Origin of the sequence: Streptomyces sp. NPDC050416 (assembly GCF_044458845.1) — a bacterium.
Lineage (GTDB): Bacteria > Actinomycetota > Actinomycetes > Streptomycetales > Streptomycetaceae > Streptomyces.
In genome coordinates, this window is the sequence record NZ_JBITII010000016.1 from 1 (window position 1) to 55,889 (window position 55,889).

General features: G+C 72.8%; 48 protein-coding genes and 4 pseudogenes (1 of these 52 running past the window's edge). 35 read left to right on the plus strand and 17 right to left on the minus strand.

Annotated elements, in window-relative coordinates:
- From ACIBL4_RS36215 to ACIBL4_RS36235, 5 genes are all read left to right on the plus strand, one after another.
- Positions 1 to 435, plus strand: a 435-nt coding sequence (locus tag ACIBL4_RS36215; RefSeq protein WP_399416051.1) for an alpha-glucosidase C-terminal domain-containing protein, incomplete at its 5' end; no start/stop codon positions are given.
- On the plus strand, positions 432 to 2,150 hold the full coding sequence (gene treS / locus ACIBL4_RS36220) for a maltose alpha-D-glucosyltransferase (RefSeq protein WP_399416052.1): 1,719 nt from the start codon (positions 432 to 434) through the stop codon (positions 2,148 to 2,150). The genes ACIBL4_RS36215 and treS, both read left to right, overlap by 4 nt.
- 28 nt (positions 2,151 to 2,178) lie before the next feature.
- A complete protein-coding gene (locus ACIBL4_RS36225) occupies positions 2,179 to 3,549 on the plus strand; it encodes a maltokinase (RefSeq protein WP_399416053.1) in 1,371 nt (456 codons plus the stop codon).
- 3 nt (positions 3,550 to 3,552) lie between these two features.
- Positions 3,553 to 5,760, plus strand: a complete 2,208-nt coding sequence (gene glgB / locus ACIBL4_RS36230; protein ID WP_399416054.1) for a 1,4-alpha-glucan branching enzyme — start codon at positions 3,553 to 3,555, stop codon at positions 5,758 to 5,760.
- A 113-nt stretch (positions 5,761 to 5,873) separates the two neighbouring features.
- Complete coding sequence (locus ACIBL4_RS36235; RefSeq protein WP_399416055.1) at positions 5,874 to 6,962, plus strand: glutamate--cysteine ligase; 1,089 nt, start codon at positions 5,874 to 5,876, stop codon at positions 6,960 to 6,962.
- Between the two features lie 48 nt (positions 6,963 to 7,010).
- Here ACIBL4_RS36235 and ACIBL4_RS36240 read toward each other — a convergent pair whose 3' ends face one another.
- The gene (locus ACIBL4_RS36240) at positions 7,011 to 7,244 is read right to left on the minus strand and encodes a DUF6480 family protein (RefSeq protein WP_356927297.1); all 234 of its coding nucleotides are present in this window, start codon (positions 7,242 to 7,244) and stop codon (positions 7,011 to 7,013) included.
- Between the two features lie 149 nt (positions 7,245 to 7,393).
- Here ACIBL4_RS36240 and ACIBL4_RS36245 point away from each other — a divergent pair, with 149 nt between their 5' ends.
- Complete coding sequence (locus ACIBL4_RS36245; protein WP_399416056.1) at positions 7,394 to 9,292, plus strand: AMP-dependent synthetase/ligase; 1,899 nt, start codon at positions 7,394 to 7,396, stop codon at positions 9,290 to 9,292.
- A gap of 116 nt (positions 9,293 to 9,408) precedes the next feature.
- Positions 9,409 to 9,843: an ATP-binding protein gene (locus tag ACIBL4_RS36250; RefSeq protein WP_010033269.1), complete on the plus strand. Its 435-nt coding sequence runs from the start codon at positions 9,409 to 9,411 to the stop codon at positions 9,841 to 9,843.
- A gap of 375 nt (positions 9,844 to 10,218) precedes the next feature.
- Here ACIBL4_RS36250 and ACIBL4_RS36255 read toward each other — a convergent pair whose 3' ends face one another.
- Positions 10,219 to 10,590: a PRC-barrel domain containing protein gene (locus ACIBL4_RS36255; RefSeq protein WP_399416057.1), complete on the minus strand. Its 372-nt coding sequence runs from the start codon at positions 10,588 to 10,590 to the stop codon at positions 10,219 to 10,221.
- Between the two features lie 340 nt (positions 10,591 to 10,930).
- Between ACIBL4_RS36255 and ACIBL4_RS36260 the strand changes: the two genes are divergently transcribed.
- From ACIBL4_RS36260 to ACIBL4_RS36300, 9 genes and pseudogenes are all read left to right on the plus strand, one after another.
- Positions 10,931 to 11,332: an STAS domain-containing protein gene (locus ACIBL4_RS36260; protein ID WP_399416058.1), complete on the plus strand. Its 402-nt coding sequence runs from the start codon at positions 10,931 to 10,933 to the stop codon at positions 11,330 to 11,332.
- Between the two features lie 271 nt (positions 11,333 to 11,603).
- The gene (locus ACIBL4_RS36265; protein ID WP_399416059.1) at positions 11,604 to 12,491 is read left to right on the plus strand and encodes an STAS domain-containing protein; all 888 of its coding nucleotides are present in this window, start codon (positions 11,604 to 11,606) and stop codon (positions 12,489 to 12,491) included.
- Positions 12,488 to 12,913 carry an STAS domain-containing protein gene (locus ACIBL4_RS36270; protein WP_399416060.1) on the plus strand — a complete coding sequence of 142 codons (426 nt, stop codon included), beginning with the start codon at positions 12,488 to 12,490 and terminating at the stop codon, positions 12,911 to 12,913. The genes ACIBL4_RS36265 and ACIBL4_RS36270 overlap by 4 nt, the downstream gene beginning before the upstream one ends.
- Positions 12,913 to 13,353 carry an anti-sigma regulatory factor gene (locus ACIBL4_RS36275; protein WP_399416061.1) on the plus strand — a complete coding sequence of 147 codons (441 nt, stop codon included), beginning with the start codon at positions 12,913 to 12,915 and terminating at the stop codon, positions 13,351 to 13,353. Before ACIBL4_RS36270 ends, ACIBL4_RS36275 begins: the two co-directional genes overlap by 1 nt.
- Positions 13,353 to 13,856, plus strand: a pseudogene (locus ACIBL4_RS36280) (anti-sigma regulatory factor); the annotation flags it as partial. The gene ACIBL4_RS36275 and the pseudogene ACIBL4_RS36280, both read left to right, overlap by 1 nt.
- A 381-nt stretch (positions 13,857 to 14,237) precedes the next feature.
- A pseudogene (locus ACIBL4_RS36285) lies at positions 14,238 to 15,020 on the plus strand (PP2C family protein-serine/threonine phosphatase); the annotation flags it as partial.
- Positions 15,017 to 16,747, plus strand: a complete 1,731-nt coding sequence (locus tag ACIBL4_RS36290) for a PP2C family protein-serine/threonine phosphatase (protein WP_399416062.1) — start codon at positions 15,017 to 15,019, stop codon at positions 16,745 to 16,747. The pseudogene ACIBL4_RS36285 and the gene ACIBL4_RS36290, both read left to right, overlap by 4 nt.
- Positions 16,748 to 16,964: 217 nt before the next feature.
- Complete coding sequence (locus ACIBL4_RS36295; protein ID WP_399416063.1) at positions 16,965 to 18,338, plus strand: NAD(P)/FAD-dependent oxidoreductase; 1,374 nt, start codon at positions 16,965 to 16,967, stop codon at positions 18,336 to 18,338.
- An 86-nt stretch (positions 18,339 to 18,424) separates the two neighbouring features.
- On the plus strand, positions 18,425 to 20,668 hold the full coding sequence (locus ACIBL4_RS36300) for an FUSC family protein (RefSeq protein ID WP_399416065.1): 2,244 nt from the start codon (positions 18,425 to 18,427) through the stop codon (positions 20,666 to 20,668).
- A 691-nt stretch (positions 20,669 to 21,359) separates the two neighbouring features.
- On the opposite strand, the gene ACIBL4_RS36305 is transcribed toward ACIBL4_RS36300, so the two are convergent.
- The 6 genes from ACIBL4_RS36305 to ACIBL4_RS36330 form a co-directional block, all read right to left on the minus strand.
- Complete coding sequence (locus tag ACIBL4_RS36305) at positions 21,360 to 21,794, minus strand: hypothetical protein (protein WP_356927306.1); 435 nt, start codon at positions 21,792 to 21,794, stop codon at positions 21,360 to 21,362.
- Positions 21,795 to 21,822: 28 nt separating this feature from the next.
- A complete protein-coding gene (locus tag ACIBL4_RS36310) occupies positions 21,823 to 22,662 on the minus strand; it encodes a DUF1206 domain-containing protein (protein WP_399416066.1) in 840 nt (279 codons plus the stop codon).
- 105 nt (positions 22,663 to 22,767) lie between these two features.
- Positions 22,768 to 23,625 (minus strand): ANTAR domain-containing protein, encoded by an 858-nt coding sequence (locus tag ACIBL4_RS36315; protein ID WP_399416067.1) that lies wholly within the window; start codon positions 23,623 to 23,625, stop codon positions 22,768 to 22,770.
- Between the two features lie 111 nt (positions 23,626 to 23,736).
- Positions 23,737 to 24,006 carry a DUF5133 domain-containing protein gene (locus ACIBL4_RS36320; RefSeq protein WP_399416068.1) on the minus strand — a complete coding sequence of 90 codons (270 nt, stop codon included), beginning with the start codon at positions 24,004 to 24,006 and terminating at the stop codon, positions 23,737 to 23,739.
- A gap of 29 nt (positions 24,007 to 24,035) precedes the next feature.
- Positions 24,036 to 24,890: a SigB/SigF/SigG family RNA polymerase sigma factor gene (locus tag ACIBL4_RS36325; protein WP_399416069.1), complete on the minus strand. Its 855-nt coding sequence runs from the start codon at positions 24,888 to 24,890 to the stop codon at positions 24,036 to 24,038.
- A gap of 207 nt (positions 24,891 to 25,097) precedes the next feature.
- On the minus strand, positions 25,098 to 25,532 hold the full coding sequence (locus ACIBL4_RS36330; protein ID WP_399416070.1) for an ATP-binding protein: 435 nt from the start codon (positions 25,530 to 25,532) through the stop codon (positions 25,098 to 25,100).
- Positions 25,533 to 25,849: 317 nt separating this feature from the next.
- Here ACIBL4_RS36330 and ACIBL4_RS36335 point away from each other — a divergent pair, with 317 nt between their 5' ends.
- The 3 genes from ACIBL4_RS36335 to ACIBL4_RS36345 all read left to right on the plus strand — a co-directional run bounded on the left by ACIBL4_RS36335 (position 25,850) and on the right by ACIBL4_RS36345 (position 28,336).
- Entirely contained in the window at positions 25,850 to 26,071 is a 222-nt protein-coding gene (locus tag ACIBL4_RS36335; protein WP_356927312.1) for a hypothetical protein, read from the plus strand.
- A 69-nt stretch (positions 26,072 to 26,140) separates the two neighbouring features.
- On the plus strand, positions 26,141 to 27,619 hold the full coding sequence (locus ACIBL4_RS36340; RefSeq protein WP_399416071.1) for an aminotransferase class I/II-fold pyridoxal phosphate-dependent enzyme: 1,479 nt from the start codon (positions 26,141 to 26,143) through the stop codon (positions 27,617 to 27,619).
- 261 nt (positions 27,620 to 27,880) lie between these two features.
- Complete coding sequence (locus tag ACIBL4_RS36345) at positions 27,881 to 28,336, plus strand: cyclic nucleotide-binding domain-containing protein (RefSeq protein ID WP_399416072.1); 456 nt, start codon at positions 27,881 to 27,883, stop codon at positions 28,334 to 28,336.
- Positions 28,337 to 28,340: 4 nt separating this feature from the next.
- Here the strand turns inward: ACIBL4_RS36345 and ACIBL4_RS36350 are convergent, their stop codons facing one another.
- Both ACIBL4_RS36350 and ACIBL4_RS36355 read right to left on the minus strand, forming a co-directional pair.
- Positions 28,341 to 29,633 carry an MFS transporter gene (locus ACIBL4_RS36350; protein WP_399416074.1) on the minus strand — a complete coding sequence of 431 codons (1,293 nt, stop codon included), beginning with the start codon at positions 29,631 to 29,633 and terminating at the stop codon, positions 28,341 to 28,343.
- A gap of 83 nt (positions 29,634 to 29,716) precedes the next feature.
- Positions 29,717 to 30,334 (minus strand): LysE/ArgO family amino acid transporter, encoded by a 618-nt coding sequence (locus ACIBL4_RS36355; RefSeq protein WP_399416076.1) that lies wholly within the window; start codon positions 30,332 to 30,334, stop codon positions 29,717 to 29,719.
- 69 nt (positions 30,335 to 30,403) lie between these two features.
- Between ACIBL4_RS36355 and ACIBL4_RS36360 the strand changes: the two genes are divergently transcribed.
- Positions 30,404 to 31,300, plus strand: coding sequence for a LysR family transcriptional regulator ArgP (locus tag ACIBL4_RS36360; RefSeq protein ID WP_399416078.1), 897 nt, complete (start codon positions 30,404 to 30,406; stop codon positions 31,298 to 31,300).
- A 4-nt stretch (positions 31,301 to 31,304) separates the two neighbouring features.
- Here ACIBL4_RS36360 and ACIBL4_RS36365 read toward each other — a convergent pair.
- Positions 31,305 to 31,588 (minus strand): annotated as a pseudogene (locus tag ACIBL4_RS36365) (TetR/AcrR family transcriptional regulator); the annotation flags it as partial.
- Between ACIBL4_RS36365 and ACIBL4_RS36370 the strand changes: the two are divergent.
- Positions 31,566 to 31,817: pseudogene (locus tag ACIBL4_RS36370) on the plus strand (saccharopine dehydrogenase C-terminal domain-containing protein); the annotation flags it as partial. The pseudogenes ACIBL4_RS36365 and ACIBL4_RS36370 sit on opposite strands and share 23 nt — an antisense overlap.
- A 102-nt stretch (positions 31,818 to 31,919) precedes the next feature.
- Entirely contained in the window at positions 31,920 to 32,171 is a 252-nt protein-coding gene (locus tag ACIBL4_RS36375) for a WhiB family transcriptional regulator (RefSeq protein ID WP_010033226.1), read from the plus strand.
- Positions 32,172 to 32,200: 29 nt separating this feature from the next.
- Here ACIBL4_RS36375 and ACIBL4_RS36380 read toward each other — a convergent pair whose 3' ends face one another.
- A complete protein-coding gene (locus ACIBL4_RS36380) occupies positions 32,201 to 32,644 on the minus strand; it encodes a DUF6098 family protein (RefSeq protein ID WP_020269227.1) in 444 nt (147 codons plus the stop codon).
- Positions 32,645 to 32,822: 178 nt separating this feature from the next.
- On the opposite strand from ACIBL4_RS36380, the gene ACIBL4_RS36385 reads away from it, so the two are divergent.
- Entirely contained in the window at positions 32,823 to 33,173 is a 351-nt protein-coding gene (locus ACIBL4_RS36385; RefSeq protein ID WP_399416079.1) for a DUF488 domain-containing protein, read from the plus strand.
- 24 nt (positions 33,174 to 33,197) lie between these two features.
- On the opposite strand, the gene ACIBL4_RS36390 is transcribed toward ACIBL4_RS36385, so the two are convergent.
- Both ACIBL4_RS36390 and ACIBL4_RS36395 read right to left on the minus strand, forming a co-directional pair.
- Positions 33,198 to 34,871 carry an FAD-binding dehydrogenase gene (locus ACIBL4_RS36390; RefSeq protein ID WP_399416081.1) on the minus strand — a complete coding sequence of 558 codons (1,674 nt, stop codon included), beginning with the start codon at positions 34,869 to 34,871 and terminating at the stop codon, positions 33,198 to 33,200.
- Between the two features lie 16 nt (positions 34,872 to 34,887).
- A complete protein-coding gene (locus ACIBL4_RS36395; protein ID WP_399416082.1) occupies positions 34,888 to 35,526 on the minus strand; it encodes a TetR/AcrR family transcriptional regulator in 639 nt (212 codons plus the stop codon).
- A gap of 114 nt (positions 35,527 to 35,640) precedes the next feature.
- Between ACIBL4_RS36395 and ACIBL4_RS36400 the strand changes: the two genes are divergently transcribed.
- The 3 genes from ACIBL4_RS36400 (at position 35,641) to ACIBL4_RS36410 (ending at position 38,399) form a co-directional block, all read left to right on the plus strand.
- On the plus strand, positions 35,641 to 36,264 hold the full coding sequence (locus ACIBL4_RS36400) for an alpha-ketoglutarate-dependent dioxygenase AlkB family protein (RefSeq protein ID WP_399416083.1): 624 nt from the start codon (positions 35,641 to 35,643) through the stop codon (positions 36,262 to 36,264).
- Between the two features lie 114 nt (positions 36,265 to 36,378).
- Positions 36,379 to 37,125 (plus strand): MBL fold metallo-hydrolase, encoded by a 747-nt coding sequence (locus ACIBL4_RS36405; protein ID WP_399416084.1) that lies wholly within the window; start codon positions 36,379 to 36,381, stop codon positions 37,123 to 37,125.
- A 41-nt stretch (positions 37,126 to 37,166) separates the two neighbouring features.
- A complete protein-coding gene (locus ACIBL4_RS36410) occupies positions 37,167 to 38,399 on the plus strand; it encodes a DUF4032 domain-containing protein (RefSeq protein ID WP_356927325.1) in 1,233 nt (410 codons plus the stop codon).
- Between the two features lie 13 nt (positions 38,400 to 38,412).
- On the opposite strand, the gene ACIBL4_RS36415 is transcribed toward ACIBL4_RS36410, so the two are convergent.
- Positions 38,413 to 39,294: a universal stress protein gene (locus ACIBL4_RS36415; protein ID WP_399416085.1), complete on the minus strand. Its 882-nt coding sequence runs from the start codon at positions 39,292 to 39,294 to the stop codon at positions 38,413 to 38,415.
- A 211-nt stretch (positions 39,295 to 39,505) separates the two neighbouring features.
- Between ACIBL4_RS36415 and ACIBL4_RS36420 the strand changes: the two genes are divergently transcribed.
- The 4 genes from ACIBL4_RS36420 to ACIBL4_RS36435 are packed head-to-tail and all read left to right on the plus strand — an operon-like array spanning position 39,506 to position 45,962.
- Positions 39,506 to 41,182 (plus strand): FAD-dependent oxidoreductase, encoded by a 1,677-nt coding sequence (locus tag ACIBL4_RS36420; RefSeq protein WP_399416086.1) that lies wholly within the window; start codon positions 39,506 to 39,508, stop codon positions 41,180 to 41,182.
- A complete protein-coding gene (locus ACIBL4_RS36425; protein WP_399416088.1) occupies positions 41,179 to 42,624 on the plus strand; it encodes an ATP-binding protein in 1,446 nt (481 codons plus the stop codon). The genes ACIBL4_RS36420 and ACIBL4_RS36425 overlap by 4 nt, the downstream gene beginning before the upstream one ends.
- Positions 42,621 to 42,983, plus strand: a complete 363-nt coding sequence (locus ACIBL4_RS36430; protein WP_399416089.1) for a UBP-type zinc finger domain-containing protein — start codon at positions 42,621 to 42,623, stop codon at positions 42,981 to 42,983. The genes ACIBL4_RS36425 and ACIBL4_RS36430 overlap by 4 nt, the downstream gene beginning before the upstream one ends.
- 60 nt (positions 42,984 to 43,043) lie before the next feature.
- A complete protein-coding gene (locus ACIBL4_RS36435; RefSeq protein ID WP_399416090.1) occupies positions 43,044 to 45,962 on the plus strand; it encodes an AAA family ATPase in 2,919 nt (972 codons plus the stop codon).
- A gap of 70 nt (positions 45,963 to 46,032) precedes the next feature.
- On the opposite strand, the gene ACIBL4_RS36440 is transcribed toward ACIBL4_RS36435, so the two are convergent.
- Positions 46,033 to 47,277: an SGNH/GDSL hydrolase family protein gene (locus ACIBL4_RS36440; RefSeq protein ID WP_399416091.1), complete on the minus strand. Its 1,245-nt coding sequence runs from the start codon at positions 47,275 to 47,277 to the stop codon at positions 46,033 to 46,035.
- Positions 47,278 to 48,027: 750 nt separating this feature from the next.
- Here ACIBL4_RS36440 and ACIBL4_RS36445 point away from each other — a divergent pair.
- From ACIBL4_RS36445 to ACIBL4_RS36465, 5 genes are all read left to right on the plus strand, one after another.
- Positions 48,028 to 49,470: a CAP domain-containing protein gene (locus ACIBL4_RS36445; protein WP_399416092.1), complete on the plus strand. Its 1,443-nt coding sequence runs from the start codon at positions 48,028 to 48,030 to the stop codon at positions 49,468 to 49,470.
- Positions 49,471 to 49,548: 78 nt separating this feature from the next.
- Positions 49,549 to 50,226: an AIM24 family protein gene (locus tag ACIBL4_RS36450; protein ID WP_399416093.1), complete on the plus strand. Its 678-nt coding sequence runs from the start codon at positions 49,549 to 49,551 to the stop codon at positions 50,224 to 50,226.
- A gap of 171 nt (positions 50,227 to 50,397) precedes the next feature.
- Entirely contained in the window at positions 50,398 to 51,465 is a 1,068-nt protein-coding gene (locus ACIBL4_RS36455; RefSeq protein ID WP_399416095.1) for a tetratricopeptide repeat protein, read from the plus strand.
- Positions 51,462 to 52,553: a polyprenyl synthetase family protein gene (locus ACIBL4_RS36460; protein WP_399416096.1), complete on the plus strand. Its 1,092-nt coding sequence runs from the start codon at positions 51,462 to 51,464 to the stop codon at positions 52,551 to 52,553. The genes ACIBL4_RS36455 and ACIBL4_RS36460 overlap by 4 nt, the downstream gene beginning before the upstream one ends.
- Positions 52,554 to 52,904: 351 nt before the next feature.
- On the plus strand, positions 52,905 to 54,575 hold the full coding sequence (locus tag ACIBL4_RS36465) for a serine/threonine protein kinase (RefSeq protein WP_399416097.1): 1,671 nt from the start codon (positions 52,905 to 52,907) through the stop codon (positions 54,573 to 54,575).
- Here the strand turns inward: ACIBL4_RS36465 and ACIBL4_RS36470 are convergent.
- Positions 54,567 to 55,889 carry the 3' portion of a serine hydrolase domain-containing protein gene (locus ACIBL4_RS36470; protein ID WP_399416098.1) on the minus strand. It continues 114 nt past the right edge of the window, so only the last 1,323 of its 1,437 coding nucleotides appear in the window; its start codon lies off the right edge, out of view; it ends in the stop codon at positions 54,567 to 54,569. The two genes, ACIBL4_RS36465 and ACIBL4_RS36470, sit on opposite strands and share 9 nt — an antisense overlap.

A 55,889-nucleotide genomic window follows, 5' to 3' on the forward strand; every position in this document is an offset into this window, starting at 1 on the left:
GAGAAGTACCAGCTCAGGCACCGTGACTGGGAGACGGCCGAACGCGAGGGCCGCACCATCACCCCGCTGCTGACCCGGCTCAACACCATCCGCCGGGAACACCCCGCGCTGCACCGGCTCAGGAACCTCCGCTTCCACCACACCGACAACGACGCGCTCCTCGCGTACAGCAAGCGCACCGGGTCCGACGTCGTCCTCGTGGTCGCCAACCTCGACCCGCACCACGCCCAGGAGGCCACGGTCTCACTGGACATGCCGCAACTCGGCCTGGACCGGCACGCGTGGGTACCGGTGCGCGACGAGCTCACCGGCGAGACGTACCACTGGAGCAGGAACAACTATGTGCGCCTGGAGCCGGGGCGGGCTCCCGCGCATGTCTTCCACGTCACGTCGCCGCCCGCCGCGCAAGGGAACGGAGGGGCAGAAACGTCATGACCGTGAACGAGCCCGTGCTGGACACCTTCGAGGACACCCCCGTCAGGGACCGGGACCCGGAGTGGTTCAAGCGCGCCGTCTTCTACGAGGTTCTCGTCCGCTCGTTCCAGGACAGCGACGGCGACGGCGTCGGGGACCTGAGGGGCCTGACCTCGAAGCTCGACTACCTCCAGTGGCTCGGTGTCGACTGCCTGTGGCTGCCGCCGTTCTTCAAGTCCCCGCTCCGGGACGGCGGCTACGACGTCTCGGACTACACCGCCGTACTCCCCGAGTTCGGTGACCTGGCCGACTTCGTGGAGTTCGTCGACGCCGCCCACCAGCGCGGCATGCGCGTGATCATCGACTTCGTCATGAACCACACCAGCGACCAGCACCCGTGGTTCCAGGAGTCCAGGAAGGACCCCGACGGGCCCTACGGCGACTACTACATGTGGGCCGACGACGACAAGGGCTATCCGGACGCCCGGATCATCTTCGTCGACACCGAGACGTCGAACTGGACGTTCGACCCGGTGCGCGGCCAGTACTTCTTCCACCGCTTCTTCTCGCACCAACCGGACCTGAACTACGAGAACCCGCGCGTCCAGGAGGAGATCCTGGCCGCGCTGAAGTTCTGGCTGGACCTGGGCATCGACGGCTTCCGGCTGGACGCGGTGCCGTACCTGTACGCGGCCGAGGACACCAACTGCGAGAACCTGCCCGCCACCCACGCGTTCCTCAAGCGGGTCCGCCGCGAGATCGACGCGCTGTACCCGGACACGGTGCTGCTGGCGGAGGCCAACCAGTGGCCCGAGGACGTCGTCGACTACTTCGGCGACTACGCGAGCGGCGGCGACGAGTGCCACATGGCGTTCCACTTCCCGGTCATGCCGCGCATCTTCATGGCGGTGCGGCGCGAGTCCCGCTACCCGGTCTCGGAAATCCTGGCCAAGACCCCGGCCATCCCGTCGGGCTGCCAATGGGGCATGTTCCTGCGCAACCACGACGAGCTGACCCTCGAGATGGTCACCGACGAAGAGCGCGACTACATGTGGGCCGAGTACGCCAAGGACCCGCGGATGCGCGCCAACATCGGCATCCGCAGGCGGCTGGCTCCCCTGCTGGACAACGACCGGCACACCATCGAACTGTTCACCGCGCTGCTGCTGGCCCTGCCCGGCTCGCCGATCCTGTACTACGGCGACGAGATCGGCATGGGCGACAACATCTGGCTCGGCGACCGGGACGCCGTGCGCACGCCGATGCAGTGGACCCCGGACCGCAACGCCGGGTTCTCCACCTGCGACCCCGGCCGCCTCTATCTGCCGGCGATCATGGACCCGGTCTACGGCCACCAGGTCACCAACGTCGAGGCCTCGATGTCGTCGCCGTCGTCGCTGCTGCACTGGACCCGCCGCATGATCGAGATCCGCAAGCAGAACCCGGCCTTCGGTCTGGGCTCGTACACCGAGCTGTCGTCCTCCAACCCGGCGGTGCTGGCCTTCCTGCGGGAGTACGAGGACGACCTGGTGCTGTGCGTGAACAACTTCGCGCGGTTCGCGCAGCCCACCGAACTCGATCTGCGTGAATTCGCGGGGCGCCATCCGGTGGAGCTGTTCGGCGGGGTCCGCTTCCCCGCGATCGGCGAACTGCCGTACCTGCTGACCCTCGGGGGCCACGGCTTCTACTGGTTCCGGCTCACTCGAGTCGCATCCCGCATCGGCAGGCGACTGTGAGCACGCGCCGACGAAAGGAGGCGTGACCATGCCGAAGACCGCATCCCTCCGCCCGAGTCTCACGCGCCTGGCCGAGCCCATGGAGTCGCTCGGCGGGCTGCTGCGCGACTGGCTGCCCCGGCAGCGCTGGTTCGCGGGCAAGGACCGGCCCGTCACGGAGCTCGGTCTGCTGTCGATGACCGAGCTGTTCCCGGGCTGTCTGCACCTGCTGGTCCACGCCGGTCACGCCGGGCACCCGGGCGTGCCGTCCCCGGGCGGCGCTCCCCCGGCCGGCGACTGCTACCAGCTCCTGCTCGGCGTACGGGAGCATCCGTCGCCGCGCCTGGGACGGGCGCTCATCGGGCAGGTGCAGGACGGGCCGCTGGCCGGTCTGACGGTCTACGACGCCCTGCACGACCCCCGTTCGGCCCAGCTGCTCCTGGACCGGCTGCGGCACCCCGGCACCGCCGGGCCCCTGCGGTTCGACTGCGAACCGGACCAGCCGGTGCCCGGCGGACTGGTGCCGCGGCTGCTGGACGCCGAGCAGTCCAACTCCTCGCTGGTGTACGGCGACGAGTACATCCTGAAGGTCTTCCGGCGCATCCAGCCGGGCGTCAACCCGGACCTGGAGGTGCCGGGGGCGCTGGCCCGGCAGGGCTGCCATCGCGTGCCCGCGCCCGTGGCCTGGTTCCAGACGAAGCATCCGTTCAAGGCCACCCTCGGCGTGCTCCAGCCGTATCTGCGGGACGCCTCCGACGGCTGGACGCTGGCGCTGCACGCCCTGGCCGCCGGGGACGACTTCACGGCTCAGGCGCGGGCGCTGGGCGCGGCCACGGCGGAGGTGCACCTCGCCCTGGCCTCGGCCTTCCCTGTCGGCGAGCCCGGGGAGAACGGGCAGACGGCGACCGCCATGTCCGAGCGGCTGGCCGCCGCCGCGCACTGCGTGCCCGCGCTCCAGCCGTACGTGCCGGGCCTGCGGGCCGCGTTCGCCGCCCTCGCCACCTGCGACGCCGGGCCGCCCGCCCAGCGCATCCACGGCGACCTGCACCTGGGTCAGGTGCTGCGGGCCGGGCGCGAGTGGTTCGTCATCGACTTCGAGGGCGAGCCGTCCCGGCCGCTCTCCGAACGGCGCAGCGCCCACTCCCCCGTGCGGGACATCGCCGGGATGCTGCGCTCCTTCGACTACGCCGCCCGGCAGCGCCGCCCCTGGCGCCCGGAGTGGGCGCGACGCTGCCGCGAGGCCTACTGCGCGGGCTATGCCGCCCGCGCCGGCTGGGACCCGCGGAAGAAGCACGGACTGCTCCGGGCCTACGAGACGGACCGGGCCGTGTACGAGGTGCTGTACGAGGCACGGCACCGCCCCGACTGGCTGCCTGTACCGATGGCGGCGATCGAGCGCCTCGCTGTGAGAGGAGACTGAGCCGTGGCCCTGCGCGACACCTCAATCCCGGAGCCGTCCGGCCCGGTCCCGGGCGCGACCGCGCCCGCCCTGAGCCCGGAGGACCGAGGGCGCCTGCTGGCGGGCGCCCACCACGATCCGCACGCGCTGCTCGGCGCCCACCCGGTCCCCGGCGGGATCGCGTTCCGGGCGCTGCGCCCCTTCGCCCGCTCGGTGAGCGTCGTGACCGGCGGCAAGCGCACCCCGCTCGTCTCGGAGGGCGACGGCCTGTTCTCCGGTGTGCTGCCGCTGACGGAGATCCCCGCGTACACGCTGCACGTGGTGTACGAGGGCGGTGAGCAGGAGGTGCACGACCCGTACCGGTTCCTGCCCGCGCTCGGCGAGCTCGACCTGCATCTGATCCGCGAGGGCCGGCACGAGCAGCTGTGGCAGGCGCTCGGCGCGCAGCCCATGACCCATGAGGGCGTGACCGGCACCCGGTTCACGGTGTGGGCTCCGAACGCGCAGGGCGTGCGGGTCGCCGCGGACTTCACCTACTGGGACGGGACACAGTTCCCGATGCGCTCGCTCGGCGCGTCCGGTGTGTGGGAGCTGTTCCTGCCGGGCGTCGGCGAGGGCACGGCGTACAAGTTCGAGATCACCTCCCGGTACGGCCACCGCTTCCTGAAGGCGGACCCGATGGCCCGCCGCACCGAGGAGCCGCCCAACACGGCGTCGATCGTGACGGCCTCGCACTACCAGTGGGGCGACGGGGAGTGGATGGCGCATCGCGCCGACACGCCGGTGCACGAGGCGCCGTTCTCGGTGTACGAGGTGCACCTGCCGTCCTGGCGGCCGGGTCTCGACTACCGGCAGCTCGCCGAGGAACTCCCGAAGTACGTCAAGGACCTCGGGTTCACGCACGTGGAGCTGATGCCGGTCGCCGAGCACCCCTTCCACGGCTCCTGGGGCTACCAGGTCACCGGCTTCTACGCGCCGACCGCGCGGCTCGGCACCCCGGACGACTTCCGGTACTTCGTCGACGCCTGTCACCGGGCGGGCATCGGCGTGATCATGGACTGGGTGCCAGCGCACTTCCCGAAGGACGACTGGGCGCTGGCCCGGTTCGACGGGGACCCACTGTACGAGCCCGGGGACGCGCGGCGCGCCGAGCACCCGGACTGGGGCACGTACGAGTTCGACTTCGCCCGCACCGAGGTACGCAACTTCCTCGTGGCGAACGCGGTGTACTGGTGCGAGGAGTTCCACATCGACGGGCTGCGCGTGGACGCGGTGGCGTCCATGCTCTACCTCGACTACTCGCGCGAGGACGGCCAGTGGGAGCCCAACGCCTACGGCGGCCGGGAGGACCTGGCGGCCATGGCGTTCCTCCAGGAGATGAACGCGACCGTGTACCGGCGTGCCCCCGGCGTGGTGACGATCGCCGAGGAGTCCACCGCCTGGGGCGGGGTGACCAAGCCCACCGACACCGGCGGGCTCGGTTTCGGGCTGAAGTGGAACATGGGCTGGATGCACGACTCGCTGGAGTACCTGTCCCACGAGCCGGTGCACCGCAAGTACCACCACCACGAGATGACCTTCTCGATGGTGTACGCCTACAGCGAGAACTACGTCCTGCCGATCTCCCACGACGAGGTCGTGCACGGCAAGCAGGCGCTGGTGTCGAAGGCGCCGGGCGACTGGTGGCAGCGGCGCGCGAACGTCCGCGCCTACCTGGGCTTCATGTGGAGCCACCCCGGCAAGCAGCTGTTGTTCATGGGGCAGGAGTTCGCCCAGGGCGCCGAGTGGTCGGTGGAGCAGGGGCCGGAGTGGTGGCTGCTGGACGACGGCTACCACTCCGCGGGTGACCACCGGGGTGTGCGTGATCTGGTCCGTGACCTGAACAGGGCGTATCTGGCGACGCCGGCGCTGTGGCAGTGCGACACGGGCCCGGAGGGCTTCCGCTGGGTGGCGGTGGACTCGGCCGACGACAACGTCTTCGCTTTCCTGCGCTACGACGCGCAGGGCGGGGCGCTGCTGGCGGTGTCGAACTTCTCCCCGGTCGTCCGGCACGACTACGGCCTCTGGGTCCCGGGTGACGCGGTCGCCTGGCAGGAGATCCTCAACACGGACGACCCGCGCTACGGCGGCAGCGGCGTCACCCACCCGGATCCGGTCAAACCGGAGGACGGCTGTGTCCGGATCACGTTGCCGCCGCTGGCCACCGTGTGGCTGACGCCGTTCGCTCCGTGAAGTCCCGCGGCGGCACCAGGTGTCCGACCCGCCTGTGAGGGGCACTGGGTGTCGTACCACCGGGAACGCCCGGTGGTCGACACGGCAGGGTCAGGGGAAGGGCGGGCATCAGGGTGCGCACCGTCGGAGTGGAGGAGGAGCTCCTCCTGGTCGATCCGGAGACCGGGGAACCGCGGGCGATGTCCGCCGCGGTGCTCGCCCGGGTCGCGCAGGACGACGCGGACCAGGACGTCTTCGAGAAGGAACTCCACGAGCAGATGCTGGAGTTCGCCACCCATCCGCAGTCGTCCATGGAGAGCCTGCGCGCGGAGATCGTCCGCTGCCGCAAGGAGGCGGCCCGGCACGCCGGGGAGATCGGCTGCACGGTCGCGGCCCTCGCCACGTCCCCGCTGCCGGTCAGTCCCGCGATCGGCGTCAACCGCCGCTACCAGTGGATGGCCGACCAGTACGGCATCGCCACCCGGGAGCAGCTCGTCCTGGGCTGCCATGTGCACGTGTCCGTCGAGTCCGACGAGGAGGGCGTCGCGGTCATCGACCGGGTGCGGCCCTGGCTGCAGGTCCTGACGGCGCTCAGTGCGAACTCGCCGTTCTGGCAGGGCGAGGACACGGGGTACAGCAGTTACCGCAGCCGGGTCTGGCTGCGCTGGCCGTCGGCGGGCCCGACCGAGATCTTCGGCTCGGCCGAGCGGTACCACCGGCTGATCGCGGACATGGTGGCCACCGGCGCGCTCCTCGACGACGGGATGATCTACTTCGACGCGCGGCTGTCCCAGCGGTATCCGACGGTGGAGGTCCGGGTGTCGGACGTCTGTCTGCACTCCGGCACGGCCGCGCTGGTCGCCACGCTCGTCCGCGGACTGGTCGAGACCGCCGCACGCGAGTGGAAGGCCGGCCGGGAGCCGCTCGGCCACAGTGTCAGCCTGCTGCGGCTGGCCGACTGGATGGCCGCCCGGTCCGGTCTCTCGGGCGAGCTGCTGCACCCGGCGACCATGCGGCGCCTGCCCGCCGAGGTGGTCGTGCGTGCCCTGCTGGACCACGTCGGGGAGGCCCTCGCGGACACCGGTGACCTGGAGCGGGCCCGGGCCGCCTGCGAGGAGCTGCTGCGGGACGGCAACGGCGCACAGGTACAGCGCGCGCTGATGGAGCGCACGGGGAGCCTGCGGGACGTCGTCACCGAGTGCGTGCGGCACACACAGGCGTGAGGCGTCCCGCCTGCCGCGGAGGCCGGCTCGGACCGCGCCGACCGGGCCTCAGATGATCAGGGCGAGGGCGTAGGCCAGGAAGAACGCCGCGATCAGCACCACGAGGACGATGATCACGGCCATCGGTGCCTTGGCCCATCCCTTGGGCGGATTGTGCGTCTCGCGCGGCCCGGCCTCGGGCAGGCTGCTCTCCGCGGGTGGGGTCTCGCCCGGCGGTACGCCGCCGCCCGGTTCCAGGCCGGAGCTGCGTTCGGGTTCGGGATCGGGACTGATGTGACTCATGCCGTCCGGGTCCCCCGATCGCGCCGAGATCATCAGCGGGACGACTTCCGTATTTTCCGACCCCTCAGGGCCCCGGCTCGACTACATTCGAGCCCCGCCGATGACGCTACCCGTCGGCAACGTCACAGCCCGTACTCGTCAGGAGCAGCATGCGCGACCTCGTCCTCGCTCCACCGGCCGTCTCGCCCCTGACCGGCGGGCTCGCCGACAGCGTCTTCGAGACCGCGGACCGCGAACCCACCCGGCCGGTGCTCGCCCGCCGCGCCGACCCGGCCGCCGCGTCCTGGGAGGAGGTGACGGCGATCGAGCTGCGCGACCAGGTGGTGGACATCGCCAAGGGTCTGATCGCCACCGGGACAGCGCCGGGGCACCGCGTCGCGATCATGGCGCGCACCCGGTACGAGTGGACGGTCCTGTGCTACGCGCTGTGGGCCGTGGGTGCCGAGGTCGTCCCGGTCTACCCGACGTCGTCGCGCGACCAGGTCGAGTGGATCCTGCGGGACGCCGGCTGCGTGGCCGTGGTCGTGGAGGACGAGCAGGGCGTCATGACCGTCGGCTCGGTGTGCGCGTCGCTGCCGCTGCTGCGCCATGTCTGGCAGCTGGACGCGGGCGCTCTCGAGGACCTGGCGGCGCGCGGGGAGTTCGTGCCGCTGGCCACGGTCGACTCGATGCGCCGCATCGTGCTGCCGGACTCCACGGCCGTCATCGCCTACACCTCCGGCACGTCCGGCCACGCCATGGGCTGCGCCCTCAGCCACCGCAACCTGGCCGCCCCCTGCGACACGCTGCTGGCGGGCTGGGGGCACACGGCGGCACCGCGCGGCGAGCAGGGCTCCGTGCTGGCGTTCCTGCCCTTCTCCCACGTGTACGGGCTGATGATCCAGGGCCTGTGCGTGCGCGGCGGACTGCTCATGGGCCACCAGGCCGAGCTGGGCGGGGAGGCACTGTCGTCGGCGCTGCGCTCCTTCAGGCCCACGTACTTCTACGCGGTCCCGTCGGTCTTCGAGAAGATCTACAAGAACTTCCTGCGCACGGCCCAGCAGGGCGGCCACGGCGGTCTGTTCGAGCGGGCCGCCGAGACGGCGCGGGACTTCGCCGCGGCCCTGGAACGCCAGCGGCTGGGCCGGGGCCGCGGCCCCGCTTTCGATCTGCGGCTCCAGCACGCCCTGTACGAGCGCACGGTGTACCGCAGGCTGCGGGCCGCGCTGGGCGGCCGGGTGCGGCGGGCGACCTCGGGCGGCTCGCCCCTCAGCCGCGACCTGTCGCTCTTCTACGAGGGCATCGGCATCTACGTGCACGACGGGTACGGCCTGACGGAGACCGGCGGCGGGGTGACGATGCAGCCGCTGGGCCGGGAGAAGTCCGGGACCGTCGGGCAGGCCCTGCCGGGCACGGAGATCCGGGTGGCCGAGGACGGGGAGATCCTGGTGCGCGGCCCGTCGGTGTTCCAGGGATACGTGGGCGACGAGGCCGCCACCCGGGCCGCGCTGCGCGGCGGCTGGCTGGCCACCGGGGACCTCGGGCAGCTTGACTCGGAGGGCTATCTGACGATCACCGGCCGCAAGAAGGACATCATCGTCACCAGCAGCGGCAAGAGCGTCGCCCCGGCCGCCCTGGAGCAGCGGCTGCGCATGCACCCGCTCATCCACCAGGCGGTGGTCGTGGGCGACAACCAGCCCTGTGTCGGCGCCCTGATCACGCTGGACCCGGAGTTCCTGGCGCACTGGCGGGCGGCGCTGGCGCTGCAGGGCGAGATGCGCGAGGCGCGGGAGGAGAACGCGCTGCGGGAGGAGGTGGCACGTGCCGTGGCCGCGGCCAACAGCTCCGTGTCGCGGTCGGAGTCGATCCGGGTGTTCCGGGTGCTGCCGGAGCCGTTCGATGTGACCAACGGGCTGCTGACGCCCTCGATGAAGCTGCGCCGGGACGAGATCGTGCGGCACTACGCGTCCGAGATCGACGCGATGTACCAGTCGCGCAGGCGTCCCGGGCGCCCGCTCACCGGGGACGAGGCATCGCACTGGGACGACTCGGACAGCGTGTTCCGCTGAGCACGGAGCCGGACGCGTAGGCCTCGCCCCCTCGGGAACACGCAACAGTGGCGACGCAAGAGAAAGGACGACAGCCCTGACGGCAGCCCTTGCTGACGCCGGGCCGGAAAGGCGATATGTCAACCGAGCCGCGTGGGGATGACGCACTGACCTCCGAGGAGATTCCGAGCCGCACGAACAGCTTCGTGGGCGAGCCGCACGACGTCACGGGAGCGCGGCTGGCCGCGGAGGAGTTCCTGCGTGATCTGTCACGCTCCTCGCCGCCCTCTGCCCCCGAGTACTGGGACGACATCCTGTTGGTGGTGACGGAACTGGCCGCCAACGCGGTGCAGTACGCCCCGGGTCCGTTCGCGCTGCGGATGCGCCGGACCTTCGACGGGGTCCATGTGGTCCTGCACGACACCAGCTCCACCGAGCCGGCCCCGCGCCCCTTCGATCCGCGCAGCGGGGGCGGCGGCATCGGCTGGCACCTGATCCACACCTTGTGCGACCAGGTCAGCGTGGTGAGCGACGAGCGCGGCAAGGACGTGCACGTCTTCCTGCCCTGGTGAGCCGGGCGTGTCACGGGCGCGGCGCGCCCGTGACCGGCTCCGGGTCAGGGCCTGTTGCGAAAGTGACGTCGTCGCCCAAAGGGCGGCCGCGCGGCGTCCGGTGCGTGCTCTGGGGGCCCCCCCGGCCGAAGGCTGGGGGAGTGCCGGCCGGAAGCCCTCGTACTGGGCGTACTCGGGCTTTCGGCCGGTGCGGCGAGAGTGCGTGCCGGGCGTCGCAACATCAGGCAGCAGACTCACCCTCACGGCCTTCGTCTCGGTCACGTGCACCTTGGTCGGAGCACAGGATCAGACGAAGGCCGCCCCCACGTCCGGCAAACCCCCAGGTGAGCGACTCAGTACGAGACACCGTTCGAGGCCGGAAGAAAAAGAACAAGCTTAGGCCGAGGCCGTCGTGCGCGGCGGCAGCCTGTCGTAGTAGTCGCCGACGGCCGTGAGGTAACCCGGGTCCCGGGTCTCGCTGTCGGTCTGGAAGCGGGGCGCCGCCTTGGCGTCTCCCCTGCTGCAGGCCAGTGTGATCTTCCGGCCCTGCGTGTCGATGCCGGTGACGACTCCGGCCGGCACCAGGACGCTGCGGCCGAACACCCACACGCCGGTGTCCACGACCAGGTGCCGCATGCCGTGCGGGGCGTCCTCACGGTCCACGTGCCCGATCGTGCCGTCGGTCGCGGCGACGGTGAAACCGGTCAGGTCCTGCCCCTCGACGTGACCGCTGTCCGGCGCGTACGACCAGATTCTGTCGATGGCCACGCTGCTCCATCCTCCCTGACGGTGTGCGGATCGCGGAGTCCGGCCGACGGTTCCCGCCCGACCGCTCCACAGCAGCAACTACCCTCCTGCCGCAAGCGCATTCGGCGCACACACGTGCCACCGTACGCCGTCGGCGTCGGGGTTCGGCAAGGTTCGCCGACAGGGGGGCATGGGAGGCGGTTTCCGGGGTAATCGCGGGGCGCGGTGAAAACGGAGCCCGGTGACGAAGGGAGGCAGATGAAAAACGGCAGCAGAGCCCGCACCAGAACCGGCATCGCCCCGCACCGCGGTCATCCGCAGAGGTGACCCGCCCAGGCCGTAGCACTTGTTGGAGGTACCCGTGCCCCTCGCCCAGAACCCGCTGTCCGTGGAGGTCGAACTGCCCCGGGAGGACGTGGCCCTGATCACGGTCGACGGCTACCTGGACGTCGACACCGCGACCGAGTTCCAGGCCCATCTGGCCAACCAACTCCACCACGGCCGACGGCACTTCCTGCTCGACCTGTCGTCCGTCCCCTTCATGGACTCGTCCGGGATGAACATCATCCTGCGGGTGTACCAGGAGACCCGCAGGACGGCCGGCAGCGTGCACGTCATCAACCCGACGTCGGCCGTGCGGCGCGTCCTCGACCTGACCGGCGTCAGCATCACGGTGCCGATATCCGAGAGCGTGGAGGAGGCTCTGGCCCGCGCCGACGAGGTGCCGGACACCCCCGAGGAGCCGGGGGCGCAGAGCGCCTGACGGGCCGGGTGGCCCCTCGGGCACGCCGTCGGCGGGACCGGCGGCCCGGTACCCTCGTCCGCCCTGCCCGGACGGCCGTTCGTCCAGTGCGCGCCGGTGACCGGTGACGGTGCCGGTCAAGTGCCGTTCCCCCGGACCGGATCGTTGCGCCGGATCCGGTGTCGTACGAGGTCGGCGCATGGTTAGAGTTGTCGCCCGGCAAGTGTCACAGCACCGTCCCGTTGCCTTGAGGCGGGCTCGGTCGACGCAACGCGGATGAGGAGAGAACCAGGTGCCGGAGCACGAAGCGGACGGACAGCTCGCCACGCCGACACACGAGGTCAGGGACTTCCTGCACCGCAGGCGTGAGCAGATCGCCCAGCGGTGGGCGGACGAGCCCTTGTTCCGCACCGTGTTCACCGTCTCGCGTGACGAGGCGGTGGAGGCGAGCAAGGTCGTCGTGGACGCGCTGGCCCAGGTGGCCGACTCGGATCAGGTGGAGGACCCGGACGCCGCGGGATTCAGCGGCGTACGTGAGCAGCTGGCCCGGATGGGGGCGGCCCGCTCACGCGCCGGGCTGTCGAACACCCAGGTCGCCACTGAGCTGGCCGCCCTGCGGCCCCCCGTGGAGAACCTGCTGGCCGCCGATCTGGAGCAGGCGCCGCCCGCGCATATGCGGGCGTGTTCGACGGCGCTGACGGTGCTGATGGGCACCCTGCGGCTGGTCGCCATGCAGACGGCGCTGAGCGAGTGGCAGGCGCTCAGCGACCGGCAGCGGCTGCAGCTGATGGAGGTGGCGACGCCCGTCATCCGGCTGTGGGACGGCGTCGTGGCCGTGCCGCTGATCGGGACGCTGGACAGCGCCCGCAGCCAGGTGGTGATGGAGACGCTGCTGAACGCCGTCGTCGACCAGCACGCCCGGTTCGCGATCCTCGACATCACCGGGGTCCCGACGGTGGACTCGCTGGTGGCGCAGCACCTGATGAAGACGGTCGCCGCGGCGCGGCTGATGGGCGCCCAGTGCATCGTCTCGGGCATCCGCCCCGCCATCGCGCAGACCATCGTCCATCTCGGCCTGGACCTGGACGTGATCACTCGCGCCAGCCTTTCCGACGCGCTGCGGTACGCGCTGCACGAGCTCGGCGCGGACATCGTGAACCCGGGTGCGGGTCTGCGGTGAGCGACGCGTACTCCCGTCCCGTCCCGGGCCACGTGCCGGTCCTCCGGCTCGGTGACGTCCTGCTGGTCACGCTCCAGGGGGACCTGCACGACAGCACCGCACAGCAGCTCCAGCAGGATCTCGCGGAAACGATCTCCCGTACCGGGGTGCGTGGTGTCCTCATCGACATCTCCGGGGTGGAGGTCGTCGACTCCTTCCTCGGCCGGGTGCTGGCCGAGATCGCCGCGCAGGCCAAGCTGCTGGCCGCGCGGACCGTGGTGGCCGGCATGCGCCCGGCGGTCGCCATCACCCTGGCGGAACTGGGCCTGACCCTGCCCGGGCTGAGCACGGCGCTGAGCACCGAGGCAGGCATGGAGCTCCTCACGCAGCAGGCCCCGGCGTACCGTCCGGGTCCGGGCGGCCCGCGTCAGGAGAGTCCGTGATGCACACTGCCGCGGGCGTGGAGGCCTGCCTGCCCATCCGGTCGGACATGGACCTGGTGTGGGTGCGACAGCATGTGCGGCAGGCCGCGGCCCGGCTCGGCTTCGGCCTGGTGGAGCAGACCAAGCTGGTCACGGCGGCCAGCGAGCTGGCCCGCAACACCCTCGTGCACGGCGGTGGCGGACAGATGGAGGCGACGCACCTGCGCAGCGGCGGTGCGCAGGGGCTCCGGCTGGCCTTCACCGACGAGGGGCCGGGCATCGCCGACCTGGACCAGGCGCTCAGCGACGGCTACACCTCCGGCGACGGGCTGGGGATGGGGCTGAGCGGTGCCCGGCGCCTGGTGCACGACTTCGAGATCGACAGTACGCCGGGCGACGGCACCACCGTGCGGGTGACCTGCTGGGCGGCCCAGCCGCCGCGTCCGCGCGAGGAGGCCTGATGCCGCGCGTGTGGGACGTCCCGGTGCGCGATTCGACGCGGGTGCGCGACGCTCGGGTCGCCGCGGAGAGCGCGGCCGCGCTGGCCGGTCTGGACGAGCGGCGCACCGCGGCCGCCGCGCTGGTCGCGACCGAGCTGGCCACGAATCTGCTCAAGCACGCCGAGGGCGGTCAGGTGCTCATCGACATCGTGACCGCGCCCGCGCTGCGGGAGGACGGCGCGGAGTCCCGGGTCGTGCAGATCACCACGATCGATCACGGACCTGGTATTCCGGACCTGCCCGCGGCCATGAGCGACGGTTTCTCCACGACCAGCTCGCTCGGCGCGGGCCTCGGCACGTGTCAGCGGCTCGCCGACGACTTCGCCCTGCACAGCACGCCCGGCCGCGGCACGGTCGCGGTAGCCCGCGTGGGCACCGCGCCGCGCGGTGGCGGCGGCGGTCCGACCGTGCGGGCCGGGGCCGTCTTCGTGCCGGGCGGCCGGGGTCCGGCGACCGGTACGGCCGCCCCGGCCCAGTCCGGGGGCGGGGCCTTGGCCGGCGGCTGGTGGCCGGGCGGTGCCACACGGGCGGGCGACGCACCGGTGGGAACCGTGGCGTGCGGCACCCTGACGGGGCACGCGGCGGTGCCCGGCGACGCGGCGGGCTTTCCCGGGCGGGCCGGCAGCGTGGGCGGGGACGGCAGCGTGCCCGGGGTCAGCCGCCGGCCTGAGGTCATCAGCGTGCCCGGGGACGGCACCAGGCCCACGGACAGCGCCCGACCCCAGGCCAGCAGCGTGCCCGGAGACGGCACCAGGCCCACGGACAGCGCCCGACCCCAGGCCAGCAGCTTGCCCGGAGACGGCACCAGGCCCACGGACAGCGGCCGACCCCAGGGCAGCAGCGTGCCCGGAGACGGCAGCGTGCCCGGGGACAGTCGAGGCCTCAGGACCAGTCGGAGTCTCGGGGATGGCCCCGGTCCCCGGCAGGTCTCCGCCGTTCCGGGCGGCGAGGTGCGGGGGCCCGGTGCACCGGGGCGGGCAGGGCAGACCGGCCCGTGGGGTGACCGGTCCGTGACCGTCGCCGGTGTGCGTGCCGGAGGCGTGAACATTCCCTACGGCGGAGCCGAGTACTCGGGTGACGCCTGGGCGTGGGTGCGTTCCGGGGACCGGCTGACGCTGATGCTGGCGGACGGTCTGGGGCACGGCCCGGAGGCGGCCCGGGCCTCGTCCGCCGCGGTCACGGCGCTGCACCGCTGGGCCCACCTCTCCCCCGCCGAGTCGCTGCGGCGGCTCCACGACGCCCTGAAGGGCACCCGGGGCGCGGCCGTCGCCCTGGCCCAGCTCGACGTGCGGGCCGGGCGGCTGCGGTTCGCCGGCATCGGCAACGTGGGGGCGCGGCTGCGCGCGGACGGCACCTGGCGTCCGCTGCTGTCGCGGCCCGGCATCGTCGGCGTGCACCGGCCCGGCACCCTCCGCGAGGAGGAGGCCGACTGGGCCGCGGACCGGCTGCTGGTCCTGCACACCGACGGCCTGCCCAGCCGCTGGACACCGCCGTCCGCCGGTCTGCCCGCGGCCGACCCGGCCGTGACGGCCGCTCTGGCGATACGCGACGCGAGCAGTCCCGCCCGACCGGTGCGGGACGACACCGCCGTGGCCGTGCTGACTCCGACCCCGCCGGAACGCCCATGATGCGCACTTGGCAGATCACCACCGTCACCGATGCGGCCCGCGCCCGCATCGCCCTGGCGCGCCTGGCCGCCGCGTACGGTGTGCCCACCGTCGAACGGGCCAGGCTGGCCGCCGCCCTCAGCGCCCATCTGCGGCAGTGCCTCACCAAGGGCGGCACCTGGCTGCTCACCCTGGACATGGCCGGGTCCCCCGCCGAGGAGGGGCTGCTGCACGCCGTGGTGACGCCGTCGCCGGACGCGTCGGCCGCCGCCGGGGAGCCGCCGTGGGAGGTCACGGTCCCCTGTCCCGAGGCGGCCCGGGCCACGGAGGCCGGGGCCGTCGAGGACGATCCGGCCGCCCTCGCTGAGGCGCTGCTCGGCGCCGACGAGGACACGGCCGTGGTGCTGGACAAACTCAGCGAGCAGGAGGACCTGGTCGCCTTCCACCGCGAGGAGCTGCACCAGACGAACCAGGGCGTCCTGGCGCTGCACGCGGAGCTGGACGCGGCGGGCCGGGCCCAGCGCGAGGCCTTCGCCGCCGAGCGCAGGGCACGCAACGAGGCGGAGAGCGCCCGCCGCCGCCTGACGTTCCTCGCGGACGCGAGCGCCGTGCTGACGGCCTCGCTCAACCACGAGGAGATCGTGCGACGGCTGCCGGACCTGCTGGTGCCGGAGTACGCCCGCAGTGTCGACGTCTGGCTGTTCGACCACGAGGACGACAAGAACCGGTCGGCGCCGCATCCGGCCGCCGCCGTGGTCGCGGCCCGGACCGGTCGGCCGCAGTACGCGGCCGACCATCCCGGCGGACTGCCCGGCGTCGACGACCAGCCGCCGTCCGCGCTGGATCCCGCCCGGCCGCTGCTGTGCGTTCCGCTGCCGACGCGCCGGGCCCCGCTGGGCGTGCTGACCCTGTCACCGCCCGGTGCGCGCTGGGACCCGGACGACGCGGTGATGCTGATCGAGCTCACCCGGCGGGCCAGCATCGCGATCGACAACGCCCGGCGCTTCGAGCACAACCGCGACATCGCCGAGACGCTGCAACGCGCCCTGCTCACGGATCTGCCGGCCACGCCGGGTCTCAGACTCGCCGCGCGCTATCTGCCCGCCACCCACGGGCTGAACATCGGCGGTGACTGGTACGACGCGTTCCCCCAGCGGGACGGCGGTCTCATCACCGTCGTCGGCGACGTGACCGGGCACGGTCTGCACGCGGCCGTCATGATGAGCCAGCTGCGCACGGCGCTGCGGGCGTACGCGGTCGACGGCGACAGCCCGGGCCGGCTGCTGACCCGGCTGCACCGGTTCCTGCACCATCTCCAGCCGGATCTGTACGCCACCGCGGTCATCGCCCGGTTCCACCCGGACGAGCCCACCATGACCTGGGCCGCCGCGGGCCATCCGCCGCCGGTGCTGCGGCTGCCCGACGGAACCGTGCGCACCCTCGACGCCAAACCCGGCGCCATGCTGGGCATCCCCCTCACCCAGGAGATCGGCGACCACACGGTGCGCCTGTCGCCGGGCTCGACGCTCGCGCTGTACACGGACGGACTGGTCGAACGGCGTGCGCAGGGCATAGACCCGGGCATCGAGCGGCTGGCCTCGGCGCTCGGCGATTTCCGCTCGGCGGAGCTGGACGCCGATCTGGAGGGTTCGGCGGACCGGATCCTGCATCCGCTGCTGAGCGATTCCGAGCGCGACGACGACGTGTGTCTCCTGCTGTGCCATCTCCAAGGGGAGACCACGTCCTGACGGCGGGTCCCGCCGACCGTGTGTGCACGCGTTCTTCACTCCCGCCTGGTGCTTTTCGGCCACGGGGCGGGCATGGTGGTGATCGACGCGTTGGTCTGCCTGCCGCGTCCGACTGGCGTGCCGGTCGGGGACGCGGTGGGATCAATGGGGTGCGAACCAGCGATCCAGGGGCAGTCGATAGGCGTTCGAGGCAGACCGCCTGGAGCCGCAGAAAGGGATGAACACCGTGACACGACCCAGGATCCTGGTGGTTGGCGCAGGCTTCGCCGGCGTGGAGTGCGTCCGCCGTCTGGAACGGAAACTCTCCCCGGACGAGGCCGACGTCACGCTGGTGACGCCGTTCGCCTACCAGCTCTACCTGCCGCTGCTCCCGCAGGTCGCCTCCGGCGTGCTGACGCCGCAGTCGATCGCCGTCTCGCTGCGCCGCAGCAAGAAGTACCGCACGCGGATCATTCCCGGCGGGGCCATCGGCGTCGATCTGAAGTCCAAGGTCTGCGTCATCCGCACGATCACCGACCAGATCGTCAACGAGCCGTACGACTACATCGTGCTGGCTCCCGGCAGCATCACCCGCACCTTCGACATCCCGGGGCTGACCGACCACGCGTTCGGGATGAAGACGCTCGCCGAGGCAGCGTACATCCGTGACCACGTCATCTCGCAGCTGGACCTGGCCGACGCGAGCCAGGACCCGCAGGAGCGGGCCTCGCGGCTGCAGTTCGTGGTGGTCGGCGGCGGCTACGCGGGCACCGAGACCGCGGCGTGCCTGCAGCGGCTGACGCACGCCGCCGTCAAGCGGTACCCGCGGCTCGACCCGGGCCTGATCAAGTGGCATCTGATCGACATCGCGCCGAAGCTGATGCCGGAGCTCGGCGAGAAGCTCGGCAGCAGCGCGCAGGAGATCCTGCGCCGGCGGGGCATCGAGATCTCCCTCGGCGTCTCGATCGCGAAGGCGGGCCCGGAGGAGGTCACCTTCACCGACGGGCGGGTGATCCCGACCCGCACGCTCATCTGGACGGCCGGGGTCGTCGCCAGCCCTCTCATCGCCACGCTGGGCGCGGAGACCGTCAAGGGGCGGCTGGCGGTCGCCCCGGAGATGAACCTGCCGGGCAACGACGGGGTGTTCGCGCTCGGCGACTCTGCCGCCGTACCCGACCTGGCCAAGGGGGACGACGGGGCCATGTGCCCGCCCACGGCGCAGCACGCCCTGCGGCAGGGCCGGCACGTCGCCGACAACGTCATCGCGTCGCTGCGGGGCGGGCCGATGCGGCCGTACGTCCACAAGGACCTGGGGCTCGTCGTCGACCTCGGCGGCACCGACGCGGTCTCCAAGCCGCTGGGCATCGAGCTGCGCGGCCTGCCCGCCCAGGCCGTGGCACGCGGCTACCACTGGTCGGCGCTGCGCACCAACGTCGCCAAGACGCGGGTGATGACCAACTGGCTCCTCAACGCGGTCGCCGGCGACGATTTCGTACGGACCGGGTTCCAGGCCCGCAAGGCAGCGAGGCTGAAGGACTTCGAGTACACCGACGCCTATCTGACGCCGGAGCAGGTGCGGGCCCACGTCGAGGGAACCGCCCGGCTGGAGTAGGGCCGGGCCGGAGGGGCCTTCCGCTCGTGGCATGTCATGCTGAGGTGCGGATCTTGGTGTGGTGAGTCGGGAGAGAGTGCGGCGGCGTGAGGGCAGCGGGACGGTCGGTGCGGGCACGACTGCGGGACCGGATCGCGGCGTCCGACCCGGGGCTGCTGCGCCTGACGGCCGGGCTGCGGACGGTCGGCGCCATCGCCCTCACACTGGCCGTGCTCACCCTGTTCGGGGCCGATGTGCATCTGCTGGTGGCGGGGGCCATGGCGGCGATGGTCGCCACCTTCGCCATCCGGGAGAAGCAGCTGGGCGCCCAGGCCGTGACACTTTCGCTGGGCCTGCCGGTGGCGCTGGCCTCCGTGACGCTGGGCGCGGTGCTCAACGCGCGTCTGTACGCCGGTGACGTCTTCTTCGTCGTCCTGATCTTCTGCGCGGTGTACGGCCGCCGGTTCGGCGACCGGGGCACGGCGCTCGGGCTGATCGGCTTCCAGGTCTACTTCCTGTCCCTGTTCGTCGGCGCCAAGGTGTCCGCGCTGCCCACGTTGTGCGGTGCCATCGCCGTGGCGTTCTGTGCCAGTGCCCTGCTGCGCTTCGCGGTCGTGCCCGCGACCCCCACGGGCGTCCTGCTGCGGCTGCGGCTGGCCTTCCGCGCCCGGCTGGCCCAGCTGGTGTCCGCGCAGCTCGACCTTCTCGACGCCGCCCCGGACGCGATGGACAAGGCTCTGGAGGCCGTGCGCGAGGGCACGGCGCGGCTGCACGAGACGGCGATGATGATCCAGGCGCAGCTGGAGGAGGGCACCCCGGACGAGTCGGCGGCCCGTCTCGTGCAGCGGCGTATCGCGGACGCCGAGATCGCCGCCGAGCGGCTCGGTCTGCTGCTGCTGACCTCGCGCAGCGCCGAACGGGCCGACACCCTCACCCTGCACCTGCCGGGCGCTCCCGCGCCGTCGGTGGGGCAGCCGGCCGTGCCGGACGAGGCCACGGCCACGCTCCGCCGTGATCTGCAGGCGCTGCGCGCTCTCGTGCTGCGGGCCGGGAGCGGCGACGCGGGGACCGGGCTGGCGCACGTGCGCAACCGTCTCCTCGGTTACCGGGACGAGGAGAACCTGCCGCCCGCGCCCGCGGCCGTCCAGGACGTCTTCCGTGGCATCGGCGAAGCCGCCCGCTCGGTGCTGGGGCTGCGGATCGCGCTGGACGGCCCCCAGGACGAGTCGGACGACACCCCCGCGACGGCCCGCTCCCGTGAGGAGCTGGACGCGGAGGACGCCGCGATCGACGGCGGCAAGGAGCCGGCGGCGGAGGAGCAGGAGACAGGGCTGCGGCGGCCGACCACACGTGCGGCCGTGCAGGTCGCCGTGGGGTCGGCACTGGCCATCGTGGGCGGCGAGCTGCTGTCCACGCAGCGCTGGTACTGGGCGGTGCTGACGTGCTGGATCGTTTTCCTGAACACCGCCTCGACGGGCGAGATCCTCGTCAAGGGCTACCGCCGGCTGCTGGGCACGGTGTTCGGCGTGGTGGCGGGCATCGTCCTGGCGGGTCTGGTCGGGCAGCACACCTGGACGGCGTTCGGGCTGGTCCTGGTGCTGATCTTCGCGATGTTCTACGTGGCGCCGCTGTCCTACACGCTGATGTCGTTCTTCGTGACCGCGATGCTGGGGCTGCTGTACACGCTGCTGCACACCTACAGCCTCGATGTGCTCCTGCTGCGGGTGGAGGAGACGGCGCTCGGTGCGGCCTGCGGGGTGGTCGCGGCGGCGCTGGTGCTGCCGGTGCGGACCGACCGCCGGACGAACGAGCTGCTCGGCACGGTCCTGGAGCGGCTGGCCGATGTCACCGAGGCCGCGGTCGGCCAGCTGAGCGGCGGGCCGGCTGACGAGCTGCTGGACAAGGCGCGCGACCTGGACCAGGCGCTGGCCGACCTGCGGGCCGCCACGCAGCCGCTGACCCATCCGGTCACGCCGCTGCGGGCCCGGCGCCACACGGCCCGCTACGTGGTGGCGCTGCTGGAGACCTGCGCGTACCACGCGCGGACGCTGGCGGCCACCGCGGAGCTGCTGCCCACGCATCCCTCGATCGCGGCGGACCCCCGGCTGCGCGGGGCCGCGGGGCGCACGGTACGCAACATCGAGACCATCGCGGCCCGGGTCGCCGACGAGCACGCCGCCGCCCGGGTCGAGACCGGGCCGAGCATCGCCTCACTCCTGGGCTCCGACGCCGGCACACCACGCTACGGCCGAATCACCGACCGCGTACTGCGGCACCTGGAGCGCCTCGACGAGGCCGTGGTGGGCCTCGCCAGGCCACTGGGCGTGCCGGTGGGGGAACCACGGGCCTGAAGGGCCGGGGCCGGAGGCCGGGGACCGTAGGCCAGGGGCCCGGAGGGCCCAGGACCCGAGACCGCGAACCGGAGGCCGCGGAACCGGAAGGGCCGGGGACGAGGCCGTGGTGGGCCTCGCCCAGCCGCTGAGCGCGCCGATGGCGGAACCGCGCGCCTGAAGGCCGGAGGCCGGGACGGAAAACGCGGAGGAACCGGGAGGGGCGGGGCGCCAGGCTGTGGTGGTCCTCACCCAGCCGCTGAGCCTGCTGTGGCGGAACCGTGGGCCTGAAGGCCGAGGCCACGCCAGCGACCGGAGACCACGAACCGGGGGCCAGAGGCCGGGGCCCGGAGGGGAGGGCGGCCAGGCCCTGGTAGGCCTTGCCCAGCCGCTGAGCGCGCCGGTGCGGGACCGCGGGCCTGAGGGCCGCGGGCCCGGAAGCCGGGGACCGGGCCGGGGACCGGGGAGGTTCCGGGACCCAGGACCGAGTGGTCGGGGACCCGGGAGGGCCGGGGGACGAGGCCCTCGGTGGGCCTTGCCCAGCCGCTGAGCGCGCCGGTGGCAGAACCGCCTGAAGAGCCCGAGACCGGGGACCGCGGACCCGAGGCCGGAGGCCGGCGGGCCCGAGGGCCGGGGCCCGGAAGGCCGGGGCCGGGCGGGGCCGAAGGCTGGCCTCAGAGGGCCGGGCGCCAGGGTCGGGCACCCGGGTCCGTCAGAAGTCGGTGGGCAGGCCGCTCACCTCGGCGATGCCTCGCAGCTCCTCCGTCTGCCGGTGACGTTCCTTGATGTAGTCGGCGATCTCGCCGAGACGGACCGGGTCGGACGCGGTGGACGCGTCCGTGACGATCCTGACCGGGCCGGTCTCGTCGACATCGAGTTCGATCACTTCGTTGTCCAGGCGGCCGGTGACGGCGGTGGCGATGACGAGGGCCACCTCGTCACGCACCTCCTGGGGCAGTTCGTCGTCGGCCCCGGAGTCGAGCGCGAAGTCGAGGCTGGACAGGCGCTCCTCGTCGATCGCCTGGAGGACCGGTTCCACCACGCGCATCAGGAGGCGGTAGTCCTCCGTGTCCATCCGGATGCGCAGGAGGTCCAGGTACACGTCCACGGGCCGGCCGTCGCCATGCGGAATCTCGGAATCGCTCATTGGCTTCGTGTTCCCCGGATGGCGCGGCTCAGACGCGGCGCCAGCGGGCCATGGCGAAGGAGAACACCCCGAACAGCACCAGCCCGGCCGCGACGCAGACCAGCAGCCAGGGGCCCAGAGGGGTGTCCGCGAAGCTGCGCAGGGTGTCGTCCAGACCCTTGGCCCGGTCGGGTTCGTAGTCGACCGCGGCGCGGACGGCGAAGGCGCCGGCCACGGCGAACACCAGCCCCCGGGCGGCGCCGCCGGCCACGCCCGTGACGTCCACCAGCCGTCGGGTCCGGGGGCTCATCTGCCCGATCCGGAGCTTGTCGTGGTACTTCCGGAGCACCGCCCGTACGCCGATCCACCCTCCGACCGCGACGATCGCGAGGCCGGCCGCGCCGACCAGCCACTGGCCCGCGGGCATCTCCAGGACCCTGGCGGTGGCGTCCTGGGACTGCCGGTCGCTGGATCCGCCGCCGCTTCCGCCCCGGTCCGCCGCGAACGACAGCACGGAGTAGGCGACGAAGACGTAGAAGAGGAAGCGGGCCGTCGCCAGCAGCCGCTTGCGGGCGCTGCGGCCGTCCTGTCCGACGGAGCCGAAGAGCGCCTCGGACAGCCGCCACAGGGCCATGCCGGCGAGACCGATGCCCAGGGCCCACAGCAGCACCGCGCCGAACGGCTGCTGCGACAGTTCGGCCAGGGCTCCCCCGCGGTCGGCCTGCTCACCGGTGTCGCCGAAGGCGATCTGTACCGCCAGGGCCCCGACGAGCAGATAGATCACACCGCGGGCGGCCAGGCCCGCCCGTGCCGCCCCCTCGACCGCCGAACCCCGTGCCGCTCGCCGGGCCCGGATCCGACCGTCTTGTGCCAACGCACTCGTGTCCATGTCGACCTCCCGGCACTCCGGATGCCCCGGCTCGCCCGGCACACACCCCGGCCCGGCCACCGGACCAGGGGATTCCGGTCAGAGCGGGGGCCTGCCGCGTGCGCTTCAGGACCGCCGGAACCTCGTGCCACGGCCGGCGCGGCCGAGGGCGTGCAGGTGTTCCAGGGCGTCCAGGACCACCGTGCGGTCGTGCCAGGCGACCCATCGGCCCGCCTCGCCGCCCACGGTGCCGAGGGCCTTGGTCTGGGCCGTCGTCAGTCCCTGTAGGGGCCGGTCCAGGTGGGCCGAGACCATGCCGACGCACAGGCCGGACGCGGTGGTCAGCGGGACGCTGTGACAGGCTCTGCTGCCCGCCGCGAGGATGGCCCGGCGGGCCGGCTCGCTGAACACCGGATCGCTCTCCACGTCCCGCACGGTGACCTGGGCGACGTCGCGGGCGGCCCGCGCGCAGGCGGTTCCGTCGTCGTCGACGTGGGCGAAGAAGTCGACGAAGTCGGGCGGGTGTCCGGTGTGCTCCTCGAGGCGCAGGCCGCCCCGGGCCCGGTCGGTGAGCTGGACGTTGCCCATGTCGGTGTCGACCACGGCCAGGGCGCTGCTCAGCACGGCCTTCAGGACGGCGCTGCGGCTGCCGGACCCGGACAGGTGGGCCGAGGTGAAGGTCAGGTCTGGTTCCGGCCGGCGGACCCGGCGCGGGAACCACAGCCGTTCCCGGCTGTCGGGAGGCGGTGCGGTCACCAGGAAGCCGACGAGGGTGCGCAGCTTGACGTTGTACCGCTGGGACGCCCGCTGCATCAGCGCGAAGGCGCTCTCCGCGTCGGGCAGCGCGTACCGTTCCTGAAGCATGCCCTGGGCCTGTGCGATCAGCGGGTGGACGCGAGCCCGGGCACGCAGGTCGCGCACTTCGGCGCGCAGGCGCTCCAGTTCGGTGTCGTCGTCTGCGGCCTTCCGTCCCGCTGTGGACATGGAACTCCCCGGTCTAGTGGCGTGACACGTAAGAGCCCGGCCGCGGCTGCCGCCGTCGGCCGGGCCTCTTCGGTGCCACGCCTTCCCCGTCACGTCATGCGCACACTCCGGTCACGCGGGCTCCGGGGTCGGTGTGCGCTGCCCGGTGACGGTGGGCGGGGCGGACGACTCGTGGGCCGGTGCGGGTGCGGTCGCGAGCCACTGGTGAGCGACCTGCAGGGCGCGCTCGACGTTCCGGGTGCCGGTGGACACGCACAACGTGTACTCGAGGTCGCGTGCCCGCGCGGTCAGGTCGGCCGGTTCGCCCGGTCTCGCGGCGGCCGAGAGTGCTTCGTACTCGTCGACGAGGCGGCGCAGCACGGCGGGATGGGGCTTCAGCATGGTTCCTCGCTCCTCGGTGGGTCGGGTGGTCAGGCCGTCGTGGAGGTGCCGCGGGTGCCCGTGCGCTGCCCCAGGACCTCGTCGCGCACGCGGGCGCAGCTGCGGCTGATGAGGCGGGAGACGTGCATCTGGGAGATGCCCAGGTGGTCGGCGATGCGGCTCTGTGTCATGTCCTCGAAGAACCGCATGTAGAGAATGGCCCGCTCGCGTTCCGGCAGACGGCGCAGGCCTTCCTTGGCGGATTCGCGGTCGACGACGACGTCGTAGGACGAGTCCGCCGCGCCGAGGGTGTCCGCGAGGCTGTAGCCGTCGTCGTCGGCCGAGAGTTCGGCGTCCAGCGACAGGGTGCTGAAGCTCTCCAGCGCCTCGAGCCCGGCGCCGACCTCTTCCTCGGTCAGGCCGGTGTGGGCGGCGATGTCCGCCACGGAGGGCTCGGGGCTGCCCGGGTTCTGGGTGAGTTCACGGCGTGCGAGCCGCACCTTGTTGCGCAGTTCCTGCACGCGGCGGGGGACCCGCAGGGCCCACATGCGGTCCCGGAAGTGCCGCTTGACCTCGCCGGTGATGGTGGGGACGGCGTAGCTCTCGAAGGCTCCCCGGCTCGGGTCGAACCGGTCGATGGCCTTGACGAGCCCGAGGGCCGCCACCTGCCGGAGGTCCTCGATCGACTCTCCGCGGTCGCGGAAGCGGCCGGCGATGCGGTGGGCCATGGGCAGCCACAGCGTGACGAGTTCGTCGCGGACGGCTTCCCGTTCAGGCCCTTCCTCCAGTTCCGCCAGCCGGGCGAAGAGAGCTGCGGTGTCCGGAGCGTCGTCGTGCCGCCGCCGGGTGGCGGTGGTCGTCGTTTCGGGCGTGCCGGGACGGTTCGTGGGCGTATCGATGAGCATGCGGATTCGCTCCTGAACAACGATGGTCTCAGGGACTTACCGCGGGACGGTCGCCGCCCGGATCGCCTGGAGGGCCTCCGGGGCAGTCGTACATACCGCTCCCGCTGGCGCGCCTCCGGTCCGAAGCACGAGTTTGCGTCTGCCCTGACCCCGGGGGAACAAACTCCACTTTGCTGAGCAATCTGGAGTGAACGGGTCCGCGGGCGTTCAGGCCAGGGGGACGACGGCGGTGATGCACTTGCCGCCGGCGGGCAGGTCGGACACGAGGACGTCACGGGAGAGCCGGCAGACGATGGGCCAGCCGTGGCCGCCGTGCCGCAGCCGTCCGCGCGGATCGGCGGGCGGCGCGGTCACCGGCAGTTCGTCGCTGCGGTCGCTCACCGAGAGCCGTACACCGGGGCCGTCGACGTCGACCTGGAAGTCGGTGACTCCGCCGCCGTGCAGGATGGCGTTGGTCGTCAGCTCCGAGGCGACGAGCAGCGCGTCGGACAGGGCGTCGGCGTCACAGGCGGTATGGGTCGTGCGGCAGCGCTCGGCCACGGCGCGCTCCACGGCCCGGCGTGCGTCGGCGGGTTTGCACGGCCGGGCCCGGTGCGCACCGGGCGGCTCGAATACTGATTCGATCATGTGCTCATCGCACATCCTCAAGCTCCCTGCTCGGTCAGGACATGACCCGGGTCCGGATCCCGCACCGTGGCCGCCCGCCCGGGCACACCTCGGGCTCACGGACCCGCGATTCGGTGTTTCCTTCCACCGCCCGCGGTTTCGGGGCGTGTCGCGCGAGCACCGCGGGTCTCCTTAGTTCGGCTGACCTCTCCCCGCACCTGCAAACCTCGGTTCGCACCACTGTCGGAAAAACGACCCGGAAAGACTCCCTGGAAGGTCCGGGGAACTCCGGGAAATCCGGGACGGCCGTGAATCGTTGCCATCACCACGCGTCGCCGGGGTACGCGGGGTGCATGACCGATGTGGTGGATTCCGACGAACTGCTGCGGCGCATCCAGCGCGCGAGGGCCTGCGCGGTGCGCGAGGAGCGGTCCTGGCGGACCAGGAGCGAGGAACTGGGCCCGACGGACCCGCAGGGGGCCCGGGACGCGACCGTGCGGCAGATGTCCTACGAGGCGGTGCTGACGGTGCTGGACGAGATCTTGACCCCGGGCAAACACACCGCGGAGGGCTGACCAGGAGGTCCGCTGCCCGCTGCCGGGCACGGGCGGATTGTGCGGGCGCCTGCCGGGAACCCGGTGCGCATGACAGTCGACCACACCGGAGCACCGGTCCTGGAAGCCCTGGACGAGTACCGACGCAAGGGGCACCTGTCGTTCACGCCGCCTGGGCACAAGCAGGCCCGCGGCGCGGACCCGGCGGTCCGGGAGGTCCTCGGTGACGCGGTCTTCCACGGTGATGTGCTGGCCTCCGGTGGTCTGGACGACCGGCTCACCCGCGGGCGGGTGCTGCAACGCGCTCAGGAGCTGATGGCCGACGCGGTGCACGCCGAGCACACGTTCTTCAGCACCTGCGGCAGTTCCCTGTCGGTGAAGGCCGCGATGCTGTCGGTCGCCGGGCCGCACGAGAAGCTGCTGATCGGGCGTGACGCCCACAAGTCGGTGGTGGCGGGGCTGATCATCTCCGGTATCGAGCCCGTCTGGGTCGAGCCGCGGTGGGACGCCGAGCGGCACCTGGCCCATCCCCCGTCCGCCGAGGACTTCGACCGGGCCTTCGACGCGCATCCGGACGCGCGGGGTGCGCTGATCACGAGCCCCACGCCGTACGGCGGCTGCGCGGATCTGCGGGCGGTCGCCGAGGTGTGCCACCGGCGCTCGCTTCCACTGATCGTGGACGAGGCCTGGGGCGCGCATCTGCCGTTCCACCCCGGTCTGCCGTCGTGGGCGATGGACGCGGGCGCGGACATCTGTGTGACCAGCATCCACAAGATGGGCAGCGGCCTGGAGCAGGGCTCGGTCTTCCATCTCCAGGGCGATCTGGTCCCGCCGGCGCTGCTGGGGATGCGGGCGGACCTGCTGGGCACCACGAGCCCGTCGGTGCTGATCTTCGCGGGTCTGGACGGCTGGCGGCGGCAGATGGCGCTGCACGGCGAGGAGCTGATGGGCGGCGCGCTGCAGCTCGCGGCCGAGGTCCGGTCCGCCGTCGAGGAGATCGACGGGCTGCACGTCAACGACCGCGACGACTTCTGCGGTCCGGGCCTTTCCGACGACCTCGACCCGCTGCCCGGCGTCATCGACGTCACCGGGCTGGGGATCACGGGCTTCCAGGCGGCGGACTGGCTGCGCGAGCACCGGCGGATCGACGCGCATCTGGTGGACCACCGCCGCATCGGCGCGCAGATCACCCACGGCGACGACCGGGAGACGACCGGGCAGCTGCTGGAGGCCCTGCGGGACCTCGCGCGGGCTGCGCGGGAGCTGCCGCGGGCACCGCGGGTGGAGGTGCCGTCGCCCGCCGGGCTGCGGATGGAACAGGCGGTGCTGCCCCGGGACGCGTTCTTCGGGCCGGCCGAGGACGTGCCGGTGGCGCGGGCGGCCGGACGGGTCGCGGCGGAGATGATCACGCCGTATCCCCCCGGCATCCCGGCCGTCCTGCCGGGCGAACGCCTCACCGAGCCGGTGCTGGCGTACCTGCGGACCGGCCTGGCCGCGGGGATGCATCTGCCCGACCCCACCGATCCGGAGCTCGAGACGGTCCGGGTCCTCGCCGGGGACGCGGACTGAAGTGAAACGGGTCACGCGACCCGGTCCGGGGTGCACGCAGGCCCCAGGGATGGTTTACGGTTCATTCATACGTGGTGACGGAGTCGACCCCCTGTCCTCCGCACCACTGCTTACGGCCCTGGCTGGTTTCCCCCGTCCAGCCAGGGCTTTTTCATGCCCCGGAAAAGTCGTGCACGCCGAGGTGCCCGGGGGCCCGGCAGCGGCTGAAATGAGCGTAGGGAAAGCACCGGAAGTCGACCGCCCGGCGAGGAGCTCCGCGTCATGACCAAAGCGATCAAACTCCTGACCGCCCTGCCCCCGCCCCAGCGGCAGCGCCTGATGACGCTCGCCCGGGAGGTGTCCTTCCCCGAGGACGCACGAATCTTCGAGGCGGGCGGAACGGCCGACCGTTTCTGGGTCATCCGCTCCGGCGCGGTCTCCCTGGACCAGCAGGTGAACTCCCTCCAGCGGGTGACCGTGGCCAGCCTCGGCGCGGGCGACCTGCTCGGCTGGTCCTGGCTGTTCCCGCCGTACACCTGGGACTTCGGCGCCGTGGCGTTCAGTCCGGTACGGGCCTACGAGTTCGACGCGGCGGCCGTGCTGCGGCTGTGCGCGGAGGATCCGCAGCTCGGGCTGGTGCTGGTGCGCAACGTCGCCGAGGTGCTCGCGCACCGGCTGGAGATGACCCGGGGCAAGCTGATGGAGCAGTACACGCTGCACCGGCGAGGCGCCCTGTGAGGCGTCAGACGCGGTAGCGCCGCAGCGCCGGTACGGCGGCGGCCAGGACCAGCATCACGGCGACGACCAGCAGCCCGCCGCCCGCGACGGCGGTCCGGGGGCCGAAGGCGGAGCCCGCGGTGCCGTGCAGCACGTCGGCCAGGCGCGGGCCGCCCGCCACGACGACGGTGAAGACGCCCTGCATGCGTCCGCGCATCTCGTCGGTCGCGGCGGACAGCAGGATCGCCCCGCGGAAGACCATCGACACCATGTCGGCGACCCCGGCCACGGCCAGGAACGCCACCCCCACCCACAGACTGCGGCTCAGCCCGAAGCCCGTGATGGCCACGCCCCAGACGACGACCGCCCCGATGACCATCCAGCCGTGCCGGCGGGCCCGGGAGAAGGTGCCGGAGAACAGTCCGCCGAGCACGGCACCGATGGGGATCGCCGCGAACAGCAGCCCCAGCGCGAGCCCCTCGCCGTAGGGCGCGTAGGTCTGGGCGGCGAGCTGCGGGAACAGGGCCCGGGGCATGCCGAGAACCATGGCGATGATGTCGGCGAGGAACGACAGCAGCAGCACGGTGTGCCCGGAGATGTAGCGGAAACCGGCGACGATCTCCTTCACGCCCGCGCGGCGCACCGCCGTTCCGGCCAGGGGCGGCAGCGACGGCAGCCGGTACACCGCCCACACCGTGACGCACAGGGCGACGGCGTCGATGAGGTACAGCTCGGGCAGGCCGATGACGGGGATGAGGGCACCGGCCAGCAGCGGGCCCGCCACCTGGCCGGTCTGCATCACGGTCGAGCCGAGGGCGTTGGCGGCGGGCAGCTCGCCCTCCGGGACCAGCCGGGCTATGGAGGCGTTGCGGGCCGGTGCGTTCAGGCCCCAGAAGGCCTGCTGCACGGCGAGCAGCAGCATGAGCGCGGTCACCGACTCCAGGCCGGTGAAGGCCTGCAGCCAGAACAGCAGCGAGGTGACGGCGATGCCGCTGTTGGTGATCAGCAGCAGTTTGCGCCGGTCCATGCTGTCGGCGATCGCCCCGCCCCACAGTGCGAACACGATCAGCGGCACCAGGCCGGCCATGCTCGCGGCGCCGACCCACGCCGAGGAGCCGGTGATGTCGTAGATCTGCTTGGGTACGGCGACGGCGGTGAGCTGGCTGCCGACCGCCGTGACGATGGTCGAGCTCCACAGCCGCCGGTAGGCGGGGCGGCGCAGGGGGCGGGTGTCCATGGCCCAGCGCCGCCAGCCGCGCCGCCCGGGGACCTCCGGCGCCGGATCCCGCTCGTCCTTCGTGCTCTCGCTCGTGTCCACTCGCCGCTTCCTGGATGCTCACTACACCGACCGGGCCGGGGATCACTGTCGCACCGGCCGCCGGACGCCGGACCGCCGAGGTCTCAGCTCCCGGTGATGAGCACGGCACCGAGCACGATCATGGTGGCGGCGACCAGGCCGTCCAGGATCCGCCAGGCGGCGGGCCTGACGAGGAAACGGCCGAGCAGCCGGGCGCCGAAGCCTAGGGCGGCGAACCAGCACAGGCTGGCCAGCACGGCGCCGAGGCCGAACGTCCAGCGCAGCGGGCCGTGGTCGGCGGCGACCGAGCCGAGCAGGAAGACGGTGTCGAGGTAGACGTGCGGGTTGAGCCAGGTCATCGCCAGACAGGTGAGGACCGCCCGGCGCATCGATCCGGCCGCCTCCCCCTCCGTCTTCAGCGCGCCGCCGTCCGGCCGGAACGCCCGGCGGGCGGCCAGGGCGCCGTAACCCAGCAGGAACGCGCCGCCGATCCAGCCGACCGCCTTCAGCGCGCCCGGCCAGGTCACCACCACCGCACCGACCCCGCCGACGCCGAAGGCGATGAGCGCGGCGTCGGACAGGGCGCAGATGGCGACGACGGCGAGGACGGCCTGGCGGCGGATCCCCTGGCGCAGGACGAAGGCGTTCTGGGCGCCGATGGCGACGATGAGGGACAGTCCGGTGCCGAACCCCGCGGCCGCGGCGGTGAAGGTGCTGGTCATGGCCGTGACGCTACGGACTGGCCCCACTCGCGTACAGCTAAAGATTCTTACGTATCGTTAGCGGACGTGATGACTGATCTGCCTCTGGACCAGGTGCGGACCCTGCTCGCGGTCGTCGACGAGGGGACGTTCGACGCGGCGGCGGCCGCGCTGCATGTGACGCCCTCGGCGATCAGTCAGCGTGTGAAGGCGCTGGAGCAGCGCACGGGGCGGGTGCTGCTGCTGCGGACCAAGCCGGTGCGGCCGACGGAGTCGGGCGAGGTGCTGGTGCGGCTGGCCCGGCAGGTGGCGCGGCTGGAGCACGACGCGTACGCGGAGCTCGGGCTGAGCGACAGCGGGGAGCCGACGCGGGTGTCGGTGGCGGTGAACGCGGACTCGCTGGCCACCTGGTTCCTCCGGGTGCTCACGCGCGTGCCGGAGGAGCTGCGGCTGTACTTCGAACTGCGCCGGGAGGACGAGGACCACACGGCGGCGCTGCTGCGGGAGGGGGTGGTGATGGCGGCGGTGACCTCGTCGCCGGACCCCGTGCCGGGCTGTTCCGTCCGGTCGCTGGGGCGGATGCGCTACCTCCCCGTGGCCGCGCCGGACTTCGCAGCGCGCCGGCTCGCCGGGCCGCTGGAACGCGTGCTCCCCGACCTGCCCGTGGTGGCCTTCGACCGGCGGGACGACTTCCAGGACGGCTTCGTGCGCCGGCTCACCCGGGGGCGGAGCGGCGCGAGCGCGCTGCGGCACTATGTGCCGACCTCGGAGGGTTTCGTCGAGGCCGTGGTGGCCGGACTGGGCTGGGGTCTGGTGCCCGAGGCGCAGGCGGACCCGCTGCTGCACGCCGGGCGGCTGGTCGAGCTCGCCCCGGGCCGGACGGTGGACGTGCCGCTGTACTGGCAGCAGTGGAAGCTCGACTCACCCGCGCTGGCGCAGGTGGCGGAGGCGGTGACGGCCGCCGCCGGGGAGGCACTGCGGGGGTGACGCCCTACTCTCCCCGGACGCCGTCCAGCTGGGCCGCCGCGCTGTCCAGCAGCATGTCCAGGGCCGTCGGATAGGCGCTGGTGAGCATGCGGGTGGTGAGCAGGGGTGCCGCCTCCGCGATGCGGGGGTGGGTGGTGGCGGGCAGCCGGGCGTAGGTCGAGCGCCACATCTCCTCGTCGGCCCGCAGCAAGGCGCTGGGCAGAGCGAGCGAGGCGGCTCGAGGGCGGCGAAGGCCAGTGTGGTGTCGACGAAGGCGTGGTAGACGCGCACGGCGTCCGACGGGAAGCCGCGCGAGGTGTACCTCTACCAGGTGGTCGACAACCAGTGGTCCATGGCGGAGTACGGCTCGCAGGCCGTGGTGTGGCAGACGGCCGTGAACCCCGTCGTCGCCCTCGAACTCCTCGCCTCGGGCGCCTGGTCGGGCGCGGGTGTGCTCGGCCCGGAGGCCTTCCCGGCCCGCCCGTTCCTGGACCTGCTGACGGCCTACGGCTCGCCCTGGGGCATGCGCGAGCAGTGAGCGGTTCCGGGGCGGCGCTGTTTCACCAGGCGTCGACAGGTGACCCGAAAACGAGCAATCATCCGAACGGGCACGTTTCTACTGCGATCGCAGGTGACTTCGATGGACAACTGGCGAGACCACGCTGCCTGCCGGCACGAGGACCCCGAGCTCTTCTTCCCGATCGGCACCTCCGGCCCGGCCCTCCTTCAGACGGAGCAGGCCAAGGCGGTGTGCCGGCGCTGCCCCGTCCAGGAGCAGTGCTTGCAGTGGGCGCTGGACACGGGGCAGTCCATCGGTGTGTGGGGCGGGACCAGCGAGACGGAACGGCGTGCGCTGAAGCGGCGGGCGGCGGCCCGGCGCCGCTCCGGCTGACGCCCCGGCACCACCCTCCCCTGGGGGATTCAGCTGCGGCGCAGCGGCCCCCAGGGGTTCTCCTGCCGGGAGACCTCCGCCTTCGCCTCGTCGATCACCTGCTGGTCGATCCAGCACATCGGCCGGGCGTCGGTGACGAGCGGTTCGTTGTCGGGGCCGCGCGAGGTCTCCTTGCCCGCGAGCACCCAGGCCCGCACACCGGGCCCCTTCTCGTGCGGCAGATGGGCGTAGTCGTGCAGGCGGCGGGCCACCCACACCCGGACGGGCCGGTCCTCCCACCAGTCCTCGACATCGAGCGGGTTGGCGGACAGGCCCGGCATGGACACGCCCGTCAGATCGTCGGTGCTGGACACGTCGCGGAGATCGGTCGCGGGGCCGCGGGACCAGCGGACGTACAGGCCCTGATGCCGTTCGACCAGTTCGGTGAGCTCGGCGAGTGTGCGCACGACCGGCAGGTCGTCCGATCCACTCATGTCGTGACCTCCTCCCTCGACGCCGTCAGGCGGACGGAGTACCCGCTCGGCGCGAGCGGAATCGGCCCTTCGGCGCAGCCGGGCGCCGGTGCCCGGTCAGGGTTACGCTCGCGGCACACCCGTCCGTCGGAGCAGCACAGTCGGAGCGGCGCAGTCGCCGCAGCAGAAGGGGCCGAGCATGAGCGTCCGCGTCCGCCGCGTCTACGATCCGCCCGAGCCGGAGGACGGAGTGCGGGTCCTGGTCGACCGGCTGTGGCCGCGGGGCCTGGCGAAGGACGCGGCCCGGGTGGACGAGTGGCCCAAGGCGATCACCCCGTCGACGGAACTGCGCCGCTGGTACCACGCCGGCGAGGGCTCGTACGAGGAGTTCGCCGGGCGGTACGAGGCGGAGCTCGCCGCCGACGAGGCGTCCGAGGTCCTCGCCCACGTCCGTGACCTGGTCCGCGCGGGCGACGTGACGCTGCTGACCGCGTCGAAGACGCCGGAGCAGAGCCACGCCGCGGTGCTGGCCCGCCTCCTGGAGAACTGAACGAGGCGGGCCGTCCGGGCACGGTCAGGCGGTCTGCTTCGCCGCCGCCCGGCCCGCCGCCCGGCCCGAGAAGAGGCAGCCGCCGAGGAACGTGCCCTCCAGCGCGTTGTAGCCGTGGACACCGCCACCGCCGAATCCGGCGACCTCGCCCGCCGCGTACAGCCCCTCGATCGGCTTGCCGTCGGTGCCGAGGGCGCGCGAGTCGAGGTCGGTCTGGATGCCGCCGAGCGTCTTGCGAGTGAGGATGTGCAGCTTGACGCCGATGAGGGGGCCGGACGCCGGGTCGAGGATGCGGTGCGGGGTGGCGACCCGGCCGAGGCGGTCGCCGATGTAGCGGCGGGCGTTGCGGATGCCCTGCACCTGGGCGTCCTTGGCGTAGGGGTTGGCGATCTGGAGGTCGCGTGCCTCGATCTGGCGCTTGATCCCGGCCGCGTCGAGGAGCGGCTTGTCGGTGAGTTCGTTCATCTTCTCCACGAGCTGTTCGACGCTGGGCGCGGTCACGAAGTCGGCGCCCTTGCGCAGGAACGCGTCGACCGGTCCGGGCGCGCCCTTGCCGAGGATGCGTTCCTTCAGGAACCCGGCACGGTCCTTGGCGGTGATGTCGGGGTTCTGCTCGGAGCCCGACAGGGCGAACTCCTTCTCGATGATCTTCTGGGTGAGGATGAACCAGGAGTGGTCGTACCCGGCGATGTCCTCGGTGGTGCGCAGGTGCTTCAGGGTGCCGAGGGTGTCGTAGCCCGGCAGGTAGGGCCCGGGCAGGCGGCGGCCGAGGGCGTCGAACCACATCGAGGAGGGTCCGGGCAGGATGCGGATGCCGTGGCCGGGCCAGATCGGGTCCCAGTTCTGCAGGCCCTCGGTGTAGTGCCACATGCGGTCCCGGTTGACCAGGCGTGCGCCCGCCTCGGCGCTGATGTCGAGCATCCGTCCGTCGACGTGGGCCGGTACGCCGGTGACCATCTCCTTCGGCGGGGTGCCGAGGCGCTCGGGCCAGTAGCGGCGGATGATGTCGTGGTTGGCGCCGATGCCGCCGCTGGTGACGACGACGGCCTGGGCGGTGAGTGCGAACTCGCCGATGGCGTCGCGGTTGGAGGCGACGCCCCGGGGTGAGGTGTCCTCGGCCAGGACCGCGCCGCGCACCCCTCGGGCGCTGCCGTCCTCCATGACCAGTTCGTCGACGCGGTGACGGTGGTGGAAGGTGAGCAGTCCGTCGCGCGCGGCCTGCTTGGCGTAGCGGACGAAGGGTTCCACGACACCGGTGCCGGTGCCCCATGCGATGTGGAAGCGGGGCACCGTGTTGCCGTGCCCGTGCGCCGTGAGGTCGCCGCGTTCGGCCCAGCCGACGGTCGGCAGGAACGTGATGCCGTGCCCGTTCAGCCAGGACCGCTTCTCCCCCGCGGCGAACTCGACGTAGGCGCGCGCCCAGCGCACGGCCCAGGTGTCCTCGTCGTCCAGCCGGTCGAAGCCGGCGCTGCCCCGCCAGTCGCTCCAGGCGAGGTCGAAGGAGTCCTTGATGCCGAGGCGCCGCTGCTCCGGCGAGTCGACGAGGAACAGCCCGCCGAAGGACCAGAAGGCCTGTCCCCCGAGGTTGGCGGCGTTCTCCTGGTCGACGAGGGCGACCCTCCTGCCCCTGCTGGTCAGTTCGTGTGCCGCGACCAGGCCGGCGAGGCCCGCTCCGACGACGATGACGTCGGCGTCCATGGCGACGTTCCCTTCTTCAGTTCTGCCTGTGGTCGGGGGTGCCGCTGCCGTCGGTCAGCAGGGCCGTGAGCAGTTGCTTCAGCCAGGCGCGGGCGTGTTCGACGTCCCGGTCCAGCAGCAGTTGCGTGGTGACGCCGTCGTAGGCAGCGACCACGGCGTGGGCGGCGCCGTCGGTGTCGCCCAGGACGGCGGGCAGTGCGGTGTGCCCGCGGGCGCGGGCGAGCCGGTCGGCGATCGCCTGCCGCAGCCGCGCGCGGTGCTCCAGCAGGCTCAGGGCGACGTCCGGGTCGCGGGCGGCGTGCACCAGGAAGTCCGTCTTCACGAGGAGCCAGTCCCGGTCGAGGAGCAGCACGTCGGTGACGCGGTCCACCGCGGCCGGCACGTCGAGCCCGGGCCCGTCGAGGGCGAGGGCTCCGGACACCTGTTCCGCGATGAGGTCGGCCCGCTCCTGGTAGAGGGCGAAGAACAGCTCGTCGAGGCTGGAGAAGTTGGAGTAGAAGGCGCCCCTGCTGTAGCCGGCGGCCTCGCAGACCTCCTCGATGGAGACGTGCCCGAAGCCCTTGGCCGCGAACACGGAGAACGCCGCGTCCAGGAGGTTGGCTCGGGTGCGGACGCGGCGCCTGGTCACCCGCCCGGTCGTTCCCTCCACGGCCATGCCCGGCTCCTTTCGATACGTGACTGTATTCGATACACCGATGTATCGAAAGCCTCGGAGCACCGTGCCCGAATTCTCATGGAACAAGTTTTCGATTCCGAGTACGCTGGGGCCATGCACCTCCAGGGCTCCCTCTTCGACCAGACGGACGAGCTGCGACTCGGACCTCTCGACGGGATCAGCCGGACCCACCTCGGTTTCGGCGCCTGGCTCGACGTCCTGCCCGGGTGGCTCAGCGGTTCCGACACGCTGTTCGAACAGCTGGCCGCCGAGGTGCCGTGGCGGGCGGAGCGGCGCACGATGTACGACCACGTCGTCGACGTCCCCCGGCTGCTCGCCTTCTACGGCGACGGGGACCCTCTGCCGCACCCGGTCCTGACCGAGGCACGCGACGCGCTGAGCGCCCACTACGGCGAGGAACTGGGCGAGCCGTTCACCACGGCCGGCCTGTGCTACTACCGCGACGGCCGGGACAGCGTGGCCTGGCACGGCGACCGGATCGGCCGCGGGGCGCGCGAGGACACGATGGTCGCGATCCTGTCGGTGGGAGCACCCCGGGACCTGCTGCTGCGGCCGATGCGGGGCGGTCGCGACACCGTGCGCAGGCCGCTGGGCCACGGCGACCTGATCGTGATGGGGGGCTCCTGCCAGCGCACCTGGGAGCACTCCATCCCCAAGAGCACGCGTGCGACGGAGCCGCGCATCAGCATCCAGTTCCGCCCGCACGGCGTGCACTGAGCCCGAACGGTCATGCCCTGCCGGGTCCGTTGAGACGAACCTGGCTGTTCCCCCTGTCGTGAGGTCTGCTTTCCTTCTCACGTCGGAACGGGACAACACCAACGCGGGGCGATCATGCGGGCAGACGTACATCAAGTCGCCGACGGCACCTACCTGGTGCACGGCTCCCACACCAACTGGGTGATCCTCGCGGAGGGGGACGCCGTCACGCTGATCGACACCGGCTACCCCGGCGACCGGGAGCGGCTCCTCGCCTCGCTCGCCGAGGTGGGCAGCTCCCCGGAGGCGGTGGCGGCCGTGCTGATCACGCACGCGCACAACGACCACCTGGGCTCCGCCGAGTTCCTGCGCGCCACGTACGGCACGCCCGTGTACCTGCACGAGGCCGAAGCACCGCACGCGCGCCGGGAGTTCCTGCACCAGGTGTCCCTCGGGACGGTGCTGAGGAACGGCTGGCGCCCCGGGGTGCTGCCGTGGGCCGTGCACGCGCTGCGCGCCGGCGGCACGACGCACAACCCCGTCACGGCTCCCGGGCCGTTCCCGGCGGCGGGCCCCCTGGACCTGCCCGGGCGGCCCGTGCCGGTGCACACGCCGGGCCACACCGACGGGCACTGCGCCTACCACGTACCCGGCACCGGTGTGCTGATCTCCGGCGACGCCCTGGTCAGCGGGCACGCCACGTCGCGGGTCGAGGGGCCGCAGCTGCTGCCGGACATGTTCCACCACGAACGCTCGCGTGCCGTGGCCTCCCTGGACGTCCTCGCGGAACTGGAGGGCGAGCTGCTGCTGCCCGGGCACGGCCCGGTCCACCGCGGCTCGTTGCGGGACGCCGCCCACCGGGCCCGGGAGCGCGCCCTCTAATCTGAGGTGACGATCAGCGGCGAGACAAGGACACCCGGCGCATGGCACTTCAGATCAGCGCGACCAACCCGGAGCATCCCGCGCTTCTGCTGGAACTGCCGTGGGACCTGCCCCTGGAGGAATGGCCGGAGGAGTACCTCGTGCCGCTGCCGCGCGGCATCTCCCGGCACGTGGTGCGCTACTCCCGGGCGGGCGACGAGGTGATCGCCGTCAAGGAGCTGGCCGAGCGGCCCGCGCAGCGCGAGTACGGGCTGTTGCGCGACCTGGACCGGCTCGGCATCCCGGCGGTGGACCCGCTGGCCGTGGTCACCGGCCGCACCGACGCCGACGGCGCCCCGCTGGAGAGCGTGCTGATCACCCGGCACCTGGGCGGTTCGATGCCGTACCGCTCGATGTTCGAGACGACCATGCGCCCGGCCACCATGCACCGGCTGATGGACGCGCTCGCCGTGCTGCTGGTGCGGCTGCACCTGGCCGGGTTCGCCTGGGGCGACTGCTCGCTGTCCAACACCCTCTTCCGGCGGGACGCGGGCGCCTACGCCGCGTATCTGGTGGACGCCGAGACCGGTGACCTGCATCCGCAGCTCAGCTCGGGGCAGCGCGAGTACGACCTGGACCTCGCCCGTGTGAACATCAGCGGGGAGCTGCTGGACCTGGAGGCGTCCGGGGCGCTGCACCCCTCGGTCGACCCGATCGAGTTCGGCATGGAGATCTGTGCCCGCTACCGCGGCCTGTGGGACGAACTGACCCGCACCTCCGTCTACCCGGCCGGCAAGCACCACTACATAGAGCGCCGGATCCGCCGTCTGAACGACCTCGGCTTCGACGTCGCCGAGATGCAGATCGAGCACGCCTCGAACGGCGACACGGTCACCTTCGTCCCCAAGGTCGTCGACGCGGGCCACCACCAGCGCCAGCTGCTGCGCCTGACCGGGCTCGACGCCGAGGAGAACCAGGCCCGGCGGCTGCTCAACGACCTGGAGAGCTGGATGGCGACCCAGGACGACTACGCCCCGGGCGATCCCCTGGGTGCCCGCCCGGAGGTGCTGGCCCACCGCTGGGTGCGGGAGGTGTTCCGGCCCACCGTGCGGGCGGTGCCGCCCGAACTGCGCGGTTCCATGGACCCGGCGGAGATCTACCACCAGCTCCTCGAACACCGCTGGTACCTGTCCGAGCGGGCCCAGCACGACATCGGCATCGAGACGGCGGTCGAGGACTACATCAAGAACATCCTCCCCAAGGCCCGCAAGACGCTCCAGCCGACGGCGGAATGAGCCGCACCCGCGCTCACGCGTGCGGGACCACGGCGACCGGGCAGTCCGCGTGGTGCAGCACCCCGTGCGCCACCGAGCCGATCCGGGCGCCGACGGCCGTACGGTGGGCCCGCCGGCCGACGACCATCAGCTGGGCCGTCCCCGCCACCGACAGCAGCACCTGCCCGGCGCTGCCCATCTCCACGTGCTCCTCCACCGGCACGTCGGGGAAACGCTCCCGCCACGGCCGGACCGCGGCGGCCAGTGCCTTCTTCTCGTACGGCTCCAGTCCCCCGGCCTCGTCGAGGAGCTTCAGCGAGCCGGGGCTGTAGGCGAAGACGGGCGGCAGGGTCCAGGCCCTTACGACCCGCACGGTCGCCCCGCGTACGGCCGCCGTCTCGAACGCGAACCGCATCAGGTCGGCGCTGTCCTCCTCGTCGCCCTGCTGGCCCACGACGATCTCCCGCCCGGCGGCCTCGGCCGAGGGCTGGTCACCGGCCCGGACGAGCACGACGGGCCGGGTGGTCTCGGCGATGACCTGCTGGCCGACCGAGCCGAGCAGGAAGCCGACGATCGGCCCGTGCCCGCGCGAGCCGAGCACCAGCAGCTCGGCTTCGGCTGCCGCGGCGACCAGGGTGTCGACGACCGGGCCCTCCACGACGTCGGTGGTCACCTCCAGCTCCGGATGCCGTTCGGAGACGGTCCCGACGGCTTCGGTCACCGCGCTGTGCACCCACTCCGCCTGGCTGTCCGCGTCGCCGGTGATCCCCGCTTCGAGGGCCTCGTGCGGCTGGAACCGCCAGGCGTGCACCACCCGCAGCGGCCGCTCGCGCCGCACCGCCTCGCGGGCCGCCCAGGCCAGCGCGGCCAGGCTCTCCTGCGATCCGTCGACGCCTGCCGCGATCGGACGTGTCATGCAGCTGCCTCCATAGGGTCAAAGTCCTTGCGTGCCGCCCAGTCTTCACCACCCTGCCCCCATGTCCCCGGAGCGGGGCGCGTGCTGCGGGTTCGTCGGAGTCGATCTCCGTATCGGAGCGCGGCGCGGCGATCGAACATACGATGGGCGGAGGTCGGCGCGGTGCCCCGGGGCGCCGTGCCGTGAGTCGACCGCCCGGTGTGGGGGACGTATGGCACAGGCCGCCGATGCGGCGCGGACCGTCATCATGACCGTGGACGACGATCCGGGGGTCTCCCGGGCCGTGGCCAGGGATCTGCGGCGGCGGTACGGCGCGTCGTACCGGATCGTGCGCGCGGAGTCCGGCGAGTCCGCGCTCGACGCGCTGCGGGAGCTGAAGCTGCGCGGCGATCTCGTGGCGGTGATCCTGGCCGACTACCGGATGCCGCAGATGAACGGCATCGAGTTCCTCGAACAGGCCCTGGACGTCTACCCGGGCGCCCGGCGGGTGCTGCTGACGGCGTACGCGGACACGAACGCGGCGATCGACGCGATCAACGTCGTCGACCTCGACCACTACCTGCTCAAGCCGTGGGACCCGCCCGAGGAGAAGCTCTACCCGGTCCTGGACGATCTGCTGCAGGCATGGCGGACGAGCGACTTCCGGCCCGTGCCCAGCACGAAGGTCGTCGGGCACCGCTGGTCGGCGCGCTCCTCGGACGTGCGTGAGTTCCTGGCCCGCAACCAGGTGCCGTACCGCTGGTACTCCTCCGACGAACCGGAGGGGCGGCGGCTGCTGGCCGCGGCCGGTGCGGACGGGATGCGGCTGCCGGTGGTGATCACGCCGGACGGGACGCCGCTGATCGAGCCGGAGGCCGTCGACCTCGCGGCCCAGGTCGGGCTGGCCACGACCCCGACGGCCGACTTCTACGACCTGGTCGTCATCGGCGGCGGCCCGGCCGGGCTCGGCGCGGCGGTCTACGGCGCCTCCGAAGGGCTGCGGACCGTGCTGGTGGAGCGGTCGGCGACCGGCGGGCAGGCGGGCCAGAGCTCCCGGATCGAGAACTACCTCGGCTTCCCCGACGGCGTGTCGGGGGCCCAGCTCACCGACCGGGCCCGGCGGCAGGCGGCGAAGTTCGGCGCCGAGATCCTCACCGCGCGCGAGGTGACGGCGCTGGAGGTCAACGGCGCCGCCCGGATCGTACGGTTCTCGGACGGCTCGGCGGTCGCCGCGCACAGCGTGATCCTGGCGACCGGCGTGTCCTACCGGCAGTTGTCGGCGCCCGGCTGTGAGGACCTGACCGGGTGCGGGGTGTTCTACGGGTCGGCCCTGACGGAAGCCCCCTCCTGCCAGGGACAGGACGTGTACATCGTCGGCGGCGCCAACTCCGCCGGGCAGGCGGCGATGTACCTGGCGCGGGGCGCGAAGTCGGTGACGCTGCTGGTGCGCGGCGAGTCGCTGACGGCGTCGATGTCGCACTACCTGATCCAGCAGATCGAGGAGTCCCCCAACATCCAGGTGCGCGCCCGCACGGTCGTCGAGGAAGCGCACGGCGACGGCCGCCTGGAGCGGCTGACCCTGCGGGACGTGGACACAGGAGAGACCGAACGGGTCGACGCGCAGTGGGTGTTCGTGTTCATCGGCGCGGCCCCGCTGACCGACTGGCTGGACGGCACGGTGCTGCGGGACGAGCGCGGGTTCATCCTCGCCGGGCCCGACCTGACCGCCGACGGCCGCCCGCCGGAGGGCTGGGAGCTGGACCGGCCGCCGTACCACCTGGAGACCAGTGTGCCCGGCGTGTTCGTGGCGGGCGACGCCCGCTCCGAGTCCGCCAAGCGGGTCGCGTCCGCCGTCGGAGAGGGAGCCATGGCCGTGATGCTCGTCCACCGTTATCTGGAGCAGTCGTGAGCGGGCAGTCCGCGCCGTGCAGCCCGCAGGAGATCGGCTCGCTGTTCCTGTTCGAGAAGCTCACGCCCGAGCAGCTGGGGCGGTTGTGCAGCGAGGGGCGGGTGGAGCAGTTCGAGCCCGGACCCGTCTACACCGAGGGAGACCCCGCCACCTGCTTCTACGTGCTGCTGGAGGGCACGGTCGTGCTGTACCGCCGGGTCGGCGGTGACGACGTGGAGGTGACGCGGACCTCTCAGCGCGGGGTGTACGCGGGGTCCATGCAGGCGTATCTGGGCGACCGGGTGCCGCAGGTCTACAACAACTCCATGCGCGTCACCGAGCCGACGCGGTTCTTCGTGCTGCCTGCCGACACGTTCGCGGGCATCATGCAGGACTGGTTCCCGATGGCGGTGCATCTGCTGGAGGGGCTCTTCTTCGGTAGTAAGAACACCCAGCGGGCCATCGGGCAGCGCGAACGGCTGCTGGCGCTCGGCTCGTTGTCCGCCGGCCTCACCCACGAGCTCAACAACCCCGCGGCGGCGGCCGTACGGGCGACCGCCACGCTGCGGGAGCGGGTGGGCAAGATGCGGCACAAGCTGGCGATCATCGCGCAGGGCTCGTACTCCCCCGAGGTCATGGCGAACCTCATCGACCTCCAGGAACGCACCGCCGAACGCGTCGCCAAGGCCCCCACGCTGAGTCCGCTGGAGGCCTCCGACCGGGAGGACGCGCTGACCGACTGGCTCGACGACCACGGCATCCCGGACGGCTGGCGGATCGCGCCCACCTTCGTCCAGGCCGGTCTCGACGAGGACTGGCTGGACCAGGTCGCGGCGGCGGTGGCCGAGGAGATCCTGCCGAGCGCGATCGGGTGGCTCAACTACACGGTCGAGACCGAGCTGCTGATGGACGAGATCAACGACTCGACCACGCGCATCTCGCATCTCGTCGACGCGGCCAAGCAGTACTCCCAGCTGGACCGGGCGCCCTTCCAGAACGCCGACGTCCACGAACTGCTCGACAGCACGCTGCTGATGCTGTCGGGCAAGATCGGCCGGCAGATCAAGGTCGTCAAGGAGTACGACCGGACGCTGCCGAGGATCCCGGCGTACCCGGCGGAACTCAACCAGGTGTGGACGAACCTGGTCGACAACGCGGTCTCGGCGATGAACAGCGCGGGCGGGGAAGGGACGCTGACCGTGCGGACGGCCCGGGACCACGACCGGCTGCTGGTGGAGTTCCGCGACACGGGCGTCGGCATCCCGGCGGAGGACCGGGGGCGGATCTTCGATCCGTTCTTCACGACGAAGCCGGTGGGTGAGGGGACCGGGCTCGGACTCGACATCTCCTGGCGGATCGTGGTCAACAAGCATCACGGGACGATCCAGGTGGAGTCGGAGCCGGGGGACACGCGGTTCCAGGTGCTGCTTCCGCTGACAGCGGTCGAGGAGGAGTCGGCATGAGTGGTGAGAGCGGGATCGACGGGATCGACCCGGGTGCCGCGCCGAGCGGCAGCGGGTGCGCGGAGTGCGAGGCGGCCGGCGGGTGGTGGTTCCATCTCCGGCGGTGTGCGCAGTGCGGGCACGTGGGGTGCTGCGACAGTTCGCCCGCGCAGCACGCGACGGCTCATTTCAGGGAGTCGGGGCATCCGCTGGTGCAGAGCTTCGAGCCGGGTGAGGGCTGGTACTGGGACTACTCGACGAACGAGTTGTACGAGTCCGGGCCGGAGCTGGCCGGGCCGGTGAGTCATCCTGTGGATCAGCCGGTGCCGGGGCCTGCGGGGCGGGTGCCGGCGGATTGGGCGAGGGTTTTGCGGGCCTAGGAGCTCAGTTCCCCGCGCCCCCAAGAGAAGAAGGTTGGTTCTGTGCCGCAGGCTTCATACATGACGCCGGTTGTCGGGCGGGGATCCGAACTTGCCTGGCTGACCGGCGTGCTGGAGCGAGCCCGGCGTGGGGAGGCTCGTGCGGTACTGGTCGCCGGGGATGCCGGGGTCGGTAAGACACGGCTGCTGGACGAGGTCGGGGGACGGGCCGCCGCTTCAGGCATGACCGTGGTCACCGGGCACTGCGTGGATCTCGGTGATGTGGGGCTGCCGTATCTGCCGTTCACCGAGATCCTGGGCGTGCTCGCCGCCGACGAACGGTTCTCGGCTGCCCTGGCCGCTCATCCGGTCGTCGAGCGGCTGCTGGGGGCCGGGACCGATTCCGCTCGGGACGTCGACGGGCGGTTGCGGCTGTTCGAGGGGATGGCGGGGCTGCTGGCCGATGTGGCGGACGCCGCGCCGTTGCTGCTCGTGCTGGAGGACCTGCACTGGGCCGACCAGTCGTCGCGGGATCTGCTGCGGTTCCTGCTCGCCCGGGGCGTTCTGCGGCACCGGCTCGCGGTGTTCGCCTCGTACCGGGCGGACGACCTGCACCGGCGCCACCCGCTGCGGCCGCTGCTGGCCGAGCTGATACGGCTGCCCTCCGTGGAGCGGCTGGAGCTGCGGCCGCTGGGCGATTCGGATGTGGCCAGGCTGGTGCGGCAGCTCGAACGGCGTCCGCTGGCGGAGGCCACGGTGCGGCGGATCGTGGAGCGCGCCGAGGGGAACGCCTTCTACGCGGAGGAGTTGCTCGCGGCGACGGACACGGAGTCCGGCGGGGTGCCCAGCGGGCTGGCCGAGGTGCTGCTGATCCGCTTCGAACAGCTGTCCGACACCGCGCAGCAGGTGCTGCGGACCGCGGCCGTCGCCGGGCGCCGCGTGGAGCACGAGCTGCTGCGGCAGGCGGTCGGGCTGCCCGAGGAGGAGCTGGAGTCGGCGCTGCGGGAGGCGGTGGGGCGGCAGTTGCTCGTCGCCGGGGACGACGACACGTACTCCTTCCGGCACGCCCTCGCCCGTGAGGCCGTCTACGCCGATCTGCTCCCCGGGGAGCGGGCGCGGCTGCACGGCGCGTTCGCCCGGCTGCTCGCCGCGCAGGGCCCGGCCGCGGAGAGCGCCGCCGAGCGGGCCCACCACTACCGGGAGAGCCACGACCTCGCCGAGGCGCTGGCCGCCTCCCTGGAGGCCGCCGATCACGCCCAGCGGGTCGGGGCGCCCGCCGAGGAGCACCGGCACCTGGAAGCGGCCCTCGACCTGTGGCCGGCGGTGAGTGCCGAGGCGCGGCCCAAGGGCGGGGGCGTCGACCGGGTGACGCTGACATTGCGGGCCTCGGCGGCGGCCGCGCACGCCGGGGAACTGCACCGGGCGGTCTCCCTCACGCGGTCCGCGCTGGCGGAGCTCGGCCAGGACGCCGACTCCGAGCTGGCCGCCCGGGTCCGTTACACCCTCGCCGGGAACCTGCTGAGCGTGGACAGCCTGACGGCGGCGTTCGCGTACAGCAGCGAGGCCCTGCAGATGATCCCCGAGGATCCTCCGTCGCGTACGTGGCTGTGGGCGGCGGCCACCCATGCCCTGGCCGCGCGCCACGTCGGGGAGAACGAGACCGCGCTGCGGGTCGCCCGGCGGGCCCTGCGCGTGGCCGAGGAGCTGCGGGTGACGGATGCCCAGGCGGACCTGCTGATCTCCCTGGCCGTCTTCGACGGAGACGGGCGGCGCGGCCCCGAGGGCCGGGAGCGGCTGCTGAAGGCCCGGGAGCTGGCGCGGAGTTCGGGCAACGCGGCCGTGGAGCTGCGTGCCCTGTTCAACCTGGCCATGGGCTATTACGAGTCGGGGGCACTCGCGGAGTGCGTGCCCTGGCTGACGGAGGGCCTGGACCGGGCGCGGCGCGCCGGTCTGCTGTCGTCCCCGTATCCGCTGGAGATGCGGTACCTGCGGCTGGTGGTGCTGCAGGTGCTGGGCCGCTGGGACGAGTGTGTGCGGGCGGCGGCGGCCGATGCCGAGGTGCTCCCGGCCGCCGGCGGGTACACGGTCGGTCCCGCGCTGTACGTCGCCCTGGCTCGGGGCGACATGACGGCCGCCGACCGGGCGCGTGCCCTGCTGGAGGGGCCCTTCGACTGGATGGCCACCCTGGTCGCGGGCATCGTGCTCACCGACGCCGCGGCGCTGCGCCGCGATCCCGAGGACGCGGTGCGGTGGACCCGGTCCACGGTCGCGGCCCTCACCGACGAGGCGGGCGACCGCCCGGACGTCACGGTCCGGCTCGCCGCCCTGGCGCTGTCCGCGGTGGCCGACGCGGCCGCCGAGCTGCGGTCGGCCGGTGACGAGGCCGGGGCCCGGCGCTGGGCGGACATCGCGGCCGAACTGGTGGAACTGGCGCGGCCCACCGCGGCCCGCGGCCAGAACGGCACCCCGCAGGGGCCCGAGGGGCAGGCGTGGCTGGCCCGCGCGGAGGCGGAGTGGCTGCGGGCCGTCTCGGGGCCGGACGCCTCCGCCTGGTCGGCGGTGGTGACGGCGTTCGGCTACGGCGACGTCTACGAGCAGGCGCGCTGCCGGCTGCGGTACGCCGAGGCCCTGCTGGCGGCGGGGCGTCGTGAGGAGGCGGCGGCCGAGGCCGACGAGGTCCGTAGGACAGCCGATCGCCTCGGCGCCACGCCGCTGCGGGAGCGGGTGGAGGCCCTGGCCCGGCGCGGGCGCCTGGCGGACACGCCGGACGGCGAGGAGCGCGCCGGTGTGCTCACCGCACGCGAGCGGGAGGTGCTGCGGCTGCTCGCGCTCGGCCGGAGCAACCGGCAGATCGGCGAGGAGCTGTTCATCAGCGGCAAGACGGCGAGCGTCCACGTCTCCAACATCCTCGCAAAGCTGGGCGCGTCGAGCCGCGGCGAGGCGGTGGCGGTCGCCTACCGGGAGGGGCTGATCACCCCGGAGCCGTCGGCGTCCGGCTGACCGGCCGGCCTTCGGTGCGGGCCGCAGGCGGGGGCGGCCCCCGGTGAGGTGGCTGTATCCCTGACCCGGGCTACCGGCTCGGGCAGTCGAGGCTCTCCGGATCGACGGCGTCGGCCATCGCCCGCATCCCCTTGTCGTTGGGGTGCAGGTGGTCGCCGCCGTCGAAGGCGGGGCGGATCCGCTCGGGGTCGTCGGGGCTACGCAGGACGCGGTCGAAGTCGGTGACCGCGTCGAACGCGCCGCTGGTGCGGAGGAAGGCGTTGACCTTCCGGCGCACGGCTTCCCCGGCGGGGTCCCATTCCCGCCAGCCCTTGTAGGGAGCGATCGTGGCGGCGACGACGCATTTCCCGGCCGCATGCACCCGGCTTGCCAGCACGCGGTACCCGGCGATGAGTTCCTCCGCCGTGGCGCCGGGCTCGGCCTTGATGTCGTTGACGCCCTCGAAGAGGAACACCGTGCGCAGGCCCGGCAGTGCGAGCACATCGCGTGACAGGCGGTTTAGCGCGCTCTGTCCGGGGCCGTCGGCGAGCACCTTGTTGCCGGCGATACCCGCGTTGGCCACTGCCTTGACGGTCGTCGTGGGGGACGCGCGCAGCCGGCGGGCGAGGTAGTCGGGCCAGCGGCGGTTGAGGTCGGTCGTGGAATGCCAGCCGTCGGTGATCGAGTCGCCGAGGGCGGCCACGGCACCCGCCGCGGGGCCGGGCCGCACGGTGACGGCGTCGAGGTAGAACCAGGAGCCGGTCCGTTGCGCCCAGTGGGCGCCGCTCTCCTCCGCGGTGTGGTCGCCGTCGGTGGTGTACGACGTCTGCATCGCCAGCCAGTGCCCGGTGAGCACCCGTCCCGCCCGGGGCACGTAGAGGCTGACGGCGAGATTGCTCGCGGCGGGGACGCGGACGGGCAGCGGGTCGCTGTAGACGATGCCGCCGGCGGGGGCCGTGACGGAGCGGGCGCCGCCGAAGGTCAGGGGCCGGTTGCTGCCGGGGACGAGTGCGGCTCCGTCGCGCTGGAGCCCGGCGTGGACGCTGCCGAACGTCACCGGCCGGTTCCCGAAGGCGTTGGACAGCCGCACCCTCAGGCCGGTGCCGCCGACGCTGGTGTGCACGACCAGCCGGTAGCCGCGGCCGTCGACCGCCGCGCCGACGCGGTCGGCGGAGGAGGCCCAGGTGACCACGTCGTTCCGGCCGCCGGCCGGGGCGCCGGCCGGCGGGGACGGTTCCTCTCCTTGGGGTGTCCCGCCGGAACCGCAGCCCAGTGCGACGCACAAGGGGAGGGCGGCCGCGGCGGCGCGGCCGCGGGGGCGTGCGGTGCGGGGCATCGTGGGCGCTCCTTCGTCCGGTGTGCAGGGTCGGGCGGTGTCAGGGGCGAGTTCCCGCAGCGTCGCGGAGCCACCGGGAGCGAGCCCGGCACTCCGTGCCGCCCCGGCGTACGCCACGGTAGTGGTGCGGGCCTCCGACACGGTGCGGGGGTGCCGACGCGTGCGTCGGTCCGGGAGTCGCCGACTGGTCTTCGAGATGGCCGCGGTCGGACACCGGCTTCAGGGGCGTGAGCGGACACCGGCCTCGCGGGGCCGGGTTGGCACGGGCCTCACGACCGCCGATTCGCACCGGCTTCACGGCCGTGGGCAGACACCAGCCTCACGGCCCGGGTCGGCGCCGGCTTCACGACCGTGGGTGGGCGCCGGCCTCACGGCCGGGGACTGGCACCGGCTTCACGACCGCGGGCAGACACCGGCCTCGCGGGGCCGGGTTGGCACGGGCCTCACGACCGCCGATTCGCACCGGCTTCACGGCCGCGGGCAGACACCAGCCTCACGGCCCGGGTCGGCGTCAGCTTCACGACCGTGAGTGGGCGCCGGCCTCGTGACCGCGGACAGACACCGGCCTCACGACCCCGGGTTGGCACCGGCTTCACGACCGCGGGCAGACACCAGCCGCACGACCGTGCGCGGACGCCGGCTTCACCGCCGTGGGCCAGGGCTGAAGGGGGAACCCTCGTGCCGCCACGACCGTTGTCGGGGCACGGCGTTCTCGCGGGAGGCCGGGACGACGAGGAGCAGGGGGGCGTGATGAACGAGTTGGTCCCCGGTGGCAATCTGCCGCTTCCGGGCGGGGCGGTGACCGTCCGGGTGCCCGGCCCGTTCGACGTGTCCGCGCTCGTCACGGACGACGGCGGAAAGGTGCGGGGGGACGGCGACTTCGTCTTCTACAACCAGCCGGCCGCGCCGGGAGCGGCGCTGCGGGGCGACGCGCTCACCGTGGACCCGGCGGGACTGCGTGCCGGCGCCACCCGGGTCACCGTCGCCGTCAGCCCCGCCGAGCCCGGAACCGCCCTCGGCCGCCTGCCCTCCCCCACACTGCACGTCACCGACGCGGCGGGCCGCCCGCTCGCCCGGTTCACCCCGCCGCACCCCCGGCAGGAGACGGTCCTGCTGCTCGCGGAGCTCTACCGGCGCGGCGACCGCTGGAAGCTGCGCGCCCTGGGCCAGGGGTACGCCGACGGACTGGCGGGACTCGCCCGGGACTTCGGCGTCGACGTCGTGGACGACCCGCCCGCACCCGTGCCGGGCTCGGCGGGGACCGGCGGGCCGGGCGCCGCGCGGCCGGGCCGGTTCGACGCCCGGGATCGGCGAGCAGCCCACGCACCCGTCCCCGGGCCGACGGCGGTCCCGGCCGCGCGGCGCCCGGCCGGGAGCGGGCCCCCCGGTCCTCCGGCCGCCGCACGGCACGTCCCCGACCCGGACGGCTTCGCCGCCCAGGTCAACTCCGCCCGCGCCGCGGCCGGTTCACCACCGGTCTCACTCGACCCCCGGCTCGTGGCCGCGGCGCGGGCCCACGCCGCGGCCATGGCCGCGTCCGGACGACTCGGCGTCGAGAGCCGGGACGGCGTGTCGGTCTACCAGCGGGCCGTCGGCGCCGGGTACACGTACCTCACCGTCGGCGAGCACCTGGTGTCCGGCCCGCGCACCACAGCCGAGTTCGTCTCGTACTGCCTGCGCGCGGACGGGCCCCGCCGCACACTGCACGACCCGGCGTTCACCCACACCGGCGTGGCCCACGTCCACGACGGACCCACCGGCGACACCTACTGGACCGCGCTGTGGGCCAGGCCGCTCACGCCGGAGGGGCTGGCAGGCGCGGCGGCGGCCGTCACCGACCTCACCAACCGCGAGCGCGCCCGCGCCGGACTCCCGCCCCTGGCCGCCGATCCCCTGCTCACAGCCGCCGCCCAGGCGCACAGCGCCGACATGGTGGCCCGCGACTTCTACTCACACACCGCGCCCGGCGGCAGCCGGCCCTGGGACCGGGCCGCCGCCGCGGGCTCCACCCGGCGTTCCATCGGCGAGAACATAGCCTGCGGCCAGCGTTCCCCCGCCGAGGTGGTGGAGGGCTGGATGAACAGCCCCGGCCACCGGGCCAACATCCTCAAGCCCGGCTTCACGCACCTCGGCGTCGGTTTCGCGGGCGGCGGCCGCGCGGGCACGTACTGGACGCAGCTCTTCGGCGGCTGACACCGCGCCCCCGCGCGCCCTGCCCGTCACTCGCCCCCGATCTTGGCGGAGGGGAACGCTCCGGGCGAGGATGCGGGTATGAAGGGTGACCTCTTTTCCAGCAGGCACATGGCGCAGCCGGCCGTCGCACCGGGTATGACGGTTGAGAACGCCAAGTGCCTCCGCTACACGGTGAACGGCGAGATGCTCGCCCGCCAGGGCGCGATGATCGCCTACCGCGGCAACCTCCAGTTCGAGCGCAAGGGCCAGGGCGTGGGCGGCATGCTCAAGCGCGCGGTCACCGGGGAGGGACTTCCGCTGATGGCCGTGCGCGGGCAGGGTGAGGCCTGGTTCGCCCACGAAGCGCAGAACTGCTTCATCGTCGACGTCGAACCCGGCGACGAGTTCACGGTCAACGGCCGCAACGTCCTGTGCTTCGACGCCACGTTGTCCTACCGCATCGCGACCGTGAAAGGCGCCGGCATCACCGGCGGCGGCCTCTTCAACAGCGTCTTCACCGGGCACGGCAGGCTGGGGCTGATCTGCGAGGGCAACCCGCTGGTCATCCCGGTCTCGCCGCAGTATCCGGTGTACGTCGACACCGACGCGATCGTCGGCTGGACGGCGGGTCTCCAGACCACGCTGCACCGCTCCCAGTCCATCGGCTCGATGCTGCGCGGCGGCTCCGGCGAGGCCGTCCAACTGGTGCTCCAGGGCGAGGGACACGTCGTGGTGCGGCCGAGCGAGGCGACTCCACAGAAGGCCGGCCAGCACTGAGATCCCCACAGTGATCTGCGCCTCACAGGCAACCCCGTCCGTACGGTCGACGTCTTGATCCACAACAGGTGATGCCCTGGCCCTGGTGGCCAGGGCAGGTTTCCACCCTTCTATACACGCCATGTATACGCTCTGTGTATAGATGGTGCGTGTACGGACCGAAAGGCATCGATGTACGGCAAGGCATTCGCCCCGGAGTACCAGGGCGCGCTCACCACCCTGTCCGTCAACTCCTCCCTGACCGACGTCCTGGCCGCCGGTACCGAGCAGTTGAGGGCGGCCGAGCGCGCCGGGAAACCCGGGGAGGCGGCGCGTTCCGGACTCGCGGTGGCCGAGGCGCACCGCCGGCTGGGCCGGGTCGAGGACGCGGACCGGGCGTGGAAGGCGAGTTACCGCGCCGCGCGTCAGGCCGAAGACGTGGCGGCGATGGCCTGGGCGCTGTGGAGCGGCGGCACACTGGCCCGGCAGCGCGGGGCGCTCCGGCTGGCCCGCCGGCTGCTCCAGCTCGCGGCGGACCTCGGCGAACGGGGCGGGGACATCGTCGTACGCGGCTACTCGCTGGCGGGCTTGGCCGAGACCGGCCGCATCCAGGGTGACTACGAGGCCGTCGGCCGGCTGCACGAGCAGTTGCTCGCCGAGGCCCGGCGGCGCGGGGAGGCGCGGCACACGGTGTGGGCGCTGGAGGGCATCGCGCAGATGCACCGCAATACCGGGGACTACGACACCGCCTACGCCCTGTTCGAGGAGTCCGCGGAGATCGCCGCGCGCGCCGACGACCGGCGCGGTCACGCCTGGGCGTTGCGCGGTCTGGCCGACGTGGTGTCGGTGCGTGACGGGGACACCGAGCGGGCGCTGGAGCTGCTGGGCGAGGCGGAGGCGACGTGCCGCGACATGCGGCTGTCCAGCGCGCTGGCCTACAACCACAAGATGCGCGGCAACGTCCTGTACCGGGCCGGGCGTTACGCCGAGGCGCGCGCCCTGTACGAGCAGGCCCTGGCGGAGTTCCGCGAGATGAGCGAGCCGCGCGGGGAGGCGCTGTCCCGGCTGGGCCTCGCCAAGTCCCTGGCCCGGCTGGGCCGTGACCGCGCCGAGACGGCGGCCGAACTGGCCGAGCTGGCCGGCACGCTGGAGCGGATCGGCCTCCAGCACGCCCGCAGGATGGTGGCGCGCGCATATGACGAACTCGGCATACCGGACACCGGGGTCGTCGAGGCGAGGATGGCGGAGGTGACACGGTGACGGTGTCCTCCACGGCGGTAGGGACGGCACGGCAGGACACTGTCCCGCACGGCGAACGGCAGCACGACGTGCCGAGTCCCAGCCTCTCGGCCGAACCCCACCGGATCCTCCACCGTTGCCGCACCCTCGTGCGCCCCGCCCTCGCCGAAGCCGTCGGCCGGCTGCACCCCTGGGTCGGCGAGATGGCCGCGTACTCCTTCGGCTGGTGCGAGGTGGGCGGCGCCCCGGCCGCCGCCCCGGGCGGCAAGGGCGTACGGCAGGCGTTCGCCGTGCTCGGCGCCGAGGCGGCCGGTGCGTCCGGGCGGGACGGGGTGGCCGCGGCCGTCGCGGTGGAGCTGGTGCACGCCTTCTCCCTGCTGCACGACGACATCATGGACGGCGACGCGGACCGGCGACGCCGCCCGGCCGTGTGGAAGGCCTACGGCACGGGCCCCGCGGTCCTCGCGGGCGACGCCCTGTTCGCGCTCGCCGTCGAGACCCTCGCCGCGCAGCCGGGCGGAGCCGCGGCCGTGCGGACGCTGTCCGTCGCGCTGGGCGACCTGGTGCGCGGGCAGGCGGACGACCTGCTGTTCGCCGACCGTCCCTGGACGGGGCCGGAGCGGGTGCGGCCGGACGAGTACCGGGCCATGGCGGAGCACAAGACGGGCTCGCTGCTGGGCTGCGCGGCGGCGCTGGGCGCCGTGCTGGGCGGCGCCGCCCCAGAGACGGCCGCCGCGCTCGACCGGGCCGGCCGGCACCTCGGGATCGCCTTTCAGATCGTCGACGACGTGCTGGGCATCTGGGGCGATCCCCGGGGCACCGGCAAACCCGTCCACGGCGACCTGCGGGAACGGAAGAAGACCCTCCCGGTGCTGGTGGCGCTCGATTCCCCGCACGGCGGCCGGCTCGCCGCGCTCCTGGAGACGGGCGACGATCCCGGTGCTGCGGCGGAGCTGATCGAGCGGGCGGGCGGCCGTGCGGCGGCCATGGCGGAGGCCCGGCGCCATGTCACCACCGTCGAGTCGGCGCTCACCGGGGTGCCGCTGGAGGCGAGGGCCCTCGGTGAACTGCGGTCCCTGCTCGGTTTCCTGGTGCGGCGCGACGTCTGAGCCGACCGCTCCCTGATAATCCGTCGCCGAATTCATCGGAGGAGTGTCGAGTTCGGCCGTTGGACACCTTCGCATTTACCACCGGTTACCAGCAGGCCAGGCGGGGATTCGGGAATCCGCGGGCCGCGCAGGCCAATTCTCCGCACCCGGGGCACCACCCTCGACGGCCCGGGGCGGCCGAGGTGAGCCGCTCCCGAGCCCTCGAAAGACCGTTTTCTCTCGCACACTTGATCCCCTCTCTTGAATAAAAGACAAGAATGAACGCGGAGTTGCGATCCAGTTGAACGCAGCACGGCTCATCCCCCGTACTTCTGGAAAAGGTGAGAGCCAGGTTTCCAGCGAGGGATGGCCATGGGCAGGGCGCACGTCTCCACACACCAGTTGGTCGGCGGCCGGTACCGGCTGCTCGAGATCATCCAGCGCGAGACCAACCGCATCTGCTGGTACGCCGAGGACCTCGGTGCCGGCGAGGTCTCCCGTCCGTGTCTCGTCACGCAGATCGGGCTCCCGGACGACGCGTACGTGACCGAACGCCGGGCCGCCGGCCGCCTGCTGCGCACGTCCGAACGCATGGCCCTGCTGTGCCCCGGCCGGATCGCCACGGTGGTCGACGCCGTCGAGGAGGCCGGCACCCTGTGGACCGTCACCGAGTGGATCGACGGCAGCCCGCTCGGCGAACTCCTCTCGGAGCAGGGCACGTTCAACTACGTGCGGGCCGCCCGTATCGGCCTGGAACTGCTCGACGTGCTGGACGCCGCACACGCCGAGGGCGTCACGCACGGCGAGCTCAGTCCCGGCCAGGTGTTCGTACGCGAGGACCAGTCGGTCGTCGTCACCGGCTACGGCCTGGTCGGCGCGACCCTCGCGCCCCGGCTCACGGCCCCCGCGTTCGCCTCCTCGGAACAGGCCCGGGACCAGCACATCGGGCCGGCGGCCGATCTGTGGGCGCTCGGCGCGATCCTCTACTCGATGGTCGAGGGCCGCCCGCCCTTCCGGGACCGGGGCCGGCCGGAGAACACCCTGAAGGGCGTGGACCGGCTGCCGCTGCGGACGCCGGTGCGCGCCGGGCCGCTCACCCAGGTCGTGCAGGGGCTGCTCCGCAAGGACGCGCGGGAGCGGCTGACCCGCCCGGTGGTCCGGGAGGCGCTGACCCGTGCGCTCAGCGAGGACCCGGAGGCGGTCATGGGGTCGGTGCCCGTGCCGCGGCTGCGCGGCGCGTACGCCGCGATGCGGCCGGGGGGCCCGGCCTGGAGCAGACGGACCATGGTCGCCGGGACCACCCTGGCCGTGATCACCGTCGCGGTCGCCGTGCTCGCCGCGACCCAGGGCCTGCCCGGCAGCGACACCGGCAGTGACGCGGCGGAGTCCCCGGCCCGGCCACCGGCCTCCGCCGCCCCGCCGGGCGAGGGCACCGGCGGCAGCGTCCCCGAACCGTCCGGGCCCCCCGGCCGGACCGGCACCCCCTCCCCCACGCCCTCTCCGTCGTCCCCCGACCCCAAGCCCACACCCACACCGACTCCTCCCACGCCGACGCCGTCCGCCCCCGCCACGGCCCTGCCGCCCGGTTTCCACACCTACCGCGCGCCAGAGGGCTTCTCCGTCGCGCTCCCCGCGGGCTGGGAGCCGCTGGACACCGATCGCCAGGGCGATCTGCGGTACCGAGTGACCTTCGGTGCCGACGGTGACGACCGCACGCTGGCCGTCACCTACAGCGAACGCGTGGGCCCGGACCCCGTGGCCGTGTGGCGCGACGAAGTCGAACCCAACCTGGAGCGGTCCGGCGCCTACCAGCGGATCGGCGAGATCCGCGCCACGACGTACCAGGGGCGCGCGGCCGCCGACATGGAGTGGACGGCGGACGTCGACGGCACCCGGGTGCACACCTTCGGCCGGGGCTTCCTGCTGGGCGAGGGCCGGAGCTTCTCGCTGCGCTGGACGACCCCGGACACCGACTGGGAGGACGAGGCGAACCAGCAGGCGCTGCGGACCTTCCTGAAGACGTTCCGGCCGGGCTCAGACTGAGCGGCGCGGAGCGCGCAGGGAGGTGAGCGGGCCCGGGCGGAGCGGCTCGGTGCGCCAGCTCGCGGTGAGCGTGCGGTCCGCGATCGTGCAGGTCAGCGCCAGGCGGTGCGGGGTCTCCAGGAACGCGACCTCCACGGTCAGCGTGCCCGCGTCCGTCCAGCCGCCGCTCACCGCGGTCGGCAGCGGCTCCTCCGCCACCGTCCAGCTCTCCCCTCCGATCCGCAGGTCCAGCCGGTGCTCGCCCTCGGTGAGCCGGAGCGTCCAGCCGTCCGCGTCCGGCACGAGCCGGGCCGACCGAGCGGGGCCGTCCTTTTCGGTGGAGGACGTGAACTCGGCGGCCGCCCAGGTCTCCGCCCGTTCCGGCGGCGCCGGCCTGCCCGGGGCGGGAGGCAGCGCGAGCCCGGCGAGGCGCTCGCGCAGGGCCTCGTCGGCGCTCTCGCGGCCGGGCAGCGGCTCGGAACGGAAGGCGGGCAGCAGATGCCGCCAGACCAGGTTCAGGACGTCCTGCATCCGTTCGGTCGCCGCGGTCATGGCGATCACCGCGTCCTGCTCGGGGAGCACCAGGCAGAACTGGCCGTACGCGCCGTCGCCCCGGTAGCCGTGCCGGGACATCCAGAACTGGTATCCGTAACCCCGGTCCCAGTCCTGCCAGTCCTCGTCTCCCATGGCTCCGGCGGTGGGTATGTGCGGGCGCGTGGCCCGGGCCACCCATCCTTCGGACAGCAGCCGCTCGCCCTCCCAGACCCCGTCGCGCAGGTACAGCTCGCCGAGCCGGGCGATGGCGTCGGTGGTGGCGTGCAGACCGCTGAAGCCGATCTCGCGGCCGGCCCGGTCCCGCTGCCAGGACACCTCGCCGATGCCGAGCGGATCGAGCAGCCGGGGGCGCAGATAGTCGGTGAGCGGCTGGCCGGTCACCCGCTGGACGATCGCGGCGAGGGTGTAGGTGGCGGGCTGGTTGTAGGCGAAGACGGTGCCCGGGTCGCGGTCCGGCGGCAGCAGCAGGAACCCGCGCACGGGCTCCGCCCTGTCCAGCCGGTAGACCTCGTCGACGGTCTCCCGCTCGTGGCCGCTCGACATGGACGCCACGTGCCGGACGAGCATGGCCCGGCTGCGCGGGTCGGTGATCTCGGCTTCCAGCTCGGGGAAGTAGGAGATCACGGGCGCGTCGAAGTCGAGCAGCCCCTCGGCCTCGGCCAAGGCGGCGGCGGTCCCGGTGAAGCTCTTGCTGAGGGAGTACAGCAGGTGGGGGCGGCCGGGGGTGTACGGCGCCCACCAGCCGGAGGCGACCAGCCGGCCGTGCCGCATGATCATCAG

Bases quoted from the DNA above. Each gene is read 5' to 3' on its own strand.
- ACIBL4_RS36355 (WP_399416076.1), bottom strand. From the start codon at position 30,334: ATGACCAGCACCTTCACCGCCGCGGCCGCGGGGTTCGGCACCGGACTG.
- ACIBL4_RS36410 (WP_356927325.1), top strand. From the start codon at position 37,167: ATGGCACTTCAGATCAGCGCGACCAACCCGGAGCATCCCGCGCTTCTG.
- ACIBL4_RS36400 (WP_399416083.1), top strand. From the start codon at position 35,641: ATGCACCTCCAGGGCTCCCTCTTCGACCAGACGGACGAGCTGCGACTC.
- ACIBL4_RS36325 (WP_399416069.1), bottom strand. From the start codon at position 24,890: ATGCTCATCGATACGCCCACGAACCGTCCCGGCACGCCCGAAACGACG.
- ACIBL4_RS36435 (WP_399416090.1), top strand. From the start codon at position 43,044: ATGACGCCGGTTGTCGGGCGGGGATCCGAACTTGCCTGGCTGACCGGC.
- ACIBL4_RS36335 (WP_356927312.1), top strand. From the start codon at position 25,850: ATGACCGATGTGGTGGATTCCGACGAACTGCTGCGGCGCATCCAGCGC.
- ACIBL4_RS36310 (WP_399416066.1), bottom strand. From the start codon at position 22,662: ATGGACACGAGTGCGTTGGCACAAGACGGTCGGATCCGGGCCCGGCGA.
- ACIBL4_RS36250 (WP_010033269.1), top strand. From the start codon at position 9,409: ATGTCAACCGAGCCGCGTGGGGATGACGCACTGACCTCCGAGGAGATT.
- ACIBL4_RS36385 (WP_399416079.1), top strand. From the start codon at position 32,823: ATGAGCGTCCGCGTCCGCCGCGTCTACGATCCGCCCGAGCCGGAGGAC.
- ACIBL4_RS36420 (WP_399416086.1), top strand. From the start codon at position 39,506: ATGGCACAGGCCGCCGATGCGGCGCGGACCGTCATCATGACCGTGGAC.
- ACIBL4_RS36455 (WP_399416095.1), top strand. From the start codon at position 50,398: ATGTACGGCAAGGCATTCGCCCCGGAGTACCAGGGCGCGCTCACCACC.
- ACIBL4_RS36315 (WP_399416067.1), bottom strand. From the start codon at position 23,625: ATGTCCACAGCGGGACGGAAGGCCGCAGACGACGACACCGAACTGGAG.
- ACIBL4_RS36340 (WP_399416071.1), top strand. From the start codon at position 26,141: ATGACAGTCGACCACACCGGAGCACCGGTCCTGGAAGCCCTGGACGAG.
- ACIBL4_RS36360 (WP_399416078.1), top strand. From the start codon at position 30,404: ATGACTGATCTGCCTCTGGACCAGGTGCGGACCCTGCTCGCGGTCGTC.
- ACIBL4_RS36330 (WP_399416070.1), bottom strand. From the start codon at position 25,532: ATGTGCGATGAGCACATGATCGAATCAGTATTCGAGCCGCCCGGTGCG.
- ACIBL4_RS36345 (WP_399416072.1), top strand. From the start codon at position 27,881: ATGACCAAAGCGATCAAACTCCTGACCGCCCTGCCCCCGCCCCAGCGG.
- ACIBL4_RS36245 (WP_399416056.1), top strand. From the start codon at position 7,394: ATGCGCGACCTCGTCCTCGCTCCACCGGCCGTCTCGCCCCTGACCGGC.
- ACIBL4_RS36225 (WP_399416053.1), top strand. From the start codon at position 2,179: ATGCCGAAGACCGCATCCCTCCGCCCGAGTCTCACGCGCCTGGCCGAG.
- ACIBL4_RS36395 (WP_399416082.1), bottom strand. From the start codon at position 35,526: ATGGCCGTGGAGGGAACGACCGGGCGGGTGACCAGGCGCCGCGTCCGC.
- ACIBL4_RS36390 (WP_399416081.1), bottom strand. From the start codon at position 34,871: ATGGACGCCGACGTCATCGTCGTCGGAGCGGGCCTCGCCGGCCTGGTC.
- ACIBL4_RS36450 (WP_399416093.1), top strand. From the start codon at position 49,549: ATGAAGGGTGACCTCTTTTCCAGCAGGCACATGGCGCAGCCGGCCGTC.
- ACIBL4_RS36465 (WP_399416097.1), top strand. From the start codon at position 52,905: ATGGGCAGGGCGCACGTCTCCACACACCAGTTGGTCGGCGGCCGGTAC.
- ACIBL4_RS36445 (WP_399416092.1), top strand. From the start codon at position 48,028: ATGAACGAGTTGGTCCCCGGTGGCAATCTGCCGCTTCCGGGCGGGGCG.
- ACIBL4_RS36440 (WP_399416091.1), bottom strand. From the start codon at position 47,277: ATGCCCCGCACCGCACGCCCCCGCGGCCGCGCCGCCGCGGCCGCCCTC.
- treS (WP_399416052.1), top strand. From the start codon at position 432: ATGACCGTGAACGAGCCCGTGCTGGACACCTTCGAGGACACCCCCGTC.
- ACIBL4_RS36295 (WP_399416063.1), top strand. From the start codon at position 16,965: ATGAACACCGTGACACGACCCAGGATCCTGGTGGTTGGCGCAGGCTTC.
- ACIBL4_RS36405 (WP_399416084.1), top strand. From the start codon at position 36,379: ATGCGGGCAGACGTACATCAAGTCGCCGACGGCACCTACCTGGTGCAC.
- ACIBL4_RS36380 (WP_020269227.1), bottom strand. From the start codon at position 32,644: ATGAGTGGATCGGACGACCTGCCGGTCGTGCGCACACTCGCCGAGCTC.
- ACIBL4_RS36430 (WP_399416089.1), top strand. From the start codon at position 42,621: ATGAGTGGTGAGAGCGGGATCGACGGGATCGACCCGGGTGCCGCGCCG.
- ACIBL4_RS36240 (WP_356927297.1), bottom strand. From the start codon at position 7,244: ATGAGTCACATCAGTCCCGATCCCGAACCCGAACGCAGCTCCGGCCTG.
- ACIBL4_RS36305 (WP_356927306.1), bottom strand. From the start codon at position 21,794: ATGAGCGATTCCGAGATTCCGCATGGCGACGGCCGGCCCGTGGACGTG.
- ACIBL4_RS36275 (WP_399416061.1), top strand. From the start codon at position 12,913: ATGCACACTGCCGCGGGCGTGGAGGCCTGCCTGCCCATCCGGTCGGAC.
- ACIBL4_RS36375 (WP_010033226.1), top strand. From the start codon at position 31,920: ATGGACAACTGGCGAGACCACGCTGCCTGCCGGCACGAGGACCCCGAG.
- ACIBL4_RS36415 (WP_399416085.1), bottom strand. From the start codon at position 39,294: ATGACACGTCCGATCGCGGCAGGCGTCGACGGATCGCAGGAGAGCCTG.
- ACIBL4_RS36320 (WP_399416068.1), bottom strand. From the start codon at position 24,006: ATGCTGAAGCCCCATCCCGCCGTGCTGCGCCGCCTCGTCGACGAGTAC.
- ACIBL4_RS36290 (WP_399416062.1), top strand. From the start codon at position 15,017: ATGATGCGCACTTGGCAGATCACCACCGTCACCGATGCGGCCCGCGCC.